Source organism: Myxococcus guangdongensis (genome assembly GCF_024198255.1).
Classification (GTDB): Bacteria; Myxococcota; Myxococcia; order Myxococcales; family Myxococcaceae; genus Myxococcus; species Myxococcus guangdongensis.
On the sequence record NZ_JAJVKW010000001.1, the window covers coordinates 113667 to 171337 of the forward strand.

The window sequence follows — 57671 nt, forward strand, 5'->3', positions numbered from 1 at the left end:
AAGCCGGGCAGGACATGTCGACGCGCGGGCGTGCTCATGGCTCAGCGCGCCTGGGGGACGTAGATGCGGTCGAAGACGCCGCCATCATCGAAGTGCGCGGCCTGCGCCTTGCGCCAGCCGCCGAACACCTCGTCGATGGTGAAGAGCTTCAGCTTCGGGAAGCGGGCGCCCTCCTTGCTCGCCACCGCCTCCGAGCGCGGGCGGTAGTGGTGCTTCGCCGCCAGACGCTGCCCCTCCTCCGAGTACAGGAACTGGAGATACGCCTCCGCCACCGCGCGCGTGCCGCGCTTGTCCACGTGGCGGTCCACCACCGCGACAGGGGGCTCGGCCAGGATGCTCACCGAGGGCACGACGATGTCGAACCGCCCCTGCCCCACTTCGTTCGTCAGCAGGAAGGCCTCGTTCTCCCAGGCGATGAGCACGTCCCCCAGCCCGCGCTCGGCGAACGTGGTGGTGGACCCGCGCGCGCCGGAGTCGAGCACCGGCACCCGGCGGAAGAGCGTCTCCACGAAGGCCCTCGCGCTATCGGGGGTGCCTCCCGGCTTGCGCAACGCGTAGCCCCACGCGGCCAGGTAGTTCCACCTCGCGCCGCCGGAGGTCTTCGGGTTGGGCGTGATGACCGCGACGTCCTCGCGCAGCAAATCCTCCCAGTCACGGATGCCCTTGGGGTTTCCCTTCCGCACCACGAAGACGATGGTGGAGGTGTACGGCGCGCTGTTGTGCGGGAGCCTCGCCTGCCACGCCTCCGGGATGAGCGACGCCTTGTCGTGGAGCATGTCCACGTCGTAGGCCAGCGCCAGCGTGACGATGTCCGCCTCCAGCCCGTCGATGACCGCTCGCGCCTGCTTGCCGGAGCCGCCATGGGACTGCTTGATGGACACCTTCTGGCCGTGCTTCGCCTCCCACTCCCTGGCGAACGCCGCGTTGACGTCCACGTACAGCTCCCGCGTGGGGTCGTAGGACACGTTGAGCAACGTGACGCTGTTTCCCGAGGCCGCGTCGGCACCGGAGGACTTCGAGCACCCGACGAGGGCGAGCACGACGAGCAGGGACGACACGAGCCACGAATGCATGGAGGGGCCTTTCACCAGCTCACCTGGAAGCGGGACATGACGACGGATTCGGGCAGGCGCGCTCCCTCGACGGCGCCTCCCTCGTACTCGGTGTGGTCATACGTGGTGGCCACCCGGACGTTGTTGTTGAGGTACCAGTTGGCCACCGCGCCCCAGCCATGGGCCTTGCGCGCCGAGCGCGTGGGGTCCGCGTAGACGGGGAATGCGTCCGGGTCCACGCGGAGCTCGGACAGGCGCGCCCCCAACTCCACCGCGCCCCAGCCCTCCGCGCTCGCGCCGAACGGCGCGGTGGGCTTCACGCCGTCGTAGGCCGCCTTGCCGCCGAAGAGCACGTACGACGCGCTGGCCTGCCAGGACTCGAAGCGAAGCCGCGCGTGCTGGTCCCCCAGGTTGACCTCCTGGGTCGAGGAGACGTACTCGGCCATCGCGCCCAGCGGCCCCACGTAGAGATAGCCCTGTGGGGACCAGCGGACATGCGGGCCGTGGGCGACGACGGTCTCCCCCAGGCCGTTGCCCGTCCTGAAGATGAAGAACGTCTGCTGCCCCATGGAGCGCAGCGGCGCCTCGCCCGTGGTGGACGCCGAGCCGAACTGCGACCCGCGCGACGCCGCGATGCCCAACCCCAGCCCCGAGAGCGACGGCAGCCCCAGCGCCCGGAACGGATGGGCGAACACCCGCGCCGTCAGGTCGAAGCTGTCATCCAGGTTGGTGTCGGCGCTCGCCCCGTCCGCCGTGCCGTTGAAGGCCCCCAGCGCGTAGCTCACCACGCCGTCCACCAGCTCCCCGTGCACCATCACCCCCACGTCCCGGTTGGGCACCAGGTCCGTGGGCAGCGCTCGCTCGATGAAGAGCGTATGGATGCCGGACTGGTTGCGCTCGAGTCCCACCGGCGGACGGAACTTGCCCACGCGCACCCGGACCTCCTTGCGCGGGCGGAACTCGAGATACGCATCCCACAGCGGAGGCACGTTCGCCGCGAAGTCCACCAGCAGCCGGAAGTCGAACAGGCTGAAGAGCGTCCCCTCAAGCAGCGGACGCGCACGCCGGATGAGCAGCGTGGTCGCGCCGGGACGGTCCGCGCGGCTCTCGAAGAAGCGACCATCCAACTGCACGTAGCCGCGCAGCTTCAGCAACAGGGCGTTGTCGGCGGAGTGGAGGGAGATGCCCTCGGACGTCGCCCTCACGCTGACGCTCCCCGGGGCGGGAGGCGTGGGCGCGGGCTCGGCGGACGCAGGCGCCTGGGCCAGCACGACGGACGAACACAGCCAGGTCAGCGTCGCGGCCAGGAGCGTGGGAGTGCATCGATGTGGGCGTGGACCTGCCATGGCGAAACCTCGACAGCGGAGAGGGACGCGATGGACGGGGGTTTCGAACACCTGAAAGTCGAAAGCCCACCTCCTCGCGGATGGTGGGCTTCCTCGAACCAGCTCGAACCAGGCTTCTCAGGCCACGGGTCGACAGGCGCCCACCGCAGGTGCGTCACAGCAGCAACATGCGTGGTGGGTCGAGCGGCGCATCGAGGTCCATCACGATGCCCGCCACGCTCCACCTTGTCAACGCGGGCCCTGACGACAGTCATCCGCCGTCAGCCGCACTTTCCACTCCGGACAGCCGCTGCCCGTCCCCTCTCACGCGCCCCCCGAGGGCCTCGCGGCCAATGCTGGTAATTCAAGCATAATTTGAACTCCAAGTCAGGAGGTCCCATGTCGAAACACAGTCGTTCGTGGTGGGTTCCACGGCTCGCCACGCTGGTCTTCGCGGGAGTGGCGGCGCCCGAGGTGCTCGCGGCGGAGCGCCCTTCATTGGTGAACACGCGCATCACCACGCCGTTCGGCGCGAACGGGCATTCGTCCACGATTGATGGCCGCGTCTTCGTGGGCAACATCCGCGAGGACGCCGCGACGACGACCACGACCTGGGTGGCGAGGGTGTTCCGCCCGGAGGCGGTGACGTACGACGCGGAGGGCAAGCCCCACTTCTCCGCCGCGTTCTCCACCGGGCGCACCACGACGGTGAGGAACGGGGAGAACGCGCTGGCGTTCTGCTTCACCCATCCGGCCCTGCCCTACACGCTGGTGGAGGGGCTCGCGGTGTACCAGCCGTTCCTCTTCGACTCGATGATGTTCAACGGCCCCAACGTGTTCCGCCGCCGTCCGGTGGACCTCCGCGTGTCCCAGCCCTTCACGGCCCAGGCGGACATCTCGTCGTTCACCACCGGCAACCTGGAGACGCTGACCACCGTCACCGGCGCGAGCATCCGAGGCATCGAGCCGACGATGACCTCCGACGGCCGGCTGCTCATCTTCCAGGGCGGTCCCCAGAACGACGGCGGCATCGACCACCTGATGTACGCGTACAACCCCACGCCGTGCGCCGCCTCGGGATGGAGCAACCCGCGCCCCCTGTCGATGATGAACATCGACACGGCCTCCGGCGTGCAGCGCTATCCGCTGGCGCGGCAGAAGCTCAAGGCCTCCACCGGTGAGCTCTTCGGCGAGACGACCTCCGGCGCGCTGCTGCGCGGCGCGTACCCCTGGGTGGACCACGAGGGACGCAACGTCACGTACACCGGCGTCGTCTACACGGATGGCGCGCGCCGGGAGGCGGTGAGCCTGATTGGCGCGGACACGGGCTGGACGGCGTACCACATCGATGGCGCCATCAACACGGGCCGGCTCGACATCGCGCACCTCTTCTACTCGGGCCCGATGTGGAACTTCGAGCAGGAGCGCGCCCCGGAGCAGAACTTCCCGCCCGGCGCCAACAACGACAGTCGCTACCTGCCGGTGACGAAGTCCCACGACGTGCTCGCCCTCTTCGGCAGCAACACGTCGGACTACAACGAGGTGGACGTGGGCGAGCTGGTGGACCCCTTCCACGTGCTCAACCTGCCCATGAACGAGCTGGTGACGCGCGCGGGCGCCTACGACTTGACGCGCACGCCGGACCACTCGGGCTCCTTCTACACGGGCACCCTCACCGGCACCGCGTCCATCTCCGCCGGCAACTTCGTGACGCAGTCCACCTCCGGCTCGCTGTGGGAGCCGCACGGCAAGGGCAAGGCGCTCGTCGTCCCCGGCGGCGGCGCCCTCTCGGTGAATCTCACCGATGCCAGCGGCACCGTGCGCGGCGTGGGCGCGCTGGTGCGAGGCTTCACCGTGCAGCTCGCCGTCCGCCCCGACGCGAACATCCACGCGGGCTGCACCACCGGCAATCCCTATCGCTACCTCTTCCAGAAGTCGGGGGCCATCGACCTCATCTACGAGTCCGACAACACGGTGCAGCTCTCCTTCGTCATCAACGGCACCCGCGTGCGCCTGGGGCGCAGCCCTCCGCTCCCTGTCGGCGCGTGGACCCACCTGGGCTACTCGTGGGACGGCGTCACCGGCGTCTTCCGCGAGTACCTCAACGGCGTGCCCACGCGCCGCGTCCTCCCGGTGGCTCCGGGCAGCTTCCGCCTGGGCACGGGCGTGCTGAGCATCGGCGCGGGCAACGTGATGAGCACCGAGTCCTGCCCCGCCAACGGCGAGGGCTCCTTCAAGGGCGCCATCGACGAGGTCCGCTTCTTCAGTCACGCGCGCTCGGCCCGCTCCATCTGCATGACCTCGCCGGGCGCGGCCTGTCTGGACACCGCCATCCAGGAGACACCCACGGAGGGACAGTTCGGCATGAGCCAGCAGCTCCACCTGTGCAACAGCTACGCGGCCCTGGGCACCCGGGCTTGCTCGGCCGCCATGCACCGCGTCTGCGCGCAGCGAGGCGCCCATGACGCGCTGGCCAACAGCACCAACGTCCTGGAGACGATTCAGCAGCTCATCGGCAACCGTCCGCCCATCTCGCTCCTGGGCGTGCTCGCGGGCGCCACCGCGACCGACGTCAACGTGGCCTGTGGTCCCATCCAACACGAGAGCGTGGCCGTCACCTTCGAGGAGCTGTCGCGCCTGCACGGGCTCTGCACGGACGAGCGCGTCGCGCAGACGCTCGACTGCGGCGCCGCCGCGCATCGCTGGTGCAACAAGCTGGGCTGGACGACGGGACAGATTTTCGAGGTGACGTCTCGTCCCTGGGTGGGCTGCTTCAACTCCGGCCTCATCCAGGACGTGCCCAAGGACCAGCTCGGCCCCGTGTCCAACACCAGCGCCTTCATGGCCACCGACTCCAAGCTGGAGGTCAGCCGGTGGTGCCAGGCGAAGGGCTTTGGCGCCGGCACGGTGCAGGAGCTGGGCTTGGGCTACCTCGCGCAGGTGCACTGCTTCCAGCCCGCCGTGACGGTGCCCTGGAAGATCAACCCCTGAGCCCCTGACGTCCTTCAGGTTCCCTGGAGCCTGAAGGGCGCCACACTCGCTCCGGCGGAGTGCTCGCGGTTGAGCACCTCGAGCACTTCGCCAGGGAGCGGGAACCACCGCAGTCGCTCGGCCTCCGCGCGGAGCGGCGCGTCATCCGTCTTCAGGCTCGCGTAGTCCTGGAGCGCCTCCTCGACGGCGTCGTGTGCGCGAGCGACATAGCGGGTCAGCTCCGTCTCTGGCACGGAGCGTCCGGGAGCGGGCGCCTCGGCATGGCCGTGCGCATAGGACAGCGCCTCCAGGCGTCGCAGCGTGCGCTGGTGGCCCCGGTAGCGCCACTGTCCGGTGGCCGGGTCCAACACGTAGCGCGGCAGCAGCTTCCACCCCTCGGTGGCGACGAAGTCCACCGCGTCCAACAGGAAGCCGAACGTCGTCTCGGACAGGAAGTAGTTGAAGCCCAGACGCACCCAGCCGGGCTTCACTCCGTCCGTGCCGCTCAGGATGACGTCCTGGAAGCGGTGGCTCGTGACGGGGTCGATGCTCAGCAGGCGATGGCCGTACGGGCCCGCGCAGGAGCAACCTCCCCGCGCCTGGATGCCGAACAAGTCGTTGAGCAGGGCGACCACGAAGTGGTGGTGGAGGTACGCGTCACCGTGGCGGACGAGGAAGCTCACGATGGGGAGCCGGGGCAGCGCGGGGTTGCCCAGGATTCGCAACGCGGGGTTCGCGCCCCAGCGTTCGAGGGCTCGGCGGACGAAGTCCTTCTCCAGCGCGTCGATGTGCTCCACGCTCACGGACTCGCGCAGGCGGAACACCAGCCCGGCGCGAATCGAGTCCACGATGGCGGGCGTGCCGCCCTCTTCCCGATGCACCGGGTCTCGCTGGTAGACGTGCTCGCTGCCGCTCACATAGGACACCGTGCCTCCACCCGGCACGGTGGGGATGCGGTTGCCGAGCAGCTTGCGTTTGACGACGAGCACCCCCGTCGTGCCCGGCCCGCCGATGAACTTGTGCGGTGACAGGAACGCCGCGTCCTTCTCCACGCGAGGCCGCGCGGGGCCGTCCTCGCGGCCATTCATCTCCACGCGGACGTAGGGGCCCGCCGCGGCGAAGTCCCAGAACGCGAGCGCGCCGTGGCGACGCAGGAGCGCGCCCAGGCCTTCCAAGTCGCTCAGGATGCCGGTGACGTTGCTCGCGGCGGAGAAGCTGCCGATGCGCAGCGGGCGCTCCTGGTGCCGCACCAACTCCCGCTCCAGGTGGGCCTGGTCGATGCGACCGTCCGCGTCCTCGTCGATGGTGACCACGTCCGCGATGGACTCGCGCCAGGGCAAGTCGTTGCTGTGGTGCTCGTACGGCCCCACGAACACCACGGGTCGCTCGGCGGCGGGGATGCGCGAGCGCAAGTCGTAGCGCGCGTCCAGGTCCGCGGGGATGCGCAGGTTGAGGATGTCGATGAGCTTGCAGACGGCCGCCGTGGCGCCCGCGCCACAGAAGAGCACGACGTCCTCGGGCCCTCCGCCCACGGCCGCATGGATGATGTCGCGCGCGTCCTCGCGAAAGCGCGTCGTCTGGGCGCCGGTACCGGACGTCTCCGAGTGGGTGTTGGCGTAGAACGGGAGCACGTGGTCCCGGATGAAGTCCTCGATGAAGCCCAGGGAGCGCCCCGACGCGGCGTGGTCCGCGTACGTGAGCCGGCGGGCGCCAAAGGGCCCGTCGAGCACCCGCCCCTCCCCCAGGATGGCGCTTCGAATCGACTCGACCAGCCGTGTACGCGCGTCTTGCATCGCTCGCACCTCTCGTGGTGGAGCCCAGCGTCCCGCCGAAGCGCCTCGACTGTCCAGCCCCCACGCGCCGACGGGCCGCGTCAGCCACGCAAGCGCCGCCCCGTCACTGCGCCGCCCCATGTTAGCGTGAGCACACTCCATGAACTTTCGCTTCCAGTGCTGGGTGCAGCGCCACGCCAGCGGCCGGGTGACGCTCACCCCGCTGTCACTTCCCCACCTCGCGGTGCACGCGGACTCCCTGGAGAAGGCCACCGAGGAGCTCACGCTGGCGCTCGACGACCAGCTCACCCGCATCCATCCCCGCCGAGTCCCCGAGTTCATCTCGGCCACGGGTGGCGCCCCGCACTCGCTGGAGCTGAAGGCAATCCCCGTCTGGGGCGGGGAGCAGAACGCCGTCGCCCCGCTGTCGCTCTTCGCCGTCTCCGCGCCCACGCACCAGTCCTACCTGGGCCTGAACACGCCGCGCCTGGAGACGCAGCTGTGGTTCCAGGGGAAGTCACTCCCCGACGATGCCCCGGAGCGCCTGCGCGAGCGGCTGGAGGGGCTCAGTGACGCGCGCCTGTTGGCCCTGCGCGCCGATGGAGGCGAGGCGTTGATCGACGTGGAGGTGGAGGCCACCCCCACGCGCCTGTCGGCCCTGACGCCGCGCCAGCTCCACCTGGACATCCGCCCACCGCCGCGCCCACCGGACGCACCGGACCCGTCCGACGAGCCTCGCGTCACCGGGCCGCTCGACGAAGAGGACGAAGAGGAGGTCTTCGACGACGACACGTGGGAGCCCCGGAAGCGCAAGCGGCGCCATGAGCCGGGGGACAAGGCCGCCAGGCCGCCCCCCACGCCCGTGCTGGACCGCATCGCGGTGCCCTGGCACAAGCTCGCGGAGGACGGGCAGTTGGACCCCGCCTACGAGCAGGACGGGCTGGTCTCCCTGCTCCGCGCCCGACTGGCCGCGAAGGACGCGGAGGCCGTGGTGCTGGTGGGCCCCTCGGGCGTGGGCAAGTCCGCCCTGCTGCACGCGCTCGCCGAGGCGCTGCGCGCCCCCACCGCCTCGGACGACGAGCGCGCGCGGCCCTTCTTCTTCGTGGACGGCAGCCGTCTCATCGCGGGCGAGGGGATGTGGGGCGGCTGGCAGCAGCAGGTGCTCCAGTCCTACCGCGAGGCCTCCGAGGCCCGCGCCATCCTCGCCCTGGGCCACGCCGTCGACCTGCTCGACGCGGGCAAGAGCGCGCACAGCGACCAGAACGTGGCGCAGCTGCTCCTACCGCTGCTCTCCACCCGCGAGGTGTCCGTGGTGGCCGAGGCCACGGCGGAGACGTGGGCCCAGGTGGAGCGCCGCAACGCCAGCTTCGCGCGCCTGTTCTCCGTGGTGCGCGTGGACGAGCCCGCGCTGGAGTCCCTCTCCCGCATCCTCACGCGCGTGGCCCAGGACATTGTGGGCGCCACGTCGCTGGAGGTGAAGCCGGAGGCCCTGGAGGAGGTCCGCTTCCTGTGCCGGCGCTTCCTGCCCTACGGCGCGCAGGTGGGCAACGCGGTGGCCTTCCTCCGGCGGCTGCTCGCCACCTGCACCCACGCGGCCCAGGCCCACGTCACGCGCCTGGACGCCGTCCGCCAGTTCGCCTCCGAGTCCGGAATCCCCGAGTCGCTCCTGCGCGACGACATGCCCCTGGAGGCCGAGCAGGTCCGCGCGTTCCTCGCCACGCGCGTGCTGGGACAGCCGACGGCGGTGGAGCGGGTCGCCAACGTCGTGTCCGTGCTGAAGGCGGGGCTTGCGGACACGCGAAGGCCGCTGGGCGTGCTCCTGTTCGTGGGGCCCACGGGCGTGGGCAAGACGGAGCTGTCCAAGGCCCTGGCGGAGCTGCTGTTCGGCTCTCGTGAGCGCATGGTGCGCCTGGACATGGGCGAGTACGCCGGCCCGGACGCGCTCCTGCGCTTGCTGGGTGACGGCCAGACGCCGGGCCACCTCTCCGCGGCCGTGCGCCGTCAGCCCTTCTGCGTGGTGCTGCTGGACGAGGTGGAGAAGGCCCACCCCGCCGTGCACGACGCGCTGCTGGGCGTGCTGGGCGAAGGCCGGCTCACCGATGCATCGGGCCGCTTCACCGACTTCCGCAACGCCGTGCTCGTGCTGACGAGCAACCTGGGCGCGGACACGTGGCGCGCGCGCGTGGGCTTCGACTCGCTGGGCGGCGTCCCCGACGTGGCCGCCCTGCGCACGCACTACCTGGCGGAGGTGCAGCGCTTCTTCCGGCCGGAGATGTTCAACCGCCTGGACGACACCATCGTCTTCTCGCCCCTGTCCGCGGAGCTGCTGCGTCGGCTGGTGGTGCGCGAGGTGGAAGCCGTGCGACGCCGCTCCGGCCTGTCCCGCCACGACGCGAGCCTGGAGGTCTCCGAGTCCGCGCTGGACTGGCTCGCCGCGCGCGGCTTCGACCCGCGCTACGGCGCGCGTCCCCTCAAGCGGGCCCTGGAGCGGGAGCTGGTGGTGCCCGTGGCGGCCTGGCTCGCGGAGCACCCGACGAGCGGCCCGGTGACGCTGCACGTGGAGGGTGGCGACGGTGGCCTGAGCTTGCGCGCGGAGGCGGTGGGCGGCGCGGCCGAGGGCGTGGGCCGTCAGGCCATCGAGCAGGTGCTGGAGGAGGCCGCCTCCCTGCGCGCGGAGGTGCAGCGCTGGGGCCGCTCTCCGCCCATGCGCGTGCTTCGCCAGGAGCTGGCCGTCTTCGACAAGATGTCCCGACAGACGTCCTACTGGGAGGAGCGCTCGCTGGCGGAGGAGTCGTCCCGCAAGTCCGGCGAGGCGCGTGAGCTGGACAAGGCCTTCCGCGAGTGCGCCCAGCAGACGGAGGCCATCGAGGACCTGCTCTTCGAGGCGCACCTGTCGCGCTCGGTGGGACAGGCGGAGTCGCTCGCGCGCGACGTCACCTCGCTGCGCACCACGTTCCGTCCCTTGAGGGAGCGGCTGTACGGGAGCCTCTACCAGTACTCGCGCAGCGTCTCCCTCATCCTGGTCCCCAGCCGCGGCGCCTGGGCCCGGCTGTGCTTCCTGGCGGCCTCCTACGAGCGCTGGTGCAACAGCAAGCAGCTCACGTTCCAGCGCGTGCTCATGTGGCCCTACCAGAAGCCGGAGGGAGAGAAGGCGCCTCGCAAGCCACCGCCTCCGACGTGGAGCTACGAGAAGCTCGAGGACCTGACGAAGCTGAAGACGACGCCCGTGGCCTACGCCATCGAGGTGACGGGCGAGACGCGCCCCCTGCTGCTCTCCGCCGAGCACGGCGTGCACCGCTTCGTGGAGGGGAGCCAGGCGGCGCTGGTCCGCGTGCTCTTCACGTCGAATCCGTACAGCAGGGACGTGCTACCCGACTGGGAGAAGCTCGAGAAGCTGCTGCCGAAGGAGGAGGTCCGGAGGATTCGCCCCGGCTCGACCGAGATGGCGGGCGGCTCCGTGGAGGACCTGCGCACCGGCGCGCGCGTGCGCTACGCGGGCGGCGTGTTGGACATGGAGTCCCTGCAGGAGCCGTGGATGAACTGGCGCGTGTTCGGCGAGACGGAGGAGGACTGACTCATGGATCTCAAACTGCCCCTCGTCTACGCCCCCATGGGTGGCCGCCTCGTCGAGGCCTGGGTCCCCGCCTTCTGGCCCGCCCTCCACCGCGTGGGTCCCAGCCTGTCCGCGCTGCGCGACGACCTGGCGCTCGCCATCATGGAGCGCTTCGAGAAGGAGCACCCATCGCGCGTGGCCAGCTACCAGCTGCCTCCGCACCTGTCGCTCAAGCACGTGAAGGTGGACACCGAGGCGAGGGACCGGGAGAAGGGCCTTCGCATCGCGCTCGAGGGACGCATGGCGGTGCTGCTGGAGAAGTGGCCTCGCGATGACTTCTGGGTGGTGACGCCCACGCGCATGCCGGAGGCCCGCTTCGCCATCGCCAAGCCCGAGGAGCTGGCCAATGCGTTGGAGCGCAGGCTGGGCGCGTGGTGCCTGGAGCACGGGCTGAAGAACCTCGACTCCCGCTGGGCCCAGGGCCGTGAGCGGCTGGAGCTGCTGGAGGTGGACGCCTACGCGCCCTCCATCCTCCCGCGCACCCCGCCCCGTCCGCCCAAGCCGCCCCGGCGCCGCCGCGCGTCCGCGTCGGAAGCGAAGCAGGCCGCGACGCCGCCCGAGACACCGGAGCAGCGCGAGAAGCGGCGCAACCGCAGGCGGCTGACGCTCACGGAGCTGCGCGAGGTGGCGCGCAACCTGAGCCACGCCGCGCGCGACGACGGGCTGGAGCACTGCTACGGCCGCGAGTCGCTGGTGCGCGAAGTCGTGGACGCACTGGAAGGGCGCGAGGGCGCGGCCATCGTCCTGGTGGGTCCGCCGGGCTCGGGCAAGACGGCGCTGGTGCACGAGGTGGTGCGCAGGCTCACCGCCCGTCAGGACGCCGCGGGACAGCGCCGGGACGTGTGGCGCGTGGACGGCAACCAGTTCATCGCGGGCATGAGCTACGTGGGCCAGTGGGAGGCGCGGGCCCGGGGCGTGGTGAAGGAGCTGGTGGAGGTGGGGGATTTGCTCTACGTGGACGACCTGGCGTCGCTCGTCTACGCGGGCCGCACCTCGAACGAGCGCACCAACGTGGCGCAGTTCCTGGAGCCGCACATGGCGCGCGGCGAGCTGACGGTGCTGGCCGAGTCCACGCTGGAGCGCTTCGAGCGCGTGCGCGAGGAGGCCCCCACGCTCGCCTCGCTCTTCCGCGTGGTGCACGTGCCCGCGCTGGAGCCCCGCACGACGCTGCCCGCCCTGCTGGGCACGCTGCGCGAGCTGGAGGGCTCGGGGGACGGTGGGCCCGCGGTGCGGCTGTCACCGCTGGCGCTGGAGACGCTGCTGGATTTGCAGCACCGCTTCGTCGCGCACGAGTCCTTCCCGGGCAAGGCGGTGCGCCTGCTTCGCCGGGTGCTCGCGCGCCCGGGCACGGTGGAGGAGAACGTGCGGCGCTTCACGGAGGTCGACGTCACCGCCGCGATGCGCGAGCAGACGGGCCTGCCGGACTTCGTGCTGGGCAGCGCCCCGCCCCGCTCTCGCGAGGCCTTGGAGCGGGCCCTGGCCACGCAGGTGGCGGGGCAGCCGGAGGCCGTCGGCGCCGTGGTGGACGCCATCCTCACGCTGCAGCGCTCACTCCAGCCGCCGGACAAGCCGCTGGCCACGTACCTCTTCGTGGGCCCCACCGGCGTGGGCAAGACGGAGACGGCCAAGGCGCTGGCGCGCACCCTCTTCGGCAGCGAGGAGCGGCTGGTGCGCTTCGACATGTCGGAGTTCATCTCCGCGTCCAGCATCACCCGCCTGCTCGGACGGCCCGGAGCGCCGGACGGCGAGCTGACGACGGCGCTGCGCACGCAGCCCTTCTGCGTCGTGCTCTTCGACGAGGTGGAGAAGGCGCACCCGCGCGTGTTCGATGCCCTGCTCCAGTTCCTCGGCGAGGGGCGTCTGACGGACGGCGCCGGACGCACCGTGGACGCGCGACAGGCGGTGGTGGTGCTCACGTCCAACCTGGGTGTGCGCGAGGCCGCCGCCCGCACGGGCTTCCACCGGGCCCCCGAGGGCGCGGAGGCACACTACCTCTCCGCGGTGCGCGCGTTCTTCCGTCCGGAGTTCTTCAACCGGTTGGACCGCGTGGTGCCCTTCCGCTCGCTGACGCCCGCCGCGCTGCGGCTCGTCGTGGAGCACGCGCTGGAGTCGCTGCTGTCGCGTCGGGGCATCCGCCGGGGCAACGTGCTGGTGGAGGTGGAGTCCCCGCTGCTCGACCTGCTCGTCGAGCAGGCCTATGACCCACGCTATGGCGCCCGCCCCCTGAAGCGCGCGTTGGAGCGGCGCCTCACCGTGCCCCTGGCGCATCACCTGGTGCGGCGCGGGGGCGATGACCTGGCCCGCGTGGAGCTGTATCGCCAGGGCGACGACATGGGCCTGTCGGTGGAGCTGCTCGCGCTCGAGCCCGCCTGGGCGCCCGAGCCGGCCGCGAGCACGTGGACGCTGCCCGCGGTCTCCCGGGCGCTCGAGGAGGTCACCGCGCGGATGGACGCGCTGCTGGCGGCCGAGGCGAAGCTCGCGGAGCAGGGGCAGGTCCCCGGTGGCCCCGAGGCGCTGGAGCTGTTCGAGCGCCTGGAGCGACTGTCGGCCGAGGCGCTGGACATCCGCGAGAACGAGCTGGCGGACCGCGACTTCCTCGAGACGGAGCAGCGCACGGGCAAGGAGGAGCGCCACTCGTACGACGCGAGCTGGCACAACAAGGGCCGGGGTGGATTGCGCCCTCGTCCAGCGTACGCCGCGCAGCCCCTGCCGGTGTCCCCCGAGGAGCGGCTGCGCCGCTGCCGCCCCCGGGTGATGAAGCTCCGGGACGAAGTGGAGTGGCTCGCGCACCAGCTCGCCCGACGCGAGCGGGGCTTGGAGACGCACAGCCTCCTCGTGGAGGGCCTGGCCGATGCGTCCACCTTCGCGGTGAGCGCCGTGACGGGCTCGCTGCCCCAGGGGCTCGGCCGCTGCGTCATCCTCGAGGAGCGCGTGGAGCCGGATGGCAAGACGTCCTGGGAGCCGAGCGGGACGGCGCTGTCCGTCGGCGTCCGCGTCCGACGCGCGGTGGTGACGCTGACGGCGTTCGGCCTGTCGGACGTCCTCCCCCAGCTGGAGGGCTACGCGCTCGTCCTCCTCCCTCGCGATGACGGCCCCAGGCCCGCGCTGCTGCGCGTGGAGCGACTGGACGGCACACCGGAGCAGCTCGCGGACGTGGCCCAGCGGGTGGCCGCGCGCGACGCGCTGAAGCTCTCGGAGCAGCAGGCCCGCCGCGCGGGCACCGCCCCCGCGCCCCCTCCGGGCCGCGTGGTCCTCGAAGGAATGCAGCCCCCCATCCACCACCTCGCGAGCGGACGTCCACCCGCGGACGCCCTCACCTGGGCGGCGCGAGTGCTGCGCGAGCAGTCCCGAGGAGGGCACTGACATGGATAAGAACTTTCACCTGTTCGTGCGCAACTACCCGGGCGTGGGTGTGGCCGCGCACGTGCTGACGCATCCGCACCTCGCCTCGTTCGCGCCGGACCTGGCGACCGCGCGCCTGGACGTGGCGGAGGTGCTGGGGCGGCTGCTCAAGCGCGGCCAGCTCCACGATGAGGTCACGCACTGGCCGGACCTGCGCACCAAGAAGATGAACCTCACCGTGCGCGTCGTGCAGCACGGACGGCTGTTGCCCGTGCCCCTCAAGCTCACCGTGGTGACGCGCGGCGGGCGCGCAGGTGCCAAGGCGGAGCGCGCGACGCGCAAGGCGGGCTCGGGCAAGAGCCCCGTGCACGTCTGGGTGCCGCGCGTGGACGTGCAGGGCTCGCTGCAGGACCTCTCGGACTTGGAGGCGTACGTGGAGGAGCTCGTCCGGCACGAGCTCTACCTCGCGCCCCTGGAGCGGCTGCACTCGCTGGCCTACCTGGGCGATGAGACCGTCGAAACCCTCTCCGTGTCGATGAAGCACCGCGAGGCGCCCCGCGCGCGGATGGCCGATGAGCCCCGGCGCGCCGAGCGCAAGCCGCCTCCGCCCCCCGCGCTCGCGGAGGCCAGCCGTTGCCTCAACGAGGAGGTCCGCGCGGGCCTGCTGGAGCGCGCGTGGGAGCGGAACAAGGAGGTGGGGCTGCTCACCGAGGCCGTCACCGCGCGCGCTCGCGCCAGCGTGCTGCTGGTGGGGGCGCCCTCCGTGGGCAAGACGGCGCTGGTGCACGAGCTGGTGCACCGCGCCGAGTCCGCGCCCGCGGGCAACCCGCTCCACGGGCTGGAGGTCTACAGCTCGTCGGGTGGCCGCATCATGGCCGGCATGGCCTACCTGGGGCAGTGGCAGAAGCGCGTGCAGCAGATGGTCCTCGAGCTGCGCGTGCGCCGCGCGGTGCTGCACCTGGACAGCCTCTCGGAGCTGCTGTCACTGGGTGGCGGCGACACGGGCCTCGACGTCGCGCGACACCTGCTGCCCGCGCTGGAGGGCGGCGAGGTGGTGCTGGTGCTGGAGGCCACGCCCGAGGACGTCGCGCGCGCCGAGCGCACGCATGGCGCCTTCCTCCAGGCCCTGCGACACCTCGCGGTGGAGCCGCTGCCCGCGTCCGCCGCGAGGGCCGCCGTCCAGCAGGCCTCACAGCGCGTGGCCAAGACGCGCAAGGTGCGCTTCACGCCCGAATCCCTGGAGCGCGCGGCCGAGCTGACCGAACGATTTGGAGAAGGGCCGCCTCCTGGAGGCGCGGTGTCGCTGCTGCGCGCCGCGACATCCCAGCTCGACTCGGGCGCGGAGGTGGGCCCGAGCGCGGTGACGGCCGCCTTCTGCACGCGCACCGGCTATCCGCGCGAGCTGGTGGACGCGTCCATCCGGTTGGACCCGGACGCGCTCCTGCGCCGCTTCCGTGAGCGCATCGTCGGACAGGACGAGGCCACGCTGCTGCTGCGCAACCTCGTCGTCACGTTGAAGACGGGCCTCGCCGACCCCTCGCGTCCCCTGGGCGCGTTCCTGCTCCTGGGCCCCACGGGCGTGGGCAAGACGGAGTCCGCGCTGGCCCTGGCGGAGTACCTGTTCGGCGATGTGACGCGGCTGGCGCGCTTCGACATGGCCGAGTACGCGGCACCGGGCAGCGCGGGACGCCTCGTCGGCGAGGTGGGTGGACAGCAGGGAGGGCTCGCGCGGCGCGTGCGCGAGCAGCCCTTCGGCGTGGTGCTGCTGGACGAGGTGGAGAAGGCGGACGCGGGCGTGCACGACCTGCTGCTCCAGGTGCTCGGCGAGGGACGGCTCACGGACGGCACGGGCCGCACCGTCAGCTTCCGCAACACGGTGGTGCTGCTCACCAGCAACCTGGGCGCGGAGTCGGCGGCGCGCTCGCTGGGCTTCGGCGGCGATGGGCCTCGCGACATGGAGGCCCACTACCTGGGCGCGGCCACGGCCTTCTTCCGGCCGGAGCTGCTCAACCGGCTGGACCAGGTGGTCCCCTACCGCGCCCTGTCCGCGGACGTCATCCGCACGCTCACCCGGCGCACGCTGGACGCGGCCCTCGGACGCGAGGGCCTCTCGCGGCGGGGGGTGAGGGTGTCCTTCGGGGAGGACGTGGTGGACTTCCTCGCCCGGACGGGCTTCGACGCGCGCTATGGCGCCCGTCCCCTGAAGCGCGCGGTGGAGCAGCACGCGGTCGTCCCGCTCGCCCAGTGGCTCGCCGCCCATGCGGGCACGCCCCACCGACACGTGGAGCTGCGGCTGGGCACCGAGGAGCGCCTGGAGGTGGTGCCCCGCTCCTGACATCCCCTCGTGACAGGGCTCTGCTATCGTCCCTCGCGCGCCCTCCCCCACCTGGAGCCAGAGCCCTCCTTCATGCGCTGTGTCGACGAGACCGTCTTCATGAAGTTGCTGTTGGGGGAGCTGTCACCCCAGGAGTCCGCGGAGGTGGATGCGCACCTCGACACGTGCGCCTCCTGCCGGACCATGGTCGCCGAGGGACTGCGCGCCCAGTCCCCGGACGCCACCGGCGCGGAGCCTCCCACCGAGCCCGCGGTGTCATTCTCCGGCCGTCCGGACGCGGCCCTGGAGAAGGGCACCGCCGTGGGCCGCTACCTGGTGCTGGAGCTGCTCGGCGCCGGGGCCATGGGCGTCGTCTACGGGGCGTATGACCCGGAGCTGGACCGCCGCGTGGCCCTCAAGCTCCTGCGCACCGGCGCGCTCGGGCTGAATGTCGAGAAGGAGCGCGCCCACCTGCTGCGCGAGGCGCAGGCCATGGCCCGCGTCTCCCACCCCAACGTGGTGGCCGTGTACGACGTGGGCACCTTCGGCCAGCACGTCTTCCTCGCCATGGAGCGCGTGGAGGCCCAGACGCTCGTCGAGTGGCTGAAGGCCGCGCCCCGCCCGTGGCGACAGGTGCTCGCGCTCTTCCTCGACGCGGGCCAGGGGCTCGCCGCCGCGCACGCCGCGGGCGTGGTGCACGGCGACTTCAAGCCGGCCAACCTGCTGGTGGGCGACGACGGCACCGTCCACGTCACCGACTTCGGCCTCGCGCGCCTGGGCGCCGCCAGCGCGCCGGAGGGCAGCGCCTCCACCGCCGACAGCCCCGCCGCCGTCACGGGCATGGAGCGCTCCGTCACGGGCGGCACGCCGGCCTACATGGCGCCGGAGCAGTTGCTCGACAAGACGCGCGCGAGCGCGGCCGGAGACCAGTTCTCCTTCTGCGTCGCGCTGCACGAGGCCCTCTACGGCGCGCGGCCCTTCGAGGGCGCCACGCTGGCGGAGCTCTCCACCCAGGTGTCCTCGGGACAGGTGCGGCCCTCGCCCACCGGCACCCGCGTGCCGCCCTGGGTGCGCCGCGTGCTGCTGCGCGGCCTGGCCCGGCGCCCCGAGGACCGCTTCCCGCATCTGGGCGCGCTGCTGGACGCGCTCCAGAAGGATCCCGCGGCCCGGTGGAAGCGCGGGCTCCAGCTGGCCAGCGCCCTGGCCGTGCTGGGCGCGGCGGTGGGCCTGACGCACGCGGTGCACACCCGCGGCGCCCGCTCCTGCGCGGGCGCTCCGGACGAGATGATCGCCGTCTGGGGACCCGAGCAGCACAACGCCATCCAGAGCGCCTTCGCCGCCACCGGCCGTCCCTACGCCACCGCCGCCTGGGAGCGCGTGCGCCGCGAGCTGGACGCGTACACCGCCGCGTGGACGACGACGCGCATCACCGCCTGCGAGGCGACGCGCGTGCGCCAGGAGCAGCCCGAGGAGGTGATGGCGTGGCGCATGCGCTGCCTCGACAATCGGCTGGCGGACGTCTCCGCGCTCGCGCGCCTGTTGTCCCAGGCGGATGCCCGGACGGTGGACGAGGCGCACCGCGCGGTGAAGGGCCTGCCAGCGCTGTCCGGCTGCTCGGAGGCGCTCGCGCCGGGCGGGGCCGTGATTCCCGAGGGCCCCGAGGCCCGGGCCCAACACGCCGCGCTGCGCGCCACCCTCGCCCGGGGCCGCGCGCTGCTCGCCACCGGACGCTACGCGGAGGGCGTCACGCTGGTGGAGCCCACGGCGCTCGCCGCCCGCCTCGCGGCGAACCGGCATGACGGCGCCGAAATCTCGATGCTGCTCGGTGAGCTGCGCGAGGGCGCCGGCGACTGGCGCGGCGCGGAGGCCTCCCTCTTCGAGGCGCTCAACGCCGCGGAGGCCACGCGCCAGGACGCCGTGGCCGCGCGGGCCTGGACGCTGCTGGTGCGCGTGACGTGCATCGGCCTGGACGAGTACGAGCTCGCCTCGCGGTGGAAGGACCGGGCCGCCGCCGCCATCGAACGGCTGGGCGGCGGCAACGAGCTGACGCGCGTCAACCTCCTCACCTACTCCGGGACGCTGCTGCGCAAGCAGCGCCGGTTCGAGGAGGCCGTCACGCTCCAGGAGCGAGCCCTCCTGTTCGCCGAGAACACCTTCGGCCCGGACAGCCTGGAGGTGGCGGACGTGCTGCTGGAGCTGGGCTCCACGCAGTGGGTGCACCCCCGGCTGGAGGAGGCGAAGGCCCACCTGGAGCGCGCCGCCGCCATCACCGAGCAGGCCCTGGGCCCCGAGCACCCGGACGTCGCGCGCGTGCGCATCGCCATCGTCCCCGTGCTGCGGGACTTGAACGAGCTGGACGTCGCTGAGCGCATCGCGCGAGAGGCGCTCGGCGTCTTCGAGCGCACGCTCGGCCCCGAGCACCCGCGGGTGTACGACGCGCTCAACGACCTGGCCTCGACGCTCGTCGTCGAGTCGCGCACGGACGAGGCCCTCCCGCTGTACGAGCGCGCGCTCTCCATCGTCGCGAAGACGGACGGCGCGGTGAGCCTGGGCGCCGCCGTCATCAACGCCAACCTGGGCGTGCTCTACTTCCAGAGCGGCAAGCACGACCTCGCGCTCGAGCGCTTCCGCGCGGCCGTGAGCATCCGGGAGCGGGCGCGCGGCCCCACGGACCCGGGGCTCGTCAGCCCGCTGCGACTGGTGGCCCGGGTGCTCGCCTTGAAGGGCCATGTCGAGGAGGCCCTGCCGCACCTCCAGCGCGCCGTCGACATCCAGATGCAGCAGGCGGACGACAGCGCCAGTCAGTGGACGCTCTGCCTGCGCGACCTGGGCGCCGCCTTCCTCAAGCTCGGCCGGCCCCGCGAGGCGCTGGCGCCGCTGGAGCGTGCCGTCGCGGGCTGGGACAAGGCCTTGCCCGGTCCGGGCCACCGCACCGAGGTGCGCTTCTTCCTGGCCCAGGCCCTGTGGGACTCCGGCAAGGACCGCGAGCGCGCCGTGCTGCTCGCCAACGAGGCGAAGGCCATGGCCCTCAAGGACGACCCGTCCCCGAGGACGCTGCCGCTCGTCGACACCTGGCTCGCCGAGCACCGCCTGCGTTGAGCGCGCCTCAGCGCGGCGCGGGCGTCACCTGCTGGTCGGCGAAGCTGCCGCGCTTGCCCTCGCTCCACTCGTCCCAGAGGTTGAAGGAGCGCAGCTGCTCGGGCAGGTCCGTCGCCTTCATGAGGGCCTCCACCTCCGCGCGGCCCTGACGCCCCAGCCGCTCCTCCATGGTGGCGAAGCCCCACGCCAGCGAGCCCACCACCGCCGCGTTGCCGCGCAGCGTGCGCGCGTCGCACTGCTCGAACTCGTCCGAGCGCGCGTGGTAGTTGGGCCCGTACGTCGCGGACTCCTGATTCGCGATGAGGTTCGCCACGCCGCTGAGCAGGAAGTCCAGGTTGTCGGTGCCCACCACCGGGACGTCGACTTGCGTGAACGGCCCCAGTCCCGCCACCGGCGAGAGCGCCCGGTCCACCAGGGGCACCAGCGGAGGCCGGCCGTTGGTGAAGAAGCCGTTGATGCGCCCGCAGCCGATGTCCACTGACAGCGCCATGACGTGCCCGTCCAGCTCCGCCGCGTGCGAGCGCACGTAGCCCGCGGAGCCATACAGCCCCTGCTCCTCGCCGTTCCAGAGCGCGAAGCGAATCGTCCGCGCGGGCTTGAGCCCCAGCCGGCGAATCTGCCGGGCCAGGTCGATGAGCATCGCCACGTTGGCGCCGTTGTCCAACGCGCCTCCGCCCAGGTCCCAGCTGTCCAGGTGCGCCCCCAACACCACGACTTCGTCCGGCGTCGTGGTGCCCCGAATCTCACCGATGACGTTGCGCGCCTCGTAGGGGCCACCCGTCTTCAAATCCAACACCGCGCTCAACGTGAGGGCCGTGCCCGCGCGGAGCAGCCGCTGCGCGCGCCGGGCGCCATCGCGCTCCATCACCATCATCGGCCGGGTGTTCTTCGCGCCCGTCGACACGTTGTGGCGGTAGAGCTGATTGCCTGGGCGGCTGCCCATGTAGACGACGCCCGCGGCGCCGGCGGCCACCGCGCGCGCCTCGATTCCCACCGCCTCCGCGTACTCGCGGAACAGCCCGTCCACGTCGCGCAGCTCATCCGTCTCCACCAGGACGAACGCGCCCTTCACCTTCGCGCCCACGCGCGCGTGGTCCGCCTCCGTGCCACGGCCCAGGTCCACGAGCGGCGCGGTGAGCCCCGCCTTCGGCGTCGCGGCCGAGAAGGGCATCGCCGCCACCCGGGGCGAGAAGCGCACGCCCTTGCCCTGCACCGTCGCGCTCGCGCCCTGCTCCAGCCACAGCGCCGGCATCCGGAATGACTCCGCCTTCGCGCTGACCCCCGCCTCCCGGAAGCGCTCCAGCGCCCACTCCACCGCGCGACGGTTGGCCTCCGAGCCCGTGGCCCGCCCACCCACCTCATCCACCAGCGAGCGCAGGTCCTCCACCATCGGCGTGGACCCCAGCACCGCCCCCGTCAGCGCCATCACCTCCCGCTCTCGCGCCGAGGGCGGCGGAGGCTCGGCCTCCACCCGCTGCGACGACACGAGGACCAGCGACACCAACGCCGCGCTCCAGCGCTTCTGATGTAAAGGCATGACGCGCAGCATTCACAACCTCCCACGTCCGCATCAAGCCGCAAGGCGCCACGGACCTCGCGGTACATCCGACTACAATCGCAGTCTTGTTTTATCTGCGTCCGCTTGAGTTCCACCTGGGGGAATGGCACACGGGCGCTCCATCCCAGGGCGGCGACACCCGCCGTGGCGCCGTCCTCACCCCGTGGAGGCCCAGACGATGCGTGGGAATCTGAAGCAAGCCATGCTGTGGACGTTGCCGGCGGCCCTGTTGAGCGCGTGTGGTGGAGCGCCCGAGACACCGGCTCCCGACGACGCGGCGCTGGAGCAGGGCCAGTCGGCGCTCGTGTCCGCCCCGCCGACGCCGCCTGGCGGCAACATCGCGGACAGCGTCGTCGACCAGGGCGTGCTGACCGTGGGCGGCGCGGTGGCCGGCTCCCCGGGCGCCCTGCCCGGCTACTTCGGCTACACCGTCCAGGCGAACGCGGGCGCGCAGCTCCGGCTCGAAGTCACGCACCTGGGCAGCTCCATGTACCTGGACACCGGGCTGTTCCTCTACGGCCCCAAGGACGCCAACGGGAGCTTCGGGGTGACGCCGCTCGCGCAGGACGACGACTCGGGCTACGGCACGCTCAGCAAGGTGGAGCTGGTGACGGTGCCGAAGACGGGCGAGTACCTGGCGGTGGTGGGCTTCGTGAACGCCTCCAACAAGCAGTTCCGCCTCGCGGCCTCGTGTGTCGGCGGCACCTGCCTCGTCAATCCGCCGGCGCCCCCCGCGGGCCTCACGCTCAGCTGGCTCGAGCAGCCCATCACCGAGCGGCTCCAGTCCGGGGTCGACCAGGGCAATGCCTGGTTCGAGAACGAGACGGGCTCCCTGCGCAGGCTCGACTACTACTGGACCTTCACCGGGCAGGCCACGCTGGACCAGGCCGTCCAGGCGGTGCTCGCCCAGGGGCGCTACCTCGTCTACCGCAGCGACCCCGCGCCGGCGGTGCTCTCGCTGTCGGAGACGAGCAGCTCCATGTGGTTCCAGTTCCGCCCGCTGCTGCCCGTCATCCTGGAGACGTACGGCAATGGGACGGAGGCGGTGCAGGTGAAGCGCTATTCCCGCGAGTACTCCACGGGCCCCAACGGAGACACCCAGCGCATCCTCTACGTCATGCTCTTCCCCCAGTCGTACAAGGTCATCGTCTTCGAGCAGACGTGGCACGAACTCTGACGCTCGCCTGAAGGCAGGCGGCCCGGCGGGCGCAAGTCCCCCGCCCTCCGGTGTCGCGCGGCCTCCACTGTCACCCGACGACCGCGGGCTCGCCTCCTGGTGGGCCCGCCTCTCCCCGGGGCCAGGGAGGATGTACAGACTCGGCGTGGGTGAGGTGTGCCCGGAAGCGCGCGCGGGCACCGCCCACCCACCACTCATCCAGGGTGGAGCCGGCGAGGGGGGACACCGTGTGCGGGGACCAGGCGCCAGCGTGACGGACGAGGAGGGCATCGAGGGCATCTCCCCGGAGCAGTCCCGCTTCTTCCTCGAGACGATGGTCGCGGGGGCGCCCGTGGGGCTGGCCTTCGTCGACCTGGAGCTGCGCTACATCCACATCAACGAGGCGCTCGCGGAGATCAACGGCGTGCCGCGCCACGCGCACCTGGGCCGCAAGGTCCGCGACGTGGTGCCAGACCTGTGGGTCTTCATCGAGCCACACTACCGACAGGTGCTGGAGCACGGGCAGCCGGTGCGCGACCTGGAGATCGTCGGCGCCACGGCCAAGGCGCTCGGCGTCCCCCGCAGCTTCGTCGTCAACTACTTCCCCGTGCGGGATGCGGGGGGCGCGATGCAAGGCGTGGGCATCACCGTCGTGGAGACGACCGAGCACAAGCTCGCGCAGCAGGCCAACCGGATGAACCAGGAGCGCTTCCGTTCGCTCGTGGAGGCCACGGCCCAGCCGGTGTGGACCACGGACGCCCAGGGGGAGCTGACCGAGCCGGCGTCCCGCTGGATGACCTTCACCGGACAGTCGCGGGGGGCACACCTGGGGCTCGGCTGGCTCGACGCCATCCACCCCGGGGACCGCGTGCGCTTCGTGAAGGAGTGGCGCTCCGCGCTGAAGACGAGCGAGCCGTACCGAGGGGAGGTGCGACTGCAGCACCGCGACGGGACGTGGCGGGACGTCATCCTCCGGGGCGTGCCGGTGTTCGACGACGACGGCCTGGTGCGCGAGTGGATGGCCACGGCCGAGGACGTCAGCGAGCGCAAGCAGGCGGAGCAGGAGCTGCGGCAGACGACGCGCGCGCTCGCGGCGAGTGACGAGCGCTACCGGACCTTCCTGGCCCAGAGCACGGAGGGCATCTGGCGCATGGAGTTCGACGCGCCGCTCGACACACGCCAGTCGGAGGACGCGCTGGTCGACGCCATCATCCGCACGGGCCACATCGCGGAGAGCAACGAGGTGATGGCGCGGATGAGCGGCTTCGACTCCGCTCGCGAGCTGGAGGGCGTGTCGCTGCGCGAGCTCATCCAGCGCGCGGGAGGAGCGGCCGACGCCCTCCGGACCTTCGTCCAGAAGGGCTTCCGGGTGCAGGACATGGAGACGCGCCAGCGGGACAGGCGGGGACTGGAGCGGGTGCGGCTGTCCAACTTCGTGGGCGTGGTGGAGGACGGCTGGCTCGTGCGGGTGTGGGGGACGCAGCGGGACGTGACGGAGCAGGCCCAGGCGAAGCGGGCGCTGGAGCAGAGCCGGCTGCAGGCGCGCCAGCGGGAGCATCAGCTGCGCACCATCACCGACGCGCTGCCCGCGCTGGTGGCCTACCTGGACCCGGAGGAGCGCTACCTGTTCTGCAACCGCGCCTTCGAGACCTGGTTCGGCGTGAAGCCCAGCAGCGTGATGGGCAGGACGCTGCGCGAGGTGGGCGGGGAGCTGCTCTACCCCATGTTCAAGGCCTGGGTGCGCCGCGCCATGTCGGGAGAGCACGTGGCGCACGAGACGGCGCTCGGCCTGCGCGACGGACGTCAGATTCACGTCCAGGCCACCTTCGTGCCCAGTGAGGACGCGCGCGGCCGCATCCAGGGCTGCGTCGTGCTCATCCACGACATCACGGACCGCAAGCGCACGGAGGCCGAGGTGGAGGCCCAGCGCGCGCGGCTCTACGACGTGTTGATGAACGCGCCCGCGGCCATCGCCATCCTCTCCGGCCCGGAGCAGACCTTCACGCTGGTCAACCCCAACTTCCGGCGACAGGCGCAGAACGCGGAGCTGGTGGGCACGTCCCTGCGGGACCTCGCGCGGGAGAGCGAGCAGGCCCGGGCATACTCGCTCTCGCTCGACCAGGTCTTCGCGTCGGGGCGCCCGATGACGCACACGGAGACGCCGCAGCTGTTGAACCTGAACGACAAGGGGTTGGAGCAGCACTACTTCAACATCGTCTATCAACCCCTGAGGGACGCGCGGGGCGAGGTGGAATCGGTGCTGTCGTTCTCGCTGGACGTGACGGACCAGGTCCGGGCGCGCTACCAGGCGGAGGAGCTGGCCGCGCACCTGGCAAGCCAGCAGAAGTGGCTGGAGTCGCTGCTGCACATGACGCCGATTGCGTTGCTCATGATGGAGCCGGGCACGGGGAGGATTCTCTTCGCGAACCAGGCGGCCCATCAGCTCGCGGGGGGCGAGCTCGCGCTCGGTGTTCCCGTGGAGCGATACCGCACCGTCTACGACATCGTCGACGACCACGACGCCCCGCTGCCCAACGAGCGCATGCCCGTCGCGCGGGCGGCCCGGGGAGAGATGCTGCGCCGGGAGCCCGTGCGCTGGCGGCTCAAGTCAGGAGAGGTGCTCGACATCCTGGTGGACTCCGAGCTGCTGCCCGCCATGCACGGCCATCCCGCCACGGTGGTGCTGGCGCTCCAGGACGTGACGCGGCTGAAGGACACGGAGGTGCGGCTCCAGGAGGCGGTGCGCCTGCGCGACGAGTTCCTCACGGTGGCCTCGCACGAGCTCAAGACGCCGCTGACGCCGCTGCAAATCAAGCTCCAGGGGCTCGCGCGAGAGGCCAGCTCGTCCACGTCCGAGGAGCACCTGCGTCACAGCGTGATGCGAGCAGCGGAGAGCACGTCGCTGCAGGTGCGCAAGCTGGCCGCGCTCATCAATGACTTGCTGGACGTCACGCAGCTCGCGGGCTCACCGCTGCCGCTGGAGCTGGGGCGGGTGGACCTGTCCGCGGTGGCGCGGGAGGTGGCGGAGCAGCTTCGCGCGCAGGCGGCGCAGGCGGACAGCGTGGTGGAGGTCGAGGCGCCCGTGGCGGTGGTGGGACGGTGGGATGCGCGCAGGTTGGAGCAGGTGGTGCGAGGGCTGGTGTCCAACGCCATCAAGTACGGGCCCGGCAGGCCCGTGCGCATCCGTGTGGAGGAGCGAGGAGGCCGGGGGCGCATCTCGGTGAGCGACGAGGGCATCGGCATCGCACCCGAGGACCAGGAGCGCATCTTCGAGAAGTTCGGCCGCGCCGTCCCCGCGCGCAACTACGGAGGCCTGGGATTGGGGCTCTTCATCAGCCGCCGCATCGTGGAGGCGCACCAGGGCTCCATCCGCGCGGAGAGCCGGCGGGGCCACGGTGCCACGCTCATCGTCGAGCTGCCGCTCACCGGGCCCGAGCCCACCGCGCCGCCGTCGATTCACTGACGGGACATCAACAGGTCCCTCCGCTCAGTTCTCCTGGCAATCCCAGCGAAGTCCCGCGGAGGTGTTCTTGCAAATACACACACCCACGGTTCCATTCGACTGCCACGTGCACTCAGCGATGCGCAGGCGGCAGGACTGGCCGTCCATTGCTTCGCAGGCGGGCAACTCCAGCGCGAGCGACTCCGACATCATGACCTCGGACCCGTCGCCTTCGACGTCGCCACCACATCCGGCCAGCAACGCCACAGCCAACACTCCGCGAATGACGAACGTCTTCATGGTGTCCCCCGGACAGACTTTCTGGAACTCCAAGAAGCCTAACATCAAGTCCGGTTACACGGGAACCGTCCGGACGATGGGCAAATCCCTCACACGCGTACCCGTGAGGGCGAAGAGCGCGTTGGCGATGGCGGGGGCCACGGGTGGCACGCCCGGCTCGCCCACGCCGCCCGGGGGCGCGTCGCTCTGGATGATGTCCACGTGGATGGCCCGTGGCGCCTCGGCCATGCGCACCAGCTTGTAGTCGCGGAAGTTCGACTGCTCCGTCGCGCCGCCCTTCATCGTGATGGCGCCGTAGAACGCCAGGCTCATGCCGAAGATGATGGAGCCCTCCATCTGCGCACGCACGCGGTCCGGGTTCACCACCAGCCCCGCGTCCACCGCCACCCACGCCTCGTCCACGCGCGCCCGTCCCGCCGCGTCCTTCTTCATCGACACCACCACGCCCACGTAGCTCAGGAAGCTGCGGTGCGCGGCGAGCCCCAGCGTGCGGCCGTTCTTCTCGCGCTCGCTCCAGCCCGACATCGCCGTGACGCGCTCGATGACCCCGCGCAGCCGCTCCGCGTTCACCGGATGCGCCTCCACCGGCGCGCCGTAGTTCGGCAGCGTGCTGACGCCCAACTCCGCCACGGACACGAGGCGCGGAGGCCCAATCACCTCCAGCAGGTTCTCCCGAGGGTCCACCCCCCGCGCATGCGCCAGCTCGTCCATGAACGAGCCCACCGCGAAGCCGTGGAAGATGTTGTTCACCGAGCGCAGCCAGCCGATGCGCACCTTCGCCAGCGCCTCGCCCATCTCCGCGCGCACGTTCGGAATCGCCAGCGCCAAATCCAACACGCCCTGGTTCAAGTCCCTCGCCACCGGCCCCGTCACGTCCTCGGAGAACGTGGAGCGGATGGCCGGAAACGACGTGCGGTGCAGCCACGCCGTCGGCTTGCCCGCCGAGTCCAGACCACAGCTCAGCCGCTGAGCGCTGGCCGAGTGGTAGTAGTCATGACGGATGTCGTCCTCGCGCGTCCACTGCACGCGCACCGGCACGCCCGCCATCTTCGCCAGGTGGACCGCCTCCGCGACGAAGTCCGCCTTCGACTTGCGTCCGAAGCCGCCACCCAGCAGCGTGACGTTCACCGTCACCTTGTCCTCGGGCAACCCCGAGGCCTGCGCCGCCTCGGTGCGCGCCGCCTGCGGATGCTGCGAGGGCGCCCACACCTCGCAGACCCCATTCGCCACCCGCGCCAGCGCCACCGGCGGCTCCATGGGCGCGTGTGACAGGTGCGGCGCGTAGTACTCCGCCTCCACCACCCGAGCGGCGCTCGCGAGCGCCTTGTCCACGTCCCCCACCGTGCGCGCCGGCTTGCCCGGCACCCGCACCGACTCCAGCAGCGCCTCGCGATACTTCACCGAGTCGTACTCGGCGTTGGGACCATCCTCCCAGGTGATGTCCAGCGCCGCGCGGCCCCGCATCGCCGCCCACGTGTTCTCCGCCAGCACCGCCACCCCACCCCAGCCCTGGAAGACGTAGGGCCGCTTGGGAACGGGCAGCTCCAGCACCTGCTTCACACCCGGAATCGCGAGCGCCTTCGCGGCATCGAAGCGCACCACCTTCCCGCCGACGACGGGAGGGCGCGCCACCACCGCGATGAGCATGCCCGGCAGCTTCAGGTCCGCGCCGAAGACGGCCGTGCCCGTGACATAGGCCGGCCCGTCCAGCAGCGGCAGCTCCTTGCCCACGTAACGCAGCTCCGACGAGGGCCGCAGCGCCACCGACTCCGCCTTGGGCACCGGCAGCTTCGCCGCGTCCGCCACCAGCTCCCCGAAGCCCAGCGAGCGCGAGCCGCGCTTGTGGAACACCGCGTGGTCCCGCGCCTCGCAGTCCGAGGCCGGCACCTTCCAGCGACGCGCCGCCGCGGCCACCAGCATCTCCCGCGCCGTGGCGCCCGTGCGGCGCAGCGACTGGTACACGCCCCGGATGCTGCTGGAGCCATCCGTGTTCTGGTCGCCGTACACGGCGTCGCCCACGGCCTGCACCACCTTCACCCGCGCCATGTCCGCGCCCAGCTCGTCCGCCACCACCACCGGCATCGAGCTGCGGATGCCCTGCCCCATCTCCGAGCGGTGGCAGACGATGGTGACCTGGCCATCCGAGGCGATGTGGACGAAGACGTTGGGCTTGAGCTCCGCGGGCTTCCCCTTCGCGCCAGGGGCCGCGCCCGCGAGCGTCACGGTGGGCACCACGCCCAGCGCCAGCCCTCCCACCGAGAGGTTGAGCCCTTCGAGGAAGGAGCGCCGGGAAATCAACTCAGGCTGTTGGCTCATCGCGTCCTCGTCACTTCGCGTCGGGCGTGCCCGCGGCCTTCTTCACGGCCGCGCGGATGCGCGTGTACGTCCCACAGCGGCAGAGGTTGCCCGCGAGCGACTGGTCGATGTCCTGGTCCGTCGGCTGGGGCTTCTTCACCAGCAGCGCCGCCGCGCACATGAGCTGTCCCGCCTGACAGAACCCGCACTGCGGCACGCCCATCTCCACCCACGCGCGCTGGAGCGGATGCGTCCCGTCCGGCGACAGGCCCTCGATGGTGGTGACGCTGTGCCCGTCCGCGCGGCGGATGGGCGTCACGCACGCGCGCACCACCTGCCCGTCCAGGTGCACGCTGCACGCGCCGCACAGCGCCTCACCGCAGCCGTACTTCGTCCCGGTGAGCCCGAGCACGTCGCGCAGCGCCCACAACAGCGGCATCTCCGGGTCCACGTCCAGCACCTGGTCCACGCCGTTGACCTTCACGCGAATGCTCATGGCCGCGCCTCCTCGCTGGGGCACTCCGCGCCCGTCTCCACCCACGCGCCCACCAGCGCGCCGAACTGTTCCTGCGTGCCCGGCGCGGGCTCCCGCCCGGAGCCCGGCGTCCAACCCCACGCCACCAGTTCGTCATGCGCGTTGTGCTCGACGATTTGCGCCAACGTCTTGCCTCCGTTCCTCGCGGGGTCCTTGAGCTGCTCGCACACCTGCCGGGGGCTCTTCCCCACCCAGGCCATGGACAGCGGCGCCAGGTGCCAGTTCGGCGCCCCCGGCACGCGCGTCAGCGCCTGGTTGCGGTCCTGGTGACAGCCCGCGCACTCCATGCCCACGACACCGAAGCCCTCGGGGCCTCGCGTCACGGGCGGGTCATGCGGCTTGAAGCCCATCTCCTGGAAGGGGCTGTTCCCATCCGGGTGGCAGTTCGCACAGCGCGGGTGCAGGAGCACGCGGCTGGCCTCGAGGAACAGCGCCCGAGAGCGCTGCTTCGGGTCCTCGATGCGCTGGAACAGGTCCAGGGAGCGCAGCTCGCGGGCGTCCACCCGCGGAAGGGGCTCCCACTGCGCCGCCTCGGGTTCAGGCTGACGCCGACATCCTTCGGCGCCCGCGAGGAAGAACACGGAGGCCATGACCGGAAGGGCGAGCTTCATCGCGACAAGGTTCTGGCATGTCGCTTCCCTGCTCAAGCCGAATGTTCCACCGACTCCCACCACTGAACGGGGAGGTGGGAGACCCACCCCTTGTCCCGCTTCACCGGCTGGCGGGGTCGCGAGGACGACGCGTCTTCCCGCTCGGGCGTCGAGCGCGTCGCACCGGAGGCGCGGATGACGCCTCTCGAGGCCCCTGACGGGTCAGCTCCGACAGCACGGCCGTCGGGGCCCGCTTGGGACCGGGCGCCCGGGGCACCGACGGAGCCACCATGAACATCATCCAGAGGAAGTCATACATGGGCGAGGACCTCAGAAACCTCGAAACAGGGGACGCCCCTGGGACAACCCGGCCCACGGGATGGCGCACGCGACCAGACACATCGCGACGAGCAGCCCCACGGCCCAGGCGCGGTGACGTGAAACGGACACCTCCGCGCGCTGGCTCAGCGCGGACCCCACGTGCGCGGCGACCAACGCCAGCAGCATCAGTATCGGGTGTTCGATGCCGAAGAAGCGCAGCGTCGGGTGGGCCAGGCTCTCGCGCAAGCCGCCCTCCAGCGAGAACGGCGTGAAGGGGCTCACGCCCGAATAGAGCACCATCCCCAACAACATCTGCGTGTCGAAGGCGGAGACGCAGAAAACCTGGAGCCGCCGGTCTCCCCCCGTCCACTCACGCCCCCAGCGCCAGCCCACGAGCGCCCTGCCCAGCGCGAGCACGCCCAGCAGCACCACCGCCCAACGCACCCACGAATGAAGGAAGAGCACCACCGGGTACGCGCTCACGCTCACCTCTCCGCCGTGGTGGGCATGGACTCAATCCAGCGCTGGACGAGCCCGCGCCCCTGCTCGTCCACCACATGGGTGCCGATGGGAGGCATCTGGACGGGAAGTCCGCGAGCGCTCATGCGATGCAACAAGGTGCTGCGCTTCACATCCCCCGGAGCGATGCGGGGCACGGCGTCCCCGAACAGGCCCGTGGTGCGGAAGATGGAGCGCACGCCCACCGCCGTCTTCCACGCATCCGTCAGGTGCACGGCGCCCAGCTCCGCGGCCTCCAGACGCAGCAGCAGCCCGCCTGCTCCGCCCAGCGCCAACGGGTTGGTGTTGTGGCAGGACACACCGCAGTTCATGTGCAGGTAGCCCAGCGCCGCGCGGTCCACCTCGCTCCCCGGGATTCGCGGCGGGTGCGCGGGGGGATGGGTGAGCAGGCCCTCCTCCACGAGCTTCGCCAGCGTCAGTCCCCGCGCAGCCTCGTGCCCGAGCGCCACGGCCTCGAAGCCGAGCACCTCGTCCTCACGCCCTCCGTGACACGACAGGCAGTCCGTCTGGCTCGGGATTTCATGGCCCGGTGTCCCTGGTACGTTCTTCTCGCCGTCGGTGAGCTCGGTGGCCTGCTGACCGTCGTCGCTCCAGCGGTACGTCGTCCGCAGCCACTTGCCCTCGGGCTTCTTCCACAGCAGCCGCGTCTCGATGGGCCGCCCCTTCCAGCGGAACTCCTTCCAGAGCTTCGTGCCTGGAGGAAAGCGCCACTCGTCCGGGCGCGATGAGTCGATGCGAGTCCCGGGCGGCAGCTGGATGAAGCGAGATTTCTCCAGCCCGTCGCTCCAGAGCTGCAGGCCGGGCGCGTAGGCGTGAATCCCGGCGGCCACCGTGCGCTTCTCCCAGCCCTTGCCACCCTCGCCGTAGAGGCCCGTGCAGGCCAGGTGCTGCACCCCTCCGCCCTCGCAGACGATGCCTCCATCGACGGCCTTCCAGCCGGAGTTCCCTCGCGAAGAGCGACGCTCACAGCCCGGAGCGAGGAGGACGAGGACCAGGAGACAGACGATGCGCACGCCACCACACTAACGAAGGAGGCCGGCCGCATCGTGCGTCTTGGTGACGCACCCCGCGTCGTCCGCCTGCTGCCGCACGGGGTGCGTGGACAGCACCCACGAAGGGCGCCGGTCGCATCGTGCGTATTGGTGCCCCCGCGTCGCCCGACTCACTGCCGCACAAGGAGCGTGGACAGCACCCACGAAGGGCGCGGGCCGCATCGCGCGTCTTGCTTGCGCACCGCGCGTCGCTCGACTCATTGCCGCACGGGGTGCTTGGACAACTTGCGCTGGAGGCTCCGTCGTTGGATGCGCAGCAGACGGGCGGCCTGGGAGATGTTGCCGCCACAGTCCGCGAGCACCCGCTGGATGTGCTCCCACTCCGCGCGCGCCAGCGAGGGCACCTGGTGCTCCAGGGCCGCGGCCTCTCCGGCCGGCAGCGTGGCGCCGGCGAAGGCCAGCAGGATGTCGTCCACGTCCACGGGCTTGGAGAGATAGTGCGTGGCGCCTCGACGCACGGCCTCCACCGCCGTGGCGATGCTCCCGTAACCGGTGAGGACCACCATCGTCGTCCGCGCATCCAGTGCCTTGAGCTCGCGCACCAGGTCCAACCCGGAGCCGTCCGGCAGCTTCAGGTCGATGACGGCGTAACCGGGGCGCAGCGACGGCGCCAGTTCGAGCGCCTCCTTCGCGCTGCCCGCGCCGTGGGCGGTGAAGCCCTTGCGCCCGAAGGCGCGCACCAGTCGCTCGCGATAGGGCTCGTCGTCGTCGATGACGAGCACCACCGCGGAGGTCTCAGGCCGCTGCATGGACAGGCTCCCTCCGGCACGGCAGCACGAGCGTGGCGCGAGTGCCCCGGCCCTCCTCCGTATCCAGCTCCAGCCGTCCGCCGCACAGCTCCGCGAACGTCTGCCCCAGGAACAACCCCAGCCCCATGCCCTGCCCCGCTGGCTTGGTGGTGAAGAACGGCTCGCCCACGCGCTCCAGCACCTCGCGGGGGATGCCCGTGCCCTGGTCCTCCACCACGAAGGCGGTGCCCTCGGCGTCACCGTGCACGCTCAACGTGACGGGCGCCTGCGACGCCTCGCTCGCGTGCAGCGCGTTGCGCACCAGGTTGGCCAGTACCTGCACCAGCCCGCGCGTGGGGAAGAAGAGCGACACGTCGGGCCCTTCCGTGAAACGCAGCCGCGAGAGTTCCCCGGCCGACAGCTGCTCGCGCAGCAGCCCGAGCACCGCGCCCGTCGTGGTGCGCTCGGGCACCTCGCCGTAGGTCTGCCCCGCGCGCGCGCTCATGCGCTCCAGGATGTCCCGGCAGCGCTCCACCTGGTCGCGGATGAGCCGCGCGTCCTCGAGCGCCTCGTTCGGCTCCTCCTGGATGAGCGCCTCCAGTTCGTTGGCCGCGATGGCGATGGTGCCCAACGGAGAGCCCAGCTCATGCGCCGCGCCCGCCGCCAGGGTGCTCAGCGAGGCCAGCTTCTCCGCCCGCGCCGCGAGCAACTGGGCGCGCACCAGCGCCTCCTGCCTGTCCCGAAGCGCCGCGGACACCCTCGCCACCATCAACGCGATGAGCATCACCGTCAGCGAGAAGGCGACCCACAGCCCCAGCACATGGCGCGAGTGCGGCGGCATGGGGCTGGCGACATGGGCCACCTCGGCCAGCGGCACGTGCCACTGCATCAGCAGCATGGGCCCCAGCACGGACAGCATGGACAGGCAGACAATCCAGCGGCGCCCCAGCACGAGCGCCGCCAGCGACACGTGCACCAGGTACAGCATGGCGAACGGGTTGTCCGGCCCCCCCGAGAGCGCGAGCATCGCCGTCAGCAGCATCGTGTCGAACGCGAGCACGCCGCCCAGGTGGTGCGTCTTCACCACGGGCCCCCGACGCAACCACAGCGTCAGGAGCAGGTTGGACACGCCTGTGGTCGCCACCAGCGCGAGCAGCGGCACCACGGGCAGGTCCAGCTTCAGCCCGCGCACGGCCACGATGATGGTGAGCCCCGTGCCCGCCACGGCGTGCCAGCGCAGGCGCACCAGCCACCGCAGGGCAATCGCGCTGGACGACAGCAGGTCCACCATGTCCTGCGCGGAGCGGTGGAAGGCGGAGCGAGGCGGAGGTGGTCTCGACGCCGGCGAGCCACGCGGGGCCGCCTGCGAGTCGGAGGGCGGGCGGAACACGCCTCCTTGTAACCCGTAAGCCCCCGGTCCGCGAGCGCGTCAAGTTGACGCAGGGGCACCGGACCAGGGAGGAGGAACACGACGCCCTGCTTCCCTGGCCGGTGCGGGGCTCGGACTAGATGTAGCCCATCAGCTCACCACGGTCCAAGGCCTCGCCCTTCGACGTGTACGAGGAGTACCAGGACGTGTTCTTGGTGCCGTACTGGTCCTTCTGGAAGTGGGAGTGGGGACCGGTGGCGTTGCCCGTGCCACCCAGGTTGCCGACCTGGCAGCGATTGCACGTGCGGTCATACGAGTCACTGGTCTTGATCCAATGCCACTGCCGGAAGGACCACCCGTTGCCGAGGTTGAGCTTCGCCTCGTTCTGGTTGCCGCTGCCGTTGCCGTTGCACACCACGCCCGAGGTGCGCACCGTCACGTTCCAGTAGACGGTGGCGGACACGCCCGTCTCCGCCCCCCAGTAGTTGCAGCGCGAGTTCGCCACGTCCACGGCGCCGTGGTACGTGCCGCTCGAGTAATACGTGGTCGCCGTCACGGTGCTCGGATAGGGCGCCACGGCGGTGTACGCGAGCGCGGCCGTGGGAATGGAGACCAGGGCCGCCAGCGCCATCAGGCGCGACTTGGAGCTACGCATCGTTGTTCCTTTCGGGCCGGCTGTGCGGCCCCCAGAAGGACTGCTGCTCAGCGAGCCTGACGCAACCGCTGCTTCTCCCTCAGGAGCAGGCTCCACTCCTGAAGACCGGTACTCAACGCGCCAATCCAGGCGTCGACCTCGGGAACCAGTCGCGGGTCGACACTCCGCAGCGCTCGCAACTCCGGCACCGCGCCCTGGAACCCCAGCCGCGCGAGGCTCTGGAGGATGGCCGTCCGCACGCCCACGTCCTGCTCGGAGCGATACAGCGCGCCGAGCGTCTGACGCGCCCGCGCCATCTCCGACGCGGGCACACCGCCCAGCGCCGTCGCCGCCGACGCGCGCACCCGCGCGTCCTCACTGCCGAGCAGCGAGTGCAGCGCTCCGGCGGAACCCGCGCCGATGGCCGCGGTGGAGAGGTTGCCCAGGATTCTCGCCGTCACCTTCGGGTCGCTCGACGCCGCGGCCGCCGCCACCGCCAGGTCCGAGGACGGCCCGTGCATCCCCGCGTAGACGAACTGGTTGTCCTCGATGAGGTTCGTCGCGGCTTCCTCGCGGACCTCGGGCGACGAGTCCCTCACCAGCTGCGAGTACAGGTCCCCGGTGTGCTCCTCCGCGCTCGTGCGCCGCAGCGCGCGCGTGGCGGCCGCTCGCACCGCAGGGTCCGCGTCCCCGAGCGCGCGCTTCGCCACGAGCTGGAGCGTGCCCGGACTCTCGCCCCGGTCCGTCTTCGCCGCCAGCGCCACCGCCAGGTGCTCCACCATGACGGGCTCCGTCTCGCGCTCGAAGGCCGCGCGCAGCTGCGCCTCCGACAGCGTGACGGCGGACTCCTTCAGGAGCTCGCGCAGATAGCGCCGGTACGCGGGCGACTTCGATTGGAGTCCGCGACGGATGGAGTCCATCAATCCCTCCACGGAGCACGTCTCCGGCTGGAGCGTGGGAGGCGGCGCGGCCCAGGACGGGAAGGACAGCAGGAGCGACGACAGGGCCAGCAGGCGGAGGGCCCGACGAGGAGACGAGGTGCGCGTCATGGGGGCTCAGTCGTGGTGGAGACAGCCGAGGGGGTCCTGGTCCGCCAGCGCGTTCCACACGCGCTCGAAGTCCACGACGCCGCTGGCGTAGACGCGCTCGAAGTCCTGGTAGAGCGGCTGGAAGCGTGGGTCGAGGAGCGCCATCTTCGCCATGACGGGAAGCGCCTCACGCCCCGCGGCGCGCGCGGAGAAGCGGAACAGCGCCCACCTCACGCACACGTCCTTCTCCGGTTCGAAGGCGCGCGTGAAGGTGTCCAGCACCTTCGCCCGGTCCTCGGACACGGCCAGGTTGTGCGCGGCGGCGGCGCGCGCGTCGGGGCTGCCCTCGGAGGTGAGCACCTTCGCGTAGCCGTCCGTGGCGCGTGCATCCAGCACCGGCGCCGTCTCCATCGGCGTGGAGAGCGCCATGTAGCGCACGTGCTCGTCGAGCGACTGCGTGCCGATGCTCAACAGCGACTCCAGATAGGGCGCCGCGTTCGCCGTGCGCCCATGGTCGTTCTTCATCACCCGGGCGATGGTCCGCGCCGCCGCCCACCCCGCCTCACCCGAGGCCGGGTCCCTGGCGAAGTCCGACAGCTTCGACAGCGCGTCGGCGGAGAGCTCTTTCTGCGTGTCCAACGCGGACAACACACCCGCGCGACGCTCGGGCGACAGCTCCTGGTCCAACCCCAGCTCCAGGATGCGCCGCGACACATCCGGCAGGTGCACCGCGTCCGAGTCCTTCAACGCCATCGCGAAGACCTTGAACTCCTTCGGCCCCGCCTCGCGCGTCCACTCCAACACCTCTCGCGCCTTGCCCGCGTCGCCGCCGATGAGCTCCGTCAGTCGCTCCTTGAGGTACATCCGGACCAGCGGGTCTCTCGACGCCAGCAGCGGCGCCGCCCACTCGCGGAACGTCTCCAGGCTCACGCCGTCATTGAAGCGCTCCAGCTCCCGCCAGCAGGTGGTGGCGTCATACCGGGGCGCCGCCTCGACGGCCTCCTCCTGCGCCACCCCTGCTGGGATTTGCCCACCCGCGCGAGCCCCCTGACGCGGCGCCCCACCCCCGGGCGCGACGCCAACACCAGACACCGGATTCGAAGGCGCGGAGTCCCCACGCCAGAAGGCCACCACCCCCACGACCAACACCAGCAACAGCCCACCCACGAGCACGGCGACGACGCGATGACGCGACAGCCGGCCCGAGGAGGTGGAGCGCGAAGACGTTTCGGGACGCATGCCGCGCCGACCCTACTACGCACTCCAACCCTCCAAACCTTAAAATCTCAGAAATCAGACAATTACAGTATTTCCACGAAGATACAATTCGCTCTGTCATTGCACGACACAGCGGAGCGGCTCATGGCGCAAAGAAAGGCACCACGGAGGTGGTGGCCATCATCAGGTTGCCGGAGGCGTCCTTCGCGAGCCCGTACAGCTTGATGGGACCCTTCACTGACGGAAGCTTCACGCGCCACGAGCCCGGGGTTGCACCGGGCGTGGAGCGCAGGCGGATGACCTCCCCGCGCTCGAAGCGGGTGGCGGCGCCCCGGAAGTTGTACGCGAAGGAGATGTCCAGCGGCCGGCCCTTCGGGTCCTTCACCTCGAAGGCCACCTCCGCCCAACTGCCCGAGGCCTCCTTCTTCACACCCTGGACGACGAGCGCGCCCACCTCCGGCAGCGGCGGCTCGGGCTTCTGACCGGTGTAGGCCTCGCGCACGGCGTGCCACGCGGGCCGCGTCGACTTGTCCGACAACATGCCGAGCCACAGGCTGGTGTGGTCGAACGTCGAGCTGAAGTTGAAGACGAAGAGCCCCAGACAGTCACCGGCGCGCACGTGGGGCGCGAGCAGCGTGTTCCACGCGTCGACGATGACGGCGTACTTCTCCCGGTCCTCGGGCTCGCGAGGGACACCTCGCTCATCCTTGGGCGCATCCCACTCGCCCTGTGCGCCGAACTCGGTGATGAGCCAGGGCTTGGTGCCGCCCTCCTTGCGCAGCGCCTCCGGCAGCACCTGGAGCCCCCGTCCATAGACATTGAGGCCATAGGCATCCAGCGACGGGACGAACTTCTCCCACCACTTCACCGCGAGCACCCACGCATCCACCGAGATGACCGGGTGCGAGTCGTCCACCTTCTTGATGTCCCGGACCACGCCCTCCAGGAAGCGGGCGTAGGCCTCCTTTGACGCGTCATTGGGGCTGTTGAGGATGACCTCGTTGCCCACGCCCCACGCGAGCACCGCCGGGTGGTCCTTGTAGCGCCGCACGCTCTCGAGCGTGTCCTCGCGCTGCTTCTTCATGCCCGCCGTGTCGGTGAGGTAGTCGAACGAGTCGTCATCCTCCGCGCCGGGCTGGCCATGCCGCATCCACAGCCCGACGAGCACCTTGAGCCCGTGCTTGTGCGCCGCGTCGAGCAGGGGCTGCGTCTGCGGCCCCACTCCCCAGGTCCTCAAAGTATTGACGCCGAGCGCCGCGAGCCGCGCGCAGTCCTGCTCGTACGCGGCCGAGCCCGCGCTGCCGCTGAACGTCACCCCCTTGGCGACGTAGGGGCGACCATCCACCTGCAAGCTCCAGCCGCCCTCCCCTTTCACCAGGGTGGTCCGGGCCTCCGCCACCGGACCAACAGACATCACCACCGCGAACAGCCACACCAGGACGACGCCAGGACAGCGAAGTGTAGGGGCCATGGGCGCGGAGGATAACGCCAGACAAATCGCGGGAAGAAATCCACCCGGGTCCGTTCAGCACGCCAGCAAAGGACCAATCACGATGAACTTCTTGCGAAACACCCGCCGGGACCGGCGGAGATTCTGGGGCCTGGCGGCCGCGCTGGTGCTGGGCGCCTGTGGCGACAACGGCCTGCCGGAGACCGCCCGTCCGGCGGGCGACGAGCCGTTGGAGACGGGGACCACGGCGCAGCCGCTGGCCTTCTCCTCGCCCATGGACTTCTCGGAGCTGCGAGGGCTGCCCGCCGCGCCCGCCTCCATGGACACCACGGTGGGCGAGCTGCTCGCGGTGCTGCCCGACCCGCGCTTCGCCGACCTGCGCGGCGTGCTCCAGACGCGCCACCAGCCGACCGACAAGGTGCGCCTGCTGACGTCCTACGCGCGCGACTACCCCGTCTTCCTCAAGGGCAACCAGGCCCTGCTGCCCCAGGCCGACGGCGTCATCGCCACCCAGAGCCCCGTCGTCACCTGGCAGACGCTGGCCTCCAACGCCTGCTCCTCCACCCACGCGTGCGCCAACCTGTTCGAGGTGACGCAGCAGGAGACGGGCGCGCTCGAGCACAAGGTCATCGTCATCGTCGCGCCCGTGGTGGAGCTGGCGGGCCCGGTGCAGACGGGCGGCGCCACCCTCATCGTCGCCTCGGGCGGATACACCTCGCGCGGCTTCTCGGTGCGCACCACGCCCGGCCCGCGCACGCCGCAGCAGGACACGAACCTGGCGGACCTCATCGTCCCCCCGGGTCGCGACGGCCAGAATGGCGGCAGCTTCGTGCTCTACACCAACGTCCTCAACGGCGTGCGCGTCGCCACCGCCGGAGAGAAGGGCGAGGACGGCTGGGCGGGCATCGACGCCGTGGGCAACCCTCCCACCACCACCATCACCGGCAACTACGGTCCGGACCCGAAGGTGAGCTGCGCCGGCACCCCCACCTCGCAGGCCGGCCACGGCAGCAACGGCGGCAAGGGCGGCCGCTCCGGTGACGTCGTCATCCGCTACACCTCCCTCATCGGTCCTGGCCTCGTCAACGAGCCCCACAAGTCCTCGCCGATAACGCCCGAGCAGTGCTTCCAGGACGAGGATGGCCCCTGCCACAGCCTGCGCTGCCGCTGGAACCCCGCCATCGCCCTGTGTGACTTGCGCACGGAGGCGGACAACACCCAGTGCAGCGACGGCATGGACAACGACCTCAACGGCTACACCGACTGCGAGGACTACGCCTGCTCCAAGAACCCGCACGTCACCGTGTGCGCGGACGCGTCCTGGGGCCCCATCCAGCGCGAGTCCTCCGCGGAGGCCTGCAGCGACGGCAAGGACAACGACAACGACGGGAAGATCGACTGTCTGGACCCGGAGTGCAGCCAGCGCGGCTTCTGTCAGCTGGGCCGCCTGGCCAACAGCGAGTTCTCCGAGGACGCGTGCTCGGACGGCGTGGACAACGACGGTGACGGCTTCGTCGACTGCGCCGACTTCGGCTGCAAGAACTACTCGACCACCTGCGGCACCGCGGGCGAGGGCGGCGACGACGAGTGCACGGACCTCATCGACAACGACGGCGACGGGCTGGGTGACTGCCAGGACCCCGGCTGCTACGGCAACGCGTACTGCGGCCTGGGCCCGGCGCTGCTGCTCACCACGGGCCTGGAGGAGACGAGCGACGTGGCGTGCTCGGACGGCGTGGACAACGACGTCGACGGCGACGTGGACTGCGCGGACAAGGAGTGCCGCTACAACCCCCGCGTGCAGAGCGCCTGCGGCAGCGAGCGCACGGTGCTCAACTGCTCGGACGGCATCGACAATGACGGCGACGGCAAGGTGGACTGTCAGGACCCGGGCTGCGCCGGCAACCCCTACGTGAAGGTGTGCGAGCCGGACACCTACCCGTTCCTCCAGGAGGCCACCGCCGCCACCTGCTCGGACGGCATCGACAACGACGGCGACCACTATCCGGACTGCGCGGACTTCCAGTGCAACAACAGTCCGCTGACCGGCAACGTGTGCGGCCCGCAGGAGAACACCTTCGTCCAGTGCACGGACGGCCTGGACAACGACAACGACAACCTCAAGGACTGCGCCGACCCCACCTGCCGCAACAGCCCCTTCTTCGGAGACCTGGCGTGCAGGAACCAGATCCAGACCTGGCACGACGTGTCCCTGGGTGACTCCTACAACGGCCGCTACGTGGACACCCGCGCGGAGCTCGTCACCTCGGCGGCGCCGGCAAGCAAGAAGGGCCTGGCCGGCAAGCGTCTGTTCAAGACGGTGCCGGTGGTGGTGCAGGAGGCGCCCCCGGGCAGCTGCGAGTTCTATGACGACTACCTCTGCGTGCCCCGCGATGAGACGCGCACCTGCTACATCGGCACCAAGGCCAACGACGGCGCGGTGGGCGCCGCGGGCACCACCGGCACGCAGAAGGTGCTGCGCTCGATGCGCCGCGACGTGGACATGCTGCGCGCCCTGCTCGCGCCCCAGTCCTGGCGCGTGTCCCAGTCCCACGCCAACGCCCTCTTCAAGCGGGGCGAGCTGCAGCGCGCAGGCTTCCACTACCTGCAGAACATCATGGAGATGGGCGGCATCCTGGCCCAGGCGGGCCTGGTGTGTGACGAGGTGCCCGCGGCGGGCCGTCCCTTCGCGGACCTGTACCTCTACGGCTCGCTGTGCCCGCTGATGGCCCACGACGTCACGCGCCTGAGCTTCCTGCAGAGCCAGCGCAACTTCTACGGCCTGGCCAAGGACACGCCCTTCAACCCTCACCTGCGCTACGAGCAGCTGCGCTCGGAGTTCGACGCGCTCTACGGCGTGCTCGACAGCTCCGTGAACCAGTGGCTCACGCTGGCCAACGGCACGCAGCTGTCCGCGTGGATGACCCAGAACCAGGCCACGCTCAACGCGGAGGTCGGCGTGCTGGAGGCCGAGAAGCTGGTGGCCGACCAGCGCATCACCGTCGCGAACGCCTCCATGGCCGCGCTCCAGCAGTCCATGAACAACCGCAAGGCGGCCATCCAGCTCCTCACCGAGAACATCCAGGCCACCGACCAGCGCATCACCAACCACTACAACACCAGCAAGGGCTTCGGTGAGTTCGTGCTGGACCTCATCGGCAAGGTGGCCGCGGCGTACGGCGGCGAGTTCCTGGCGGACCTGGCGGGCAAGGCGGCCGAGTCCCTGTGGAGCGAGGTGAAGAAGAGCTTCAAGTCGGAGTCCACCGGCACGCCCGTGGCCGGCGCGGGCGCGCCCAGCAGCGAGGGCAGCTCCATCCAGACGCTGCTGTGGGAGGCCATCAAGACGAGCACCACCGACGCCGCCAAGAGCAAGCCCTTCAAGGACAAGCTCAAGAGCGGTGGCACCGAGCTGTGGGACATCGTCTCCGGCAACCAGAAGAAGCCCGCGCGCAGCATCATCTCCGACGAGGTGAAGAAGGAGATCCTCGCCCAGTCCCAGGTGGAGATAACGCTGGACCTGATGGACCTCCAGGCCCAGGTCACCAAGGCCCAGGCAGAGCACCGGCTGGCGCTGATGGAGCGGGACATGGTGACGCTGCGCCAGCGCAACTCGGTGGCCGCGCGCGACGCGCTCAACGACATCCTGGCCTTCGGCAACGGCACGGAGCTGCGCAAGTTCGACCAGCTGCTCATCGGCCAGCAGGTGTACGCCCGCGCGCTGCGCACGCTGGACCAGCTCTCCATCCGCTACTGGGAGCTCATCCGCGTGGCGGAGTACCAGTACCTGCCGTTCGACGCGTCCACCGGCGACAGCGCCATCCCCGCGACGTTCCGCGACAACTACGACTTCAACCTGGCCAACTACCCGGACATGAAGACGCGGCTGGTGCAGCACCTGGACAACCTGCCCTCGCACACGGTGATGAGCCTGACGCCGTACTACCGCCGCGTGGCCGCCACCGACTTCCACCCGCTCACCGTCAACGAGTCCGAGCGCATGAAGGCGCTGGGAGACCTGGTCACCGGCGGGACGACCTACCGGGCGGCGCGCTTCCAGGTGACGCCCACGGACGTGAATGCCTCCACCGTGCTGTCGCTGCGCAAGGGCCACCGCGTGCGCAACGTGCGCGTCAACGTCGTCACCACCACGGGCGCCTCCGTGTCCGTGCCGGCGGTGCTGGTGCGCGACACCATGGACGGGTTCAAGCTCGGCAACTACTTCGCCGAGTTCGAGCTGGTGGACCGGGACGACTACACCTCCGGCGGGACGCGGCAGGTGCTGCACTACGTTCCCTTCACCGCCTGCGTCTCCGGCCCGCCCGCGTGCGACGTCGCCAACCCGGCGTGCTCCACCCCGTTCCAGGGCGCGGCCTTCACGGACGCGTGCAGCGTGGCGCCGGGCGGCTCCACGCCGGCCAACAACTCCTTCTATGACCGGAGCCTGTTGGGCGAGTGGACGCTGCTCATCGACACGGCCAGCTTCACGGGCCTGGGCGATGTGCGCGCCGCCGAGGTCGTCTTCATGACGGCCGGCATCACCATCTAGTCGCCTTGACTCCGGGTGCGGGCCCGCGGACATCCGCGGGCCCGCGTCCGCCAAAAGGGGTGGCTCCCTGGAGCGGGCCGGCGCAGCATGCGCCCCATGGAGACTCCCAAGCGAGTGCCGACGGCGCTCACCATCGCCGGCTCCGACAGTGGCGGTGGCGCAGGCATCCAGGCGGACCTGAACACCTTCTCGTATCACCGGGTGCACGGCACCACCGCGCTCACCGCCGTCACCGCGCAGAACACCCGGGGTGTCACCCGGGTGGACGTGCTCCCCGCCGCCGCCGTGGCCGCGCAGGTGGACGCCGTCGTCGAGGACCTGGGCGTGGGCGCGGTGAAGACGGGCATGCTCGTCAACGCGGAGATCATCTCCGTCGTCGCGTGGCGGCTGAAGTCGTTGAAGCCGGGCCCGCTCGTGGTGGACCCGGTCATGGTGTCCCGCGCGGGCGCGCGCCTCATCGACGACTCGGCCGTCGGCGCCCTCAAGGAGCACCTGCTCCCGCTCGCGGACGTCGTCACGCCCAACCGGCACGAGGCGCAGCTGCTCGCCGGGATGGAGCTGCAGACGCTCGAGGACATGAAGGAGGCCGCCCGGCGCATCCACCAGCTCGGTCCCCGGGCGGTGCTCGTCAAGGGCGGTGGCATGTCGGGCGAGCTGCGCGGCCTGGACGTCTGGTTCGACGGGGAGCGGATGGAGACGTTGTTCCTCCGCTCGGTGAAGACGCACAACACGCACGGCACGGGGTGCACGCTGTCGGCGGCCATCGCCGCGTGGATTGCGCTGGGACAGGCGCCCCTCGAGGCCACCCGGCGCGCCAAGACGTTCGTCACCTCGGCCCTGGAGCACCCGCTCCCCCTGGGTCAGGGCCATGGCCCCTTCAGCCACTTCTCCCCGCTCGAGCCCTCCTGAGGGCCCGGGTGGAAATGGGCCGGAAAATCCCTGGGGAAATGGGCGGTCGATTTCCGGCCGGCCTGTTCGACCCAGGGCCGGGAGACTTCACTCCCCTTCGTCACCGTGAGGATGGACCCATGAAGTACCTGCTGATGCTCTTCGAGAACGAGAAGGCCTGGGACGCGCTGCCGCAGGAGGAGGCCCAGAAGGTGCTGGAGGAGTACATGGCCTTCAGTGAGTCCATCGAGAAGAGCGGGAACAACATCGCGGGCGAGGCGCTGCAGCCGACGTCCACGGCGACCACGGTGCGCGTGCGCGACGGCAAGCGGCTGACGACGGACGGGCCGTTCGCGGAGACGCGCGAGCAGATGGGTGGCTTCTTCCTGGTGGAGGCCAAGGATTTGGACGAGGCCATCGCCCTGGCCTCGCGAATCCCCGCGGCGAAGTCGGGCTGCGTGGAGATACGCCCGGTGATGGACTACTCCGACGTCATGGGCTGAGGCCCGGGCGCGGAGCGAGTCGTCCATGGAGGACGTGCGGTCCATCGTCGAGCACACCTACCGCGCCGAGCATGGCCGCATCGTGGCCATGGTCATCGGCGCGATGGGTGGGGATTTCGCCTCGGCGGAGGAGGTGGTGCAGGAGTCCTTCGAGGCGGCGCTCCAGCAGTGGCCGCGCGAGGGGGTGCCGCGGGAGCCTCGGGCATGGCTCCTGCGGGCCGCGCGCAACAAGGCGGTGGACCGGGTGCGGCGCGGGGTGCGGCTCGGGGCCCGGGTGGATGCATTGGAAGTCGTGGCGAGGCTCGAGCAGGAGCTGGCGGCCACGCCTGGGGGTGAGGACTGGCAGGCGCATCCGGACGACTCGCTGCGGTTGCTCTTCACGTGCTGCCACCCTTCCCTCGCCGTGGACGTGCAGGTGGCGCTGGCGCTGCGCACGTTGTGCGGCCTGACGACGGAGGAGGTGGCGAGAGCGTTCCTCGTGCCACCCGCGACGATGGCGCAGCGGCTGGTGCGAGCGCAGCGCAAGATTCGGGATGCGCGCATCCCGTATGTCATCCCGGAGCCGGACGCGCTGGGCGAGCGCACCCGGGGCGTGCTGCATGCCATCTACCTGCTCTTCTCGGAGGGACACTCGGCGACGCAGGGCGCGGAGCTGGTGCGCGTGGACCTGTGCGAGGAGGCGCTGCGACTGGCCCGGCTGACGTGCCACTTGTTGCCCCGCCATCCCGAGACCACCTCGCTGCTGGCGATGATGCTGCTCCACCATTCCCGACGTCACGTGCGGGTGGCCGAGGATGGAGGGCTGGTGCTGTTGGACAGACAGGACCGTGGGCGATGGGACGCGGCGAACATCGCGGAGGGGCTGGCCCTGCTCGACGGTGCGTTGGCGCTGGGCGCCTTCGGCCCGTACACCGTGCAGGCCGCCATCGCGGCGCTGCATGCACAGGCGAAGCGGCCGGAGGAGACGGATTGGGAGCAGATCGCCGCGCTCTACGAGCGGCTGGCGAAGCTGACGCCAGGGCCGGTGGTGGAGCTCAACCGCGCGGCGGCGGTAGCGATGGCGAAGGGCCCGGCGCAGGGACTGGTGTTGGTCGACGACCTGGAGTCGTCCGGACGGCTCACCGAGCACCACCTGTTGCCCGCGGCCCGAGCGGAGCTGCTGCGCAGACTGGGACGCACGGACGAAGCCGTGGCGGCCTATCGCCGCGCGCTCGCCCTGGTGCGCACGGAGCCAGAGCGTCGCTTCCTCGAGGAGCGGCTGAAGGAAGTGCTGGCGGACGTGCCGCCGACTTGAGTGCCCCGGCACGTCGCGGAGCGAGGCTCGTGCCAGCTCGCCTCCCGTTGAAGCACCGGGACGCCTACGTCAACGCCAGCGTCCCGGCACGAACAACCGGGGAGCCTATCCACCATCGCGGGAACGACCTCCCGCGAGGACAGTCCCAACACGCGCAAGGCTGCGTCCTCGGTCGGCGCGGAGACCTCGGCGCGCAGCGTCTCCTGACCTCAGTTCCACAGCTCGCGGGAGAGCACGTCGACCATCGCGAGAACGACCTCCCGCGAGGACAGTCCCAACCCGCGCAAGACTGCGTCCTCGGTCGGCGCGACGACCTCGGCGCACAGCGTCTCCTGATCTCAGTTCCACAGCTCGCGGGAGAGCACGTCGACCATCGCGAGAGCCACCTCCGGCGGGGGCAGTCCCAGCGCGCGCAGGACCGCGTCCTCGGTCGGCGCGGAGACCTCGGCGCGCAGCGCCTCGACGGCCCGCTGACGTGCCGCGCGCACCGTCTCGCGCTCCTCGGGCGAGAGCTTCTCCTCCGCCCAGCGGTCGACGGCCCACGACAGGTCCGCATGCCGCGTCTCGTCCTCCGCGATGCGCACCATCGCCTCGCGCACCTCCACGTCCTCCGCGTGCAGCGCCTGGTGATGCGCCAACAGCGCGCCATACGTCTCGCGCACGCAGCCCTCCACCGCGTTGTCCAGCGCAACCTCGAACAGCGGCCGGGGAGGAAGCGGCGCCACCACCGCGCGCTCCGGCGTCACCCCGTGTCGGCGCGCCAGCCTGCCGCACACCTGCGTATGCGCCACTTCATCCAGCGCGCTGCGCAGCGCCGCCTGTTGCAGCTCGACGGCCGCGCCATGCAGCGCCAACTCCTCACGAAGCCGCAGGAACGCCGTGATGGAGGCCTCCTCCAGGTGAGTGATGAGCGCGAAGTGCTGTCCCAGCTCATCCACGCAATCCACCGAGCCATCCGAGCGGAGCCCCGCGGGCCGGCGTCCCACTGAGCATCCCTTGTCGCCGCGCTCGAGGACATGCGTGCGCTTCTCGACCACCTCGCCGGAGGGCTTGACCACCAGCAGGTACTGCGTCAGCTCTGTCCCCTCGCCACACGCGAACCCCTTGGTGGCGATGACACTGAAGGTCCCGTCGGCGTTCGTCTTCACCGCGCCATGCTTCAGCTCGGAGCAGCTCACGTTGTAGCGCTCCGCGAAGACCTGGAGCAGCGCCTCAGACGGGGTGTCGATGCTGCCCAGCAGGGCCGCGAGCGCGTTCCGAGACGTGTGCGCCTCGACCGAATCTCCTCGCGTCGTCACGAGGTAGTACGCATGGCACTCTGGATCGCAGCGGGAGAGGAACCCATCCTCGGAGGCCACGGCGTCCAGCTCCGCGCCGCACACCGCGGGCTGCGTGGCGGTCGCGCACGCCGTCCCGACGGAGGACACACGTTGCTGCTGCGGCGAGCCCCGCAGGTCCGTCACCAGGCGCAGCTCGATGAAGTCCGTCGGGGTCTCGGGGGCCAGGCCCTGGAGCGACACGCGACCGTTGTCACAAGGCGGCGCCGAGAACCCCTCCAAGGAAATCCCCCCGTCGCCACAACCGGTGAGCATCAAGGGCGACGCCAACGATGCACTCAGCGCACGGGCGAAGAGCCTGCGCAGTTGATTCGAGTTCAAGCAACACTCCTCTCTGGATACGACCTCACGGCCGACAGCAATGCAGATGCCAGAAGCGTCCCATTCGAGAAGCGGTTGTGGCAGCCCGATGCGGCCTCGGTGTTTTCCGCGAGCGCACTCAGAAACCTGAGGGGCGCGGTGTCTCGAATTGAGCACCCCACCAACACATCCGGCGGCGAACCGCGGCCCTCATCAATGGGAGCGCGTCGAGTCCGTGCTCTCGTCGAGCATCCGCACCGCCACCGCGCGGCATCCGCCACACACCACACCCGCCCGCTCCCAGTGCACCTGGTCCTCGAGCTCGCGAGCATCCTCGGGCCCCTCTTCCAGTCGCCGCACCAGCGCCGCGAGTGCGTCCCGCTCACCGTCCTCAACAGCGTCGGCGGACTCCAACACGTCCTGCTCGCCCTCCAGGACCAGCTTGAAGCGGTAGTACACCTCGCGTGGATTCAGGGCGCGCCCACACGTCGCGCAGTGCCGAAGTCGGGGTCCGGTCATCGCAAGGGGGCTCCCTCGTTCGGATGCGCAGCAGCCATGGCATTCCGCCACCCCCAGCGTGGCACACTGCCACGCCCGACCGACACTGCTTCCCTGAATTCAGGGAGATAGTTTGAGGCACGAGGATTGCTGGCGACCCCGGGTCCCACGTCCCCAAGGGCTCTCCCCTCGTGCCTCATCCATGAATCCCCTGTCCGCTCCCGAAGTCGCGGGGGGCCTCGTCGTGGCCTCCGAGCGGGTCCCGTTCGTCCTCCCGAAGCCGAGTCGCTCCGGGGTGCTCGCCGCGCTGCTCTTCGCCCTCACCGCCTGTGAGAGCACGCCGTCCTCCGACAAGGCCCTTGGGCCCGCGGTGGACGAGGAGACGGCGTCCCCCGCCGTCACCATCGACGCCATGGACAACGAGCAGCACGTGCTGCGCGGCGGCTTCCAGCTGGACGCGGGCATCGTGCGCGTGGAGGTCTACGAGGGCTCCATCCTGCTCGGCCTGGCGGTGCTGGAGGACGGGCGGTGGAGCATCCCGTGGCAGCCGGGCCACGAGAGCGAGTCGCTGGAGGTCGTCGCCTATCACGACAGCGGGGCGGAGGTGCGCACGCGCCTGGAGTTCCAGCGCCTGGGCTTCGAGACGCGAGACAACCTGTACGCCGCCGAGGCGCTCCTGACGCTGCCCACGTCCCCGGACACGACGACGCGCTACACGCTGGATGGCTCCACGCCGGGCCCGACTTCTCCCGTCTACACGGCGCCGTTGGTGCTGCTCAACCGACGTGGGCAGCCCGCGCCGCTCAGCCTCATTCCGACGAATCCCGCCGAGTCACCGGAGCCCTGGCGCTGGAAGCCGCCCACGGCGCCCACCACGCTCGCGACGGTGGTGCGCGCGCGGCGGTTCTCGGGCGAGACGCCGGTGGACGCGGGGCAGGCGCGCACGTACCTCATCGGACAGCCACGCGCGTACACCTTGCCAGTGTTGTCGCTGGCGACGGACGCGGCGAACTTCTTCGGGGACGAGCAGGGCCTCTACGTGCCGGGCCGCGTCTACGCAGAGACGCCGGGGCCGATGGAGGGCTGGGGCACGGGCAACTACATGCAGTCCGGCAAGAACTGGGAGCGCCCGGTCCACGTCGAGTGGTTCGACGCCGCGGGCGCGACGGTGCTCGCGCAGAACGCGGGCGTGCGCATCCACGGCTCGGGCAGCGCGGCGATGCCGCAGAAGAGCCTCCGGCTGTACGCGAAGGAGGACTACGGCCCGGAGATGTTCCAGGCGGACGTGTTCCCGGACCATCCGCTGCGCGAGTTCAAGCGGCTCATCGTGCGCACGTCGGGGCAGGACCAGGTGGGCTCCAAGCTGCGCGACTGTGTGCTCCAGGGATTGATGCGTGAGACGTCCCTGGCGCTGCAGGCCTGCCAGCCCACGTTGGTGTTCCTGGATGGTGAGTACTGGGGGCTGCACGAGCTGCGCGAGCGGTATGACGAGTACTACCTGGCGACGCACCACGAGCTGAAGCGCAAGGACATCGTCATCCTGGAGGCCTACGGCATCCTCGACACGGGCGAGGACGCGGACGTGCTGCCCTACCAGGCGCTGCTCGCCTACGTGCGCGAGAATGACCTCTCCGTCCCCCAGCACTACGCCTACGTCGCGGCGCGCATCGATGTGGAGGACTTCATCGACTACCACATCGCGGAGGTCTACTTCGGCAACGAGGACTGGCCGGACAACAACGTGAAGTTCTGGCGCCTGCGCGGGGGTGAGACGTCCGGCAAGACGGGGCCCGCGGATGGCCGGTGGCGCTGGCTGTTGCATGACCTGGACGCGGCCTTCGTGGGAGGGCCCGACGCCAACTCGCTCGGACGGCTGCTGCGCGACGAGCGGCTCAGCGAGCCCTTCGTCGTGCTGTTCCGGAGCCTGATGAAGTCCCCGGACTTCAAGGGCCTGTTCATCTCGCGCTTCCGGTGGCACCTGGAGCACACGTTCGCGCCGGCGCGGGTCCTGGCCTGGCTCGACGCGGCCGAGGCACGGCTGGCGCCCGAGATGGCCGAGCACGTCGCGCGCTGGGGTTACCCGGCCTCGGTGGAGTCATGGCATGGGGACGTGGAGTTCCTGCGCGAGTGCGCGCGGCGCCGCGCCGAGGTGCTCCAGCGCCACCTGAGGGAGGAGCTGGGCGCGCCCTGAGCCCGTATCCCTCATGCCGCGTCGACCCGACCTGGATGCCCTGCGGGGGTTGCTGCTCGTCCTGATGACGCTGACGCACCTGCCCACACGGCTCAACGCATACACCAGCCAGCCCTTCGGCTTCGTCTCCGCGGCCGAGGGGTTCGTGTTCCTGTCGGCGTTCCTGGTGGGGGGCACGCATGCGAAGGCATGGGACGCGCCGGGGAAGCTGTGGCGCGGCCTGCGGCGACGTGCGCTCAAGGTCTACGCGCACCACGTCGGGCTGCTCTGCTTCGCCTTCACCTTCATCGGCGCCGTGGGCTGGCTCACCCACCGCCCCGCGGTGCTCAACCTGCTCGACTTCTTCCACCAGGAGCCGCTCACGGCGCTGCTGAGCAGCCTGGTGCTGTTGTACTGCCCTCCGCTGCTGGACATCCTCCCGCTGTATGTCGTGCTGCTGTTCCTGACGCCCTTCGTGCTGACCGCGGCGCGCCACGCGGGCTGGGGCAAGGTGGTGTGCCTCAGCGCGCTGGTGTGGCTGTGGGCGCAGCTGGGCCTCAAGCGGGAGCTGTACGGCATGTTGGGGAGTGTGTCCTGGCTGCGGATGAAGATGGACCACTCCGGCGCGTTCGACTTGTTCGCCTGGCAGTTCCTCTGGGTGCTCGGCGTGTGGCGGGGAAGCCTCCGGGCCCAGGCCGGTGGGAGCCCCGCGCCGCCGCCGCGCCTCCAGTGGGTGTTGGCGTGGGCGGTGGTCGGCGTGTTCCTGCTCGCGCGGTACGAGGTGCCGGGGTTCCAGTGGCTCACGAGCTGGCCGGTGCTGCTCGACAAGTGGACGCTGGCGCCGCTGCGGCTGGTGGACTTCCTGGCGCTGGCGTTGCTCGCGGACCGGGGCGCGCCGCGCGTGTATCGCTGGCTGCGGCCGAGGGTGTTGGAGCTGCTGGGCAGCGCCTCCCTGCCCGTCTTCAGCGCGCATCTGGTGTTGTGCCTGCTGAGCCTGGCGCTCATCAACGAGAGCGAGGCGCCCTTGGACAGCCTGGAGGAGGTCGCCGTGCTGGCGGTGACGTTCGCCGGGATGGTGGTGGTGGCGCTGCATCACCAGCGGCGCGCGGCGGCCCTCTCGGGCTGAGCCGCGCGCCACCGCGTCAGAGCACCTGACGAAGGCCGAAGCGGCCCCGGGCGCGGAGGGAATCTCCATCCGTGGCGACGACGGGGGTGAACTGCCCTTGGCTCGGCTCATAGGCATGCACGCAGCCGTCCTCGAGCTGGTAGACCCAGGCGTAGAGGTTGAGCGCGTGGTTCGCGAGGGCCTCGGCGACCGTGGGATGGGAGCGCAGGTTCTCTATCTGCACGAGGACGTTCTCCCCGACGGCCGCGTCGAGGAGGGCATCTCCGCTCAGGTGGGCGTAGCTGGCCTCGACGATGCGCCGGGTGGACTCCGCGTGGCGCAGCCATTGGGCCATCTGGGGGAGCCTCTCGAGGAGCTGGGGCTTGAGCAGGCCCTGCATGGCGCCGCAGCGGGTGTGTCCGCAGACGATGATGTGGCGGACCTTCAGGGCGGCGACGGCGTACTCGATGGTGGCGGCCGTGCCGTTGTTGGCGGTGCTGTAGGGCGGGATGATGTTGCCGGCGTTGCGGATGATGAACAGCTCTCCAGGTCCCGCGCCCGTCACCTCATTGGGGAGCACGCGCGAGTCGGAGCAGGTGATGAAGAGGACCTCGGGGTTCTGCGCCTCCGTGAGCTTCGAGTAGAGCTCCTGCTTGGAGCGGAAGACCTCGGTCTGGAAGTGATGCAGTCCGGGGATGAGTTTCTCCATGGAGACGGAGCCTTCACCAGGAGCGGGGTCTCCGACAACCCCATTGCGTGTGCCACGCACGTGACGGTGAACCTTTATGCACACCCAGCGGCCGTGGCATCATCAAAAGGCAGTACACCAAGCGCCACTCGCGTTGGGAGGAACCATGCGTACCCTGTTGCCCCTGGGCCTTGCAGTCCTTGGCTTCCAGTTCGGCTGTGGTGTGGATGATGCCAACACGGAAGCGCCACCCGACATGGCTTCACAAGAAGCCCCGCTGCTCGCCTGTCTGTCGGAGTACTTCATCAGGTACTACAGCGACGCAACCTTCACCACGCTGGTCGGCACGGAGCGGTGCTTCTGCGGAAGGACCCCCTTGCGTGCGGGGCAGCGGAGCCCGTACTTCATCGAAGCCGACGGCGGTGAGTGTCCTGGCATTGCGCCGGAAGCACTGGCGAACGAGCCCGAATGACCCTGAGGACAGTCGCGTCCTGGACGCCCAATCCGTAGTGTGGAGCGTCATGCCAGGGCCTGAGCGGCGAGCAGGCCCCTCGAACAAGCCTGGAGACTCGAGCCGGTCGGTGGACAGGTTGGACACGCCGCTGCCCTTTCGAATTCGGCCGGCGCAGCGCAGCCCATTGCCAGACCCGTGCGGGCAACCCGACACTGACCTCGTCACGCCACCGCCGCAGGGCGCCCAGCTCCACCGCAAGGGCGCTGATGCGCTCAAAATGCCAATCAACATAACAACAGACCTCTCCACTTCCTTGCCAGGACAAGAAAGCCGCTCCGGCCCTGCCCTCGCGAAGTGGCGGTTCCCTGACCGGGAATCCCACGGGTGCGTGCCAGCGCTCGGCGCGCGCCGGAGGCGACGTCGTCGAACTTCGCCCAGACTCGGCCCCCTGTCGGTTGTGGCGCAGTCCCCCAGTCGTTCGCCCATCACGTCGAGCACGGCGGACCCTCACGCCGCCTGGCGCGAAGCAACGTCGACGCTCACCGCGTAAAGACAGACATGGGCGACTTCGCCCTGGAGCGCAGCGCATGGCCGGGTCGCCACGCCCGCTGCCCCCAGGAATCTCCGCGGCCCCCGTAAACCCGAGCGCCCCGTCCACGGAGCGATTCCCTCCTTCGGTGGCAAATCTACGAAGACCTTCGTTGACATCTACGAAGCGATTCGTATGATGCCTTCATGAAACGGCCGGGCGTGGCCCCCGGAGCGAAGTCGAGGGGGCAGTGCCCTCACGTGGGGGCACAGGGGCCTTCGGCCGCGTGAAACAAATCCCCGCCGCGATACACTGAAACCGCCCCGGATGCGCGGGCCCGCCCGCGCATCCATGGAATGGCTAACAAGCCATGAATTCCATGTGACGCCGCGAGGATGGTGGAACGGGCGGCAAGTAGCGCTTCAGGGCCGTTCGGGACATCCGTCCGCGCACGTTCGAGGGAGCCTGGTGTCCTCGCTTCGCGAGGCGCGAGGGAGAAGTCATGTCATTCGGCATCAGAGGAATCGTCGCGCTGGGGTTGTCGCTGTGGAGTCTGGTGGCGGGCGCGGCGGTGGAGGGGCCGGGGAAGGAGCAGTTCCTCCGCGCGGCGAGGGTCGTGGGGCCCATCCAGGTGGATGGGAAGCTGGACGAAGCCGCCTGGGCGAGCGCGCCGGTGTTCGACGCCTTCGTGGAGCGCTATCCCCACGCGGGGCATGCGCCGTCGGAGAAGACAGAGCTGCGCATCCTCTACGACGAGGACACCCTGTATGTCGGCGTGGTGGCGCGAGACTCGCAGCCGGCGCTCATCGACCGGCGACTGGGGCGGCGCGACAGCGCGCCGTTCTCGGACGCGGTGCAGGTGCTCATCGACTCCGCGCATGACCACCGCACGGCGTACTGCTTCTCGCTCACCGCGGGCGGCGTGCAGAGCGATGGGCTGTTCTACGACGACCGCTACTACACGTCGGACTGGAGCGGCATCTGGGCAGGAGCCACGGGCAGCGTGGAGGACGGCTGGGTGGCGGAGTACGCCATCCCCCTGTCGCTGCTGCGCTTCCCGGAGGTCCCCATCCAGACGTGGGGCTTCTCGGTGCGTCGGGACATCGCGCGCAAGAACGAGGAGCTCGAGTCGGTGGAGAACCCGCGCATCCACAACACGAATGTCTCGCGCCTGGGGCACCTGACGGGGCTCGAGGACGTGCGGCCTCGTGGCCGATGGGAGCTGATGCCGTACCTCGCGGGGCGCGGGCTGATGCATCCGCAGTACGCCAGCGGGGCACGCCCCTCGCCGCGGCTGTTGAGCCCATCGCTGGACGTGGGCCTGGACGTGCGCGCGACGCTGAGCAGCAGCCTGGCGCTGGCGGCCACCTTCAACCCCGACTTCGGCGAGGTGGAAGCGGACGAGATGCTGCTCAACCTCAGCACCTTCGAGGCGTACTACCCGGAGCGCCGCCCCTTCTTCACCCAGGGCATGGAGCTGTTCCAGCCGGTGGGCATGGGCGTGGGGGACTCCCCCCTCGCGCTGTTCTATTCGCGGCGCATCGGCCTGGACACCCCCATCCTGGGCGCGGCGAAGGTGACGGGCACGGTGGGCGGCGTGCAGGTGGGCGTCCTGGACGCGCTCGTCACGGGCCCCTGGCAGGCGCGCGACGAGGAGCAACCGGACCGCAGACTGCGTCTGGACTGGCGGCGCCCTTTGCACGTGGGGCCGGGCGTACAGCTCCCGGACAGGCCCTCCGCGACGACGCACTACCTGGTGGCGGTGGCGCGAGGAAAGGTGGGCGAGGGCTCACGGGTAGGCGGCGCGCTGACGATGGCCAACCCGCTGTCGGGCACCTGCACCCAGGAGGACGCGGAGCAGGAAGGCGCCGAGCGGAAGGCCGCGTGCCGGGCCCGGGGAGGACTGGCTGGCGCGCTCGACTTCGACTTGAAGACGGCGGACAGCACGTGGGGCGTGTACGGCATGTTGGTGGCGTCACGCACGTCGGGCGGCCCTCCGGAGCAGGTGCTGGCGGACGGCACGCGGCTGGAGCAGGGCGACTCGGGTGTGGGCGGCTACGTGCGCGCGGGGCGCTTCGGTGGCGAGGGCCTTCGCCCGGAGGTCGGCGTGGACGTGTCGTCGCCCAGGCTGTCGTTGTTCGCCGCGGGCTTCCAGCGCTCGCAGAACGAAGTGGCGCCTCGGGCGACGCTGCGCTTCGCGAGGCCCAATGGGCTGGGGCCCTTCAAGGCGTTCTTCGCCAACGCCCATCTGGGCGCGCGCTGGTCGGCGGACGAGCGGCGCCTGCACCGCGTCACCTGGATGAACCTCTACGCCAGCGCGACGCTGCCCACCTTCGACACGGTGAGCGTGGAGACGGGCGTGGACCTGAATGCCTATGACGTGCGGGAGATGCGGGGGACGGGCGTGCCGGTGCAGCGGCCGGACCGGAGCTTCGTCAGCGTCTACTTCGAGACGAACCGCAACCGGCTCGTGTCGGTCGAGGCCTCCGGCGCGGTGGGCCACCGAGGCCAGGGCGGGCCGAGCCCCGCCGCGTGGGACTGGGGCTACGAGGTCGGCGTGTCGCTCCGTCCCCATCCGACGCTGGAGACCCAGCTCGAGCTGGGCAACGACAAGACGGACCACGGGCCGCGCTTCGTGGAGACCCTGGCCGACGGTCGCTTCCTCCTGGGCTCGCTGGATGCGCGCTACCTGTCGCTCACGCTGCGGCAGGAGTGGGTGGTGTCGCCTCGCTTCACGGTGCAGGGGTACGCGCAGCTCTTCACGGCGTATGGCCTGTACGGCCCCTTCTTCACGGCCACGTCCGACGCGCAGCGGACCCGGGTGCGGCTGTCTTCGCTCGTGCCCGTCGAGCGCACCGACAGCAGCAGCTTCTACTCGACGGCGCTGAACGTGAATCTGGTGCTGCGCTGGGAGTACCGACTGGGCTCCACGCTCTTCTTCGTCTACTCACGCGCGCAGGAGGGACTGCCGACGCCCGAGGGGGAGCGGCCCTTCGCCTCGCTGCGGCCCCGACGGTTGCTGGAAGGTCCCGCCAACGACGCGGTGATGCTCAAGTGGAGCTACTACTGGGGGGCGTGAGGGCCGCGCCACTCGCCCCCCCTCCGAACCAACTCCACACGATTCGGGACTTGACCCAGCTCCACCGTCTGCCGGACCTGAACAGGAAGGCCGACGGCGAACTCGTCGCGCCAACGCCGCAAGGCGCCCAGTTCCACCGCGAGGGCGTCGATGCGCTCGTCCTGACGGGCGACCTTCTCGACGAGCGCGCGAGTCTCCCCGACGAGGGACTTCGCGGCCCCGGTGAGGACACCGACTCCCGCCGTTCCGAGCAGGGAGCCAACGACGAGCTGAATGGACTGCGTCTCTTCTGCGGTCACGGCATCACCAGGGACTAGGAGTGCCCTTGGTAAATGCGTGTGACTTCTAGAAGTGGCTCAGGTGTCCATTGCCCTCAGCACAAGCTGACGCCCTTAACGCAGTCAGAGAAGCCTGGATGCAACGTGTCGAAAAGTACGGCATCGGGAGGCCAGGTGGAGACCTGCACCATCCATGGGCTGTCCATCCGTCAGACAGATGGGCAACGATAGAAACTTCTGGTGCGTCCGCACGGCCTGCAGCTGACCTGCTGACAACCGCCATCCTCCTGGCAACGGCCTCCTGATGGTATTCCATTTCATCTGAAACCCAGCTACGCTTGCTAAGCCTTACTTCCTGGAGGCCGCATGCATAAAATTCTCGGAGCCGTGCTGTTGACTGGGCTGTTGGCGGGCTGTGGCGGTACCGAAGCACAAGATGAAGGGCAGCCAACTGGTGGCGAGGAGGCGGGCGACGTTCATGCTGCGGCGTGGCCCCTATGCAGCACGAGGCAGGGCAATCTGTGTTCACCAAAGAGTCCAAGTCGCGCCTGTACGGATGATGCCACGAATCAGACCTTCCAATGCGCTTGCATCCCCGAGTTCCCCAATTCCCAATATGGCAGGTGGGCCTGCGCCGCAATGGAGGGATGAGGCCCTGGCCGCTCCTGAATGCTCAGCCTGGCAATAGGGGGCGGCGCGCAGGAACAGCCCTTCGTCGCGGGGTTTGAGGTTGTGCGCGAGCAGTCCGTTCACGACATAGGTCTTCGCGAAGCGAACGGAAATCCGCATCACGTCGCCGGCCGCCGTGGGCTCGACTCTTGCCACGCGGCCCTACGCCCACCTGAGCCCCGACTCTCGGAGGAAGGCTGTCACGGTCCTGGACGGCCCCCTTGCGCTGGCGTGCGACATACGTGCAACACAGGAGGGAGTCGCCGCTAACCACCTGTAACGACTCGTAAAAACAATGCACGAACCGGGAATCGAACCCGGACGACCCTTGCGAGTCAGCGGATTTTAAGTCCGCTGCGTCTGCCAGTTCCGCCATTCGTGCAGGCCCCACAGTCCTACCAATCCCCCTGCCCACTGCTCAACACCATTCCGAGGCTCCACCCCGTCCGCCCGGAGGCGCGGCCCTGTCCCCTGCCCGACGCCCCCCTCTCGGACTCGACGGCGCCCTGCTTTCACTGTCCTGAAAGCGCCTCACGGGCACGACCCGGGGACGAACGACTTCTCCGGCGGCACCGCGCATTCTCCGCGGGTTCCATTGGAACGGCAGGTTTCATCTCGGCCCAAGCCCCGGAGAACGCCGCACATGAGCACGCCGCACCGTTCGCTCCTCCGAGCGGACGTCGTCCTGGTGAACGCACCCGGCGTGTATGCCTTTCGTGAGCACCCCGACTCGCGCTCCGTGCTCCATCGAGAGCTCGTGACCCACGCCCTGGGCCACTGAGGAGAATCACATCCATGTTGTTTCAGTACCTTGAAGACAGCGCGCGAGCGGCCCCTCGACGGACAGCGGTCATCGACGGTGAGCGAGCCATCTCCTACGAGGAGCTCGACGCGGGCGCGAACCAGGTGGCCCGCACGCTCCAGGAGCTCGGCATCGGCCGGGGCGCGCGAGTGGGACTCCACCTGAACAAGTCGCTCGAGGCCGTGGTGGGCCTGTTCGGCATCCTCAAGGCCGGCGCGGCCTACGTCCCCATCGACCCCTCCGCGCCCGAGTGGCGCCTGAAGTTCATCGCGCGGGACTGCGCGCTCGCGGCCATCCTCACCACCCCCACCTGGCAAGCCTCGCTCCAGGAGGTGCAGACCCTGCGCGGCATCATCCTGGTGGGAGCCAGACAGCCGAACACCGCCTTGCCCCCGCCCGGGGAGCACCTCCCGACGACACTGAGCTGGGAGCATGTTCGCACCCGCTCCACCTCGCGCCTGGAGAAGGACTCCCGCGCCACGCCCGAGGACCTGGCGTACGTCCTGTACACCTCCGGCGCCACCGGCCATCCCAAGGGGGTCATGCACAGCCATCGCGCCGGGGAGTCCTTCGTCGAGTGGGCCTTCCAGACGGCGAACGTGCGCTCCTCGGACCGCGTCTCCAGCCTCGCGCCCTTCCACTTCGACCTGTCCGTCTTCGACCTCTTCGCCACGGCCAAGGGCGCCGCCACGCTGGTGCTGGTGCCCATCGAGCTGTCCGCGATTCCCCGGGACCTGGCGGACTTCATCGCGAAGAAGGAGATCGCCATCTGGCACTCCGTGCCCTCGGTGCTCACCCAGCTCGAAGCCCGGGGCGCCCTGTCGCGGCATGCGTTCCCGCACCTGCGCA

At 70.5% G+C, this 57671-nt stretch carries 38 protein-coding genes and 1 tRNA gene (2 of these 39 cut by a window edge); 18 read left to right on the top strand and 21 right to left on the bottom strand.

Annotated features, from left to right (window positions below):
- The 3 genes in view from cysT to LXT21_RS00535 are tightly spaced (at most 11 nt apart) and all read right to left on the bottom strand, a layout consistent with a single transcriptional unit that may run on beyond the window.
- A protein-coding gene (gene cysT / locus LXT21_RS00525; protein ID WP_254036120.1) for a sulfate ABC transporter permease subunit CysT crosses the window boundary here: on the bottom strand, nt 1–38 show its 5' end (the start). 805 nt of this gene lie to the left of the window's left edge; only the first 38 of its 843 coding nucleotides appear in the window; it begins with the start codon at nt 36–38; the stop codon falls past the left edge of the window.
- A gap of 3 nt (nt 39–41) precedes the next feature.
- The gene (locus LXT21_RS00530; protein ID WP_254036121.1) at nt 42–1073 is read right to left on the bottom strand and encodes a sulfate ABC transporter substrate-binding protein; all 1032 of its coding nucleotides are present in this window, start codon (nt 1071–1073) and stop codon (nt 42–44) included.
- Between the two features lie 11 nt (nt 1074–1084).
- Nucleotides 1085–2398 carry an OprO/OprP family phosphate-selective porin gene (locus tag LXT21_RS00535; protein WP_254036122.1) on the bottom strand — a complete coding sequence of 438 codons (1314 nt, stop codon included), beginning with the start codon at nt 2396–2398 and terminating at the stop codon, nt 1085–1087.
- Between the two features lie 378 nt (nt 2399–2776).
- Between LXT21_RS00535 and LXT21_RS00540 the strand changes: the two genes are divergently transcribed.
- Complete coding sequence (locus LXT21_RS00540) at nt 2777–5368, top strand: LamG domain-containing protein (RefSeq protein WP_254036123.1); 2592 nt, start codon at nt 2777–2779, stop codon at nt 5366–5368.
- A 14-nt stretch (nt 5369–5382) separates the two neighbouring features.
- Here the strand turns inward: LXT21_RS00540 and LXT21_RS00545 are convergent, their stop codons facing one another.
- A complete protein-coding gene (locus LXT21_RS00545) occupies nt 5383–7140 on the bottom strand; it encodes an aminotransferase class V-fold PLP-dependent enzyme (protein WP_254036124.1) in 1758 nt (585 codons plus the stop codon).
- A gap of 139 nt (nt 7141–7279) precedes the next feature.
- Between LXT21_RS00545 and LXT21_RS00550 the strand changes: the two genes are divergently transcribed.
- The 4 genes from LXT21_RS00550 to LXT21_RS00565 all read left to right on the top strand — a co-directional run bounded on the left by LXT21_RS00550 (nt 7280) and on the right by LXT21_RS00565 (nt 19487).
- The gene (locus LXT21_RS00550) at nt 7280–10693 is read left to right on the top strand and encodes an AAA family ATPase (RefSeq protein WP_254036125.1); all 3414 of its coding nucleotides are present in this window, start codon (nt 7280–7282) and stop codon (nt 10691–10693) included.
- 3 nt (nt 10694–10696) lie between these two features.
- Nucleotides 10697–14095 (top strand): AAA family ATPase, encoded by a 3399-nt coding sequence (locus tag LXT21_RS00555; RefSeq protein WP_254036126.1) that lies wholly within the window; start codon nt 10697–10699, stop codon nt 14093–14095.
- Nucleotide 14096: 1 nt separating this feature from the next.
- Nucleotides 14097–16409, top strand: a complete 2313-nt coding sequence (locus tag LXT21_RS00560) for an AAA family ATPase (protein ID WP_254036127.1) — start codon at nt 14097–14099, stop codon at nt 16407–16409.
- A 72-nt stretch (nt 16410–16481) separates the two neighbouring features.
- Nucleotides 16482–19487, top strand: coding sequence for a tetratricopeptide repeat protein (locus LXT21_RS00565; protein ID WP_254036128.1), 3006 nt, complete (start codon nt 16482–16484; stop codon nt 19485–19487).
- Between the two features lie 7 nt (nt 19488–19494).
- Here LXT21_RS00565 and LXT21_RS00570 read toward each other — a convergent pair whose 3' ends face one another.
- The gene (locus tag LXT21_RS00570) at nt 19495–21036 is read right to left on the bottom strand and encodes a M28 family metallopeptidase (protein ID WP_254036129.1); all 1542 of its coding nucleotides are present in this window, start codon (nt 21034–21036) and stop codon (nt 19495–19497) included.
- A gap of 187 nt (nt 21037–21223) precedes the next feature.
- On the opposite strand from LXT21_RS00570, the gene LXT21_RS00575 reads away from it, so the two are divergent.
- Both LXT21_RS00575 and LXT21_RS45115 read left to right on the top strand, forming a co-directional pair.
- Nucleotides 21224–22222, top strand: coding sequence for a hypothetical protein (locus tag LXT21_RS00575; protein WP_254036130.1), 999 nt, complete (start codon nt 21224–21226; stop codon nt 22220–22222).
- A 250-nt stretch (nt 22223–22472) separates the two neighbouring features.
- Entirely contained in the window at nt 22473–25664 is a 3192-nt protein-coding gene (locus LXT21_RS45115) for a PAS domain-containing protein (RefSeq protein WP_323393897.1), read from the top strand.
- Between the two features lie 24 nt (nt 25665–25688).
- On the opposite strand, the gene LXT21_RS00590 is transcribed toward LXT21_RS45115, so the two are convergent.
- The 12 genes from LXT21_RS00590 to LXT21_RS00645 form a co-directional block, all read right to left on the bottom strand.
- Nucleotides 25689–25943 carry a hypothetical protein gene (locus tag LXT21_RS00590; protein WP_254036131.1) on the bottom strand — a complete coding sequence of 85 codons (255 nt, stop codon included), beginning with the start codon at nt 25941–25943 and terminating at the stop codon, nt 25689–25691.
- A gap of 54 nt (nt 25944–25997) precedes the next feature.
- A complete protein-coding gene (locus LXT21_RS00595; protein WP_254036132.1) occupies nt 25998–28259 on the bottom strand; it encodes a xanthine dehydrogenase family protein molybdopterin-binding subunit in 2262 nt (753 codons plus the stop codon).
- A 10-nt stretch (nt 28260–28269) separates the two neighbouring features.
- A complete protein-coding gene (locus LXT21_RS00600; RefSeq protein ID WP_254036133.1) occupies nt 28270–28734 on the bottom strand; it encodes a (2Fe-2S)-binding protein in 465 nt (154 codons plus the stop codon).
- Nucleotides 28731–29384, bottom strand: coding sequence for an Isoquinoline 1-oxidoreductase subunit (locus LXT21_RS00605; RefSeq protein WP_254036134.1), 654 nt, complete (start codon nt 29382–29384; stop codon nt 28731–28733). Before LXT21_RS00605 ends, LXT21_RS00600 begins: the two co-directional genes overlap by 4 nt.
- 309 nt (nt 29385–29693) lie before the next feature.
- On the bottom strand, nt 29694–30167 hold the full coding sequence (locus LXT21_RS00610) for a hypothetical protein (protein WP_254036135.1): 474 nt from the start codon (nt 30165–30167) through the stop codon (nt 29694–29696).
- A gap of 2 nt (nt 30168–30169) precedes the next feature.
- A complete protein-coding gene (locus LXT21_RS00615) occupies nt 30170–31216 on the bottom strand; it encodes a hypothetical protein (RefSeq protein ID WP_254036136.1) in 1047 nt (348 codons plus the stop codon).
- 236 nt (nt 31217–31452) lie between these two features.
- Entirely contained in the window at nt 31453–32004 is a 552-nt protein-coding gene (locus LXT21_RS00620) for a response regulator transcription factor (protein WP_254036137.1), read from the bottom strand.
- Nucleotides 31991–33373, bottom strand: coding sequence for an ATP-binding protein (locus tag LXT21_RS00625; protein WP_254036138.1), 1383 nt, complete (start codon nt 33371–33373; stop codon nt 31991–31993). Before LXT21_RS00625 ends, LXT21_RS00620 begins: the two co-directional genes overlap by 14 nt.
- A gap of 115 nt (nt 33374–33488) precedes the next feature.
- Complete coding sequence (locus LXT21_RS00630; RefSeq protein WP_254036139.1) at nt 33489–34007, bottom strand: hypothetical protein; 519 nt, start codon at nt 34005–34007, stop codon at nt 33489–33491.
- 47 nt (nt 34008–34054) lie between these two features.
- Nucleotides 34055–35035 carry a HEAT repeat domain-containing protein gene (locus LXT21_RS00635; RefSeq protein ID WP_254036140.1) on the bottom strand — a complete coding sequence of 327 codons (981 nt, stop codon included), beginning with the start codon at nt 35033–35035 and terminating at the stop codon, nt 34055–34057.
- Nucleotides 35036–35041: 6 nt separating this feature from the next.
- Nucleotides 35042–36253: a hypothetical protein gene (locus tag LXT21_RS00640; RefSeq protein ID WP_254036141.1), complete on the bottom strand. Its 1212-nt coding sequence runs from the start codon at nt 36251–36253 to the stop codon at nt 35042–35044.
- A 121-nt stretch (nt 36254–36374) separates the two neighbouring features.
- Complete coding sequence (locus LXT21_RS00645; protein ID WP_254036142.1) at nt 36375–37703, bottom strand: glycoside hydrolase family 2 TIM barrel-domain containing protein; 1329 nt, start codon at nt 37701–37703, stop codon at nt 36375–36377.
- Nucleotides 37704–37785: 82 nt separating this feature from the next.
- On the opposite strand from LXT21_RS00645, the gene LXT21_RS00650 reads away from it, so the two are divergent.
- The 4 genes from LXT21_RS00650 (at nt 37786) to LXT21_RS00665 (ending at nt 44913) form a co-directional block, all read left to right on the top strand.
- Nucleotides 37786–42228 (top strand): hypothetical protein, encoded by a 4443-nt coding sequence (locus LXT21_RS00650; protein WP_254036143.1) that lies wholly within the window; start codon nt 37786–37788, stop codon nt 42226–42228.
- Nucleotides 42229–42315: 87 nt separating this feature from the next.
- Nucleotides 42316–43137 (top strand): bifunctional hydroxymethylpyrimidine kinase/phosphomethylpyrimidine kinase, encoded by an 822-nt coding sequence (gene thiD, locus LXT21_RS00655; RefSeq protein ID WP_254036144.1) that lies wholly within the window; start codon nt 42316–42318, stop codon nt 43135–43137.
- Between the two features lie 119 nt (nt 43138–43256).
- Complete coding sequence (locus LXT21_RS00660; RefSeq protein WP_254036145.1) at nt 43257–43619, top strand: YciI family protein; 363 nt, start codon at nt 43257–43259, stop codon at nt 43617–43619.
- Between the two features lie 25 nt (nt 43620–43644).
- Nucleotides 43645–44913, top strand: coding sequence for an RNA polymerase sigma factor (locus LXT21_RS00665; protein ID WP_254036146.1), 1269 nt, complete (start codon nt 43645–43647; stop codon nt 44911–44913).
- Between the two features lie 338 nt (nt 44914–45251).
- On the opposite strand, the gene LXT21_RS00670 is transcribed toward LXT21_RS00665, so the two are convergent.
- Nucleotides 45252–46571 carry a ferritin-like domain-containing protein gene (locus tag LXT21_RS00670; protein ID WP_254036147.1) on the bottom strand — a complete coding sequence of 440 codons (1320 nt, stop codon included), beginning with the start codon at nt 46569–46571 and terminating at the stop codon, nt 45252–45254.
- A 192-nt stretch (nt 46572–46763) separates the two neighbouring features.
- The gene (locus tag LXT21_RS00675; RefSeq protein WP_254036148.1) at nt 46764–47069 is read right to left on the bottom strand and encodes a hypothetical protein; all 306 of its coding nucleotides are present in this window, start codon (nt 47067–47069) and stop codon (nt 46764–46766) included.
- Nucleotides 47070–47250: 181 nt separating this feature from the next.
- Between LXT21_RS00675 and LXT21_RS00680 the strand changes: the two genes are divergently transcribed.
- Both LXT21_RS00680 and opgC read left to right on the top strand, forming a co-directional pair.
- A complete protein-coding gene (locus LXT21_RS00680) occupies nt 47251–49239 on the top strand; it encodes a CotH kinase family protein (RefSeq protein ID WP_254036149.1) in 1989 nt (662 codons plus the stop codon).
- A 13-nt stretch (nt 49240–49252) separates the two neighbouring features.
- On the top strand, nt 49253–50344 hold the full coding sequence (gene opgC / locus LXT21_RS00685) for an OpgC domain-containing protein (protein ID WP_254036150.1): 1092 nt from the start codon (nt 49253–49255) through the stop codon (nt 50342–50344).
- Between the two features lie 16 nt (nt 50345–50360).
- Here the strand turns inward: opgC and LXT21_RS00690 are convergent, their stop codons facing one another.
- Entirely contained in the window at nt 50361–51032 is a 672-nt protein-coding gene (locus tag LXT21_RS00690) for a carbonic anhydrase (protein ID WP_254036151.1), read from the bottom strand.
- A gap of 145 nt (nt 51033–51177) precedes the next feature.
- Between LXT21_RS00690 and LXT21_RS00695 the strand changes: the two genes are divergently transcribed.
- From LXT21_RS00695 to LXT21_RS00705, 3 genes are all read left to right on the top strand, one after another.
- Nucleotides 51178–51483 carry a hypothetical protein gene (locus tag LXT21_RS00695; protein WP_254036152.1) on the top strand — a complete coding sequence of 102 codons (306 nt, stop codon included), beginning with the start codon at nt 51178–51180 and terminating at the stop codon, nt 51481–51483.
- 1013 nt (nt 51484–52496) lie between these two features.
- Complete coding sequence (locus LXT21_RS00700; protein ID WP_254036153.1) at nt 52497–55073, top strand: DUF5916 domain-containing protein; 2577 nt, start codon at nt 52497–52499, stop codon at nt 55071–55073.
- A 50-nt stretch (nt 55074–55123) separates the two neighbouring features.
- On the top strand, nt 55124–55390 hold the full coding sequence (locus LXT21_RS00705) for a hypothetical protein (protein ID WP_254036154.1): 267 nt from the start codon (nt 55124–55126) through the stop codon (nt 55388–55390).
- A 926-nt stretch (nt 55391–56316) separates the two neighbouring features.
- Here LXT21_RS00705 and LXT21_RS00710 read toward each other — a convergent pair.
- Nucleotides 56317–56402, bottom strand: a tRNA-Leu gene (locus tag LXT21_RS00710).
- 261 nt (nt 56403–56663) lie between these two features.
- Between LXT21_RS00710 and LXT21_RS00715 the strand changes: the two genes are divergently transcribed.
- Both LXT21_RS00715 and LXT21_RS00720 read left to right on the top strand, forming a co-directional pair.
- Nucleotides 56664–56801, top strand: coding sequence for a hypothetical protein (locus LXT21_RS00715; protein ID WP_254036155.1), 138 nt, complete (start codon nt 56664–56666; stop codon nt 56799–56801).
- A 14-nt stretch (nt 56802–56815) separates the two neighbouring features.
- A protein-coding gene (locus LXT21_RS00720; RefSeq protein ID WP_254036156.1) for an amino acid adenylation domain-containing protein crosses the window boundary here: on the top strand, nt 56816–57671 show its 5' portion. It continues 719 nt past the right edge of the window; 856 of the gene's 1575 nt are visible here — the first part of the coding sequence; it begins with the start codon at nt 56816–56818; the stop codon falls past the right edge of the window.

Excerpts from the sequence above, each read along its gene's own strand:
- LXT21_RS00695 (WP_254036152.1), top strand. The coding sequence starts at position 51,178 with ATGCGTACCCTGTTGCCCCTGGGCCTTGCAGTCCTTGGCTTCCAGTTC.
- LXT21_RS00690 (WP_254036151.1), bottom strand. The coding sequence starts at position 51,032 with ATGGAGAAACTCATCCCCGGACTGCATCACTTCCAGACCGAGGTCTTC.
- LXT21_RS00715 (WP_254036155.1), top strand. The coding sequence starts at position 56,664 with ATGAGCACGCCGCACCGTTCGCTCCTCCGAGCGGACGTCGTCCTGGTG.
- LXT21_RS00595 (WP_254036132.1), bottom strand. The coding sequence starts at position 28,259 with ATGAGCCAACAGCCTGAGTTGATTTCCCGGCGCTCCTTCCTCGAAGGG.
- LXT21_RS00675 (WP_254036148.1), bottom strand. The coding sequence starts at position 47,069 with ATGACCGGACCCCGACTTCGGCACTGCGCGACGTGTGGGCGCGCCCTG.
- LXT21_RS00565 (WP_254036128.1), top strand. The coding sequence starts at position 16,482 with ATGCGCTGTGTCGACGAGACCGTCTTCATGAAGTTGCTGTTGGGGGAG.
- LXT21_RS00620 (WP_254036137.1), bottom strand. The coding sequence starts at position 32,004 with ATGCAGCGGCCTGAGACCTCCGCGGTGGTGCTCGTCATCGACGACGAC.
- opgC (WP_254036150.1), top strand. The coding sequence starts at position 49,253 with ATGCCGCGTCGACCCGACCTGGATGCCCTGCGGGGGTTGCTGCTCGTC.
- LXT21_RS00590 (WP_254036131.1), bottom strand. The coding sequence starts at position 25,943 with ATGAAGACGTTCGTCATTCGCGGAGTGTTGGCTGTGGCGTTGCTGGCC.
- LXT21_RS00535 (WP_254036122.1), bottom strand. The coding sequence starts at position 2,398 with ATGGCAGGTCCACGCCCACATCGATGCACTCCCACGCTCCTGGCCGCG.
- LXT21_RS00550 (WP_254036125.1), top strand. The coding sequence starts at position 7,280 with ATGAACTTTCGCTTCCAGTGCTGGGTGCAGCGCCACGCCAGCGGCCGG.
- LXT21_RS00650 (WP_254036143.1), top strand. The coding sequence starts at position 37,786 with ATGAACTTCTTGCGAAACACCCGCCGGGACCGGCGGAGATTCTGGGGC.
- LXT21_RS00560 (WP_254036127.1), top strand. The coding sequence starts at position 14,097 with ATGGATAAGAACTTTCACCTGTTCGTGCGCAACTACCCGGGCGTGGGT.
- LXT21_RS00635 (WP_254036140.1), bottom strand. The coding sequence starts at position 35,035 with ATGACGCGCACCTCGTCTCCTCGTCGGGCCCTCCGCCTGCTGGCCCTG.
- thiD (WP_254036144.1), top strand. The coding sequence starts at position 42,316 with ATGCGCCCCATGGAGACTCCCAAGCGAGTGCCGACGGCGCTCACCATC.
- LXT21_RS00645 (WP_254036142.1), bottom strand. The coding sequence starts at position 37,703 with ATGGCCCCTACACTTCGCTGTCCTGGCGTCGTCCTGGTGTGGCTGTTC.
- LXT21_RS00555 (WP_254036126.1), top strand. The coding sequence starts at position 10,697 with ATGGATCTCAAACTGCCCCTCGTCTACGCCCCCATGGGTGGCCGCCTC.
- LXT21_RS00570 (WP_254036129.1), bottom strand. The coding sequence starts at position 21,036 with ATGCTGCGCGTCATGCCTTTACATCAGAAGCGCTGGAGCGCGGCGTTG.
- LXT21_RS00600 (WP_254036133.1), bottom strand. The coding sequence starts at position 28,734 with ATGAGCATTCGCGTGAAGGTCAACGGCGTGGACCAGGTGCTGGACGTG.
- LXT21_RS00640 (WP_254036141.1), bottom strand. The coding sequence starts at position 36,253 with ATGCGTCCCGAAACGTCTTCGCGCTCCACCTCCTCGGGCCGGCTGTCG.
- LXT21_RS00700 (WP_254036153.1), top strand. The coding sequence starts at position 52,497 with ATGTCATTCGGCATCAGAGGAATCGTCGCGCTGGGGTTGTCGCTGTGG.
- LXT21_RS00575 (WP_254036130.1), top strand. The coding sequence starts at position 21,224 with ATGCGTGGGAATCTGAAGCAAGCCATGCTGTGGACGTTGCCGGCGGCC.
- LXT21_RS00665 (WP_254036146.1), top strand. The coding sequence starts at position 43,645 with ATGGAGGACGTGCGGTCCATCGTCGAGCACACCTACCGCGCCGAGCAT.
- LXT21_RS00540 (WP_254036123.1), top strand. The coding sequence starts at position 2,777 with ATGTCGAAACACAGTCGTTCGTGGTGGGTTCCACGGCTCGCCACGCTG.
- LXT21_RS00530 (WP_254036121.1), bottom strand. The coding sequence starts at position 1,073 with ATGCATTCGTGGCTCGTGTCGTCCCTGCTCGTCGTGCTCGCCCTCGTC.
- LXT21_RS00630 (WP_254036139.1), bottom strand. The coding sequence starts at position 34,007 with ATGCGTAGCTCCAAGTCGCGCCTGATGGCGCTGGCGGCCCTGGTCTCC.
- LXT21_RS00605 (WP_254036134.1), bottom strand. The coding sequence starts at position 29,384 with ATGAAGCTCGCCCTTCCGGTCATGGCCTCCGTGTTCTTCCTCGCGGGC.
- LXT21_RS00680 (WP_254036149.1), top strand. The coding sequence starts at position 47,251 with ATGAATCCCCTGTCCGCTCCCGAAGTCGCGGGGGGCCTCGTCGTGGCC.
- LXT21_RS00545 (WP_254036124.1), bottom strand. The coding sequence starts at position 7,140 with ATGCAAGACGCGCGTACACGGCTGGTCGAGTCGATTCGAAGCGCCATC.
- LXT21_RS00660 (WP_254036145.1), top strand. The coding sequence starts at position 43,257 with ATGAAGTACCTGCTGATGCTCTTCGAGAACGAGAAGGCCTGGGACGCG.